Source organism: Enterococcus raffinosus, from assembly GCF_018917525.1.
GTDB classification, from domain to species: domain Bacteria; phylum Bacillota; class Bacilli; order Lactobacillales; family Enterococcaceae; genus Enterococcus_A; species Enterococcus_A raffinosus_A.
Genome location: NZ_JAHLOS010000004.1, coordinates 1 through 57,671 on the forward strand (window position 1 = coordinate 1; position 57,671 = coordinate 57,671).

Genomic DNA, 57,671 nt, shown 5'->3' on the forward strand with positions numbered 1-57,671 from the left:
GTGATGTTTTGGTCGACTAAATTTTACCAAAAGTGAGTCTCTTTTTGAGTTGAAACGAAGAAAAAGTGTTGGTAGAAAATCGAAGTCGATTTTTCACCAACACAAAATATTATAGAACCGAAATTTCCAGTGAACGACTCTTTTCTTATTTATACGGTACGTGCAACCTCAAAGCCATCCCAAATCGCCGCACGAATATTTCGGACTTTGGCACTGTCGCCAAGGCGATAAACGTATGGTGATTCATAACGTAACTCCTCGAATAATTCACCTTTTGAGCGATAGCCAACAGCGACAATAATATTGTCTGAAGCGATTATCTGTTCTTTTTCGTTTGCTAAAATTGTTAACCCGTCCGTAGTAATTTCTTTCGCTTTAGCATTCGTAATAATCTTAACATTGTGGAATGCTAGTAAATCTCTAAGCATCCATTCATTCATTGGTGGAAGTGGACTGCCAGACCTAAGAATTTCTGGCAATGCCTCAATAATAGTGACTTTTTTACCTTGCAGTGCTAAGTGAAGGGCTAGTTCACTGCCAACAAGACCGCCGCCGATGATTGTGCATTCTTTTCCAAGTGAGACTTGATTTTTTAGTACTTCATCAGCTAAGTTGACAGGGATGTTCTCACTACCTGGGAGATCCAAATGAATTGGCGTGGAACCCTCGGCTACAAAGATGGCATCGGGAGCTAACTCTTGAATTTTTTCTTTTGTCGCAAGCTCATTTAATCGAACGTCGACATTCAATTTCTTCATTTGATGTTGGTACCATTCAACTAAATCTAAGTCATCGTGTTTAAATGCAGGAATGCCGCCAATCATCAATGAACCGCCTACTGTGTCTCGAGCTTCAAAAAGAGTTACTTTGTGTCCGCGAAGTGCACTTACACGGGCAGCCTCCAAACCGGCTGGTCCGCCGCCAACAATTAAAATGTTCTTTTTAATCATTGCTGGTTCAATCCGGACAAAATTCTCTCGCCCACATTGTGGATTTACCGCGCAGGAACCACGGCCGCCTTCTAATAATCGCCCAAAGCAGCCATCATGACAGCCCAAGCATGGCCGAATATCTGCTAAATCGTCAAGCATGACTTTATTGACGTATTCAGGATCAGTTAATAATTGTCGTCCGATTCCGACTGCATCGATTTTGCCATTTTGAAGTGCTTCAACGGCCATCTCTGGATTTTCCATTCGACCTGCGACGATGACAGGTACGTTGGTTACTTTTTTCAATTGTTGTGAAAGTGGCAAATACATTCCTTTTTCAAAATACATAGGTGGGTGTGCCCAATACCACGCATCATAGGTTCCCGCATCTGCATCAAAACCATCATAACCGGCTTCTTGCAAAATTTTGGCAGCTTCCAAAGATTCTGCGACATCGCGTCCTAACTCGGTAAATTCTTCGCCTGGCACGGCACCTTGACGAAGTTGTTTGATATAGCTTTTGATACTAAATCGTAAAATAACTGGGAAATCTTCGCCGCAGCGCTTTTTGATTGCCTGTAGAATTTCAATTGGGAAAGTTAGCCGTCCTCTTAAATCACCACCATATTTATCTTCTCGTTGATTGAATAGGGTCATAGTAAAGCAATCCAACAGATAGCCTTCGTGCATGGCATGAATTTCGACTCCATCGAAACCAACCTTTTGGGCAATGTGAGCTGCTTCGGCAAAACCATCGACGATTGATTCCACTTCTTCGGTTGTCAACGCTCGACATTTGACATCTATCCAACGATTCATGACTTTTGAAGGTGCGACATAGTCTGTATCTTTTAGCGCTGTTGGCAAAGCGCTTCTACCAAGTCCGGCAGTGAGCTGCATAAAAATCTTTGTTCCGTAAGGGTGGACCTTATCTGTGATTTCTTTTCCTATTTTTTCGTAGACACTTTCATTAGTTACAGGGCTGGGGAAGAAGGCATCGTTGTGTTTTTCGATGGCGCTTTCCACCCAGTTTGCACCAGTAATGATCAATCCTACGCCGCCACTAGCGCGTTCTTCAAAATAATCAACAGCGTCCGGCGTATAACTATTCGTTTCGTCAGTTTGAGCGAGAGTTCCCATAGGTGCCATACAGAATTTGTTCTTAATTTCGACATTACCAATGTTAAATGGTTCAAATAACGGTTTGTACTTTCGCTTCATCTTTTCACCCTCCATTAATTGATATGCCTAACCTTATTTGTTACACTAATCACAAAAGATCGTGTTTAATGCTCCTATCTCTATTTTAAGTATTTTCTTTGTCGTTGAATTGAATAATTACGCAGACTATTTGTTGTTTTTACGAATGATTTGGAGGACTCCTTATGGGGAAGTATTTATCTTTAGAATTTACTGATCCGCAGGAATATATTGAAAACTTGGACCATGTGAATTTCAGTTATTCGCTTTCTTCGGATGAGCAGGTCGCCATGCACTATTCTAGAATTCATGTAATTAATGAGATGGTCATCACGTACAGCGATCATGAAGCATCTACGGGTTTCTTTGTTAATGAACACCGCAATCAAAAATATATTGGATTGCGATTTATTCGTTCTGGTCGAGAGTGTCACTCTTATAATGGACAGAGTGTTTTATTGAACAAAGAGGAATGCTTGTTTTTTGATTTATCTGGAAACGGTGGTTATCAGCGATTATCACGTGTTGAGGGAATCAATCTCTTACTTCCCTACAAAATGTTTTCGTTGAAAATTCCAAACATGGCTGATTTTTGTTTTAGGTTAAACTGTCGTCACGGGTTGGGAAAAATAATTTTCGACCACACTTTTTTACTTGAAGAGCAATTGAGCGGGCTTTCTGAGGCTGAGCTTTTAGTGGTGCTAGATAATTATTTTGATCTGCTTTGCCATTGGCTGATCCAATATGAAAATCAGCAGCTTAGTCAGCAAAATATCGTCCAATTTGCTCAAATTCAAGAGTACATTACGCGTCATTTATCTAACGAAACATTGAATTTATCATTGATAGCAACTCATTTTAAGCTTTCGCAGCGAACGATTCAAAAACTGTTTGAGGAGCAAGGCTTGAGCTTCAGTAAATATCTTACGAATGAACGATTGCGTCATGCTGCACATGATCTGCTTCATAGTCAGCTGTCCATTACAGAGGTGGCCTTGAAATGGGCCTTTTGCGACACGTCGTATTTTTGTCGGAAATTCAAATCAAAATTCGGACGTACTCCGTCAATTTATATGAAGGAGTATCAAAATAGTTTATGCGGTGAGAGTGATAAGCGGCTCTCGTGTCCATTAAAACAATAAAAAACTGAGCTAGATTCAAATACATGAATCTAGCTCAGTTGCTTTTTTAACGAATAACTTCAATTTTATAGCCATCTGGATCGGTAATGAAGTAATACGAAGGATCCGTTCCTGGAAGACCTTTCAAATCCGTCACGTTGAAACCTTTATTTTTATGTTCCTCATGAAGCTTTTCTAAATCATCGGAACTAATGGCAATGTGACCATAGCCATCCCCTAAGTCATATGCGGCATGGTCGTAGTTGTAGGTTAATTCCAATTCATACTCATCACCTGGTAAAGTCAAATAGACAAGTGTGAATTTTGAATCTGGAAAATCACGACGACGAGATTCTTCAAATCCGAATGCTTCTTGATAAAATTTGACAGATGCCTCTAAGTCTTTTACTCGAACACAAGTGTGTGCCATTTTCATAAGTAAGTAACCTCCTAATTATTATTAAGTTCATGATACCATAAAACATCCATTTCTCAGCATTTATGCTCAGTGGTTGTTTATGAGTTTTTTTTAATGTAAACTAGCTAGTAAATACGTTACTTAGGAGGACAACAATGATCCCAGTGTTTGGCGAAAAGGAAGCCGAAAAAAAATATCAAGCACGTTATGCAGCTTATGCAATTTTAATGAATGAGGATAAAAAAATTGCGCTCGTTCAAGCTCCTAATGGTGCATACTTTTTACCTGGAGGAGAAATCGAAGGAAATGAAACGAAGGAAGAGACGATTGAGCGTGAGATGCTCGAAGAATTAGGATTTGAGGTCGTTTTGTCGGAATATTTAGGACAAGCGGACGAATATTTCTACTCGCGTCATCGTGGAACCTTCTTTTATAATCCAGGCTATTTTTATTCCACAAAAAGCTGGGAAAAAGTTTCCGAACCGTTAGAAGAGGGGAACAATAGCAGCTGGGAGAAGCCAGCAAAAGCAATCGCATTATTGAAACGCGGCAGTCACAAATGGGCTGTTGAAGAGTGGCTAAAGAAAAAAACTTTCTGATCAATCAAGATCAGAAAGTTTTTTTAGTTAACTAACGCGCCGTTATGAATATGTTTTGTGAAAGCTCGATAATAGTCATCAAAAAGATCCGAGTTTTTACTATCTAGTTGGGTCATTTCTTTTGGATAATAGAAACGAACATCACCTTGACCCTGTCCGGTCAAGGCAGAGACTAATTGACTAGCTTTTGACAACTCGATCATCGAGCCGTCTTTTTGCATCAATTCTATTTGTGTGCGGTGACTGCCTTTTTCTGGATGATACAAATCATAAGGCAAATCATAGCTGGAGTTGATCGCCGTATAATAGCGGGGATTAAACCCAGCCTTTTCAACCAAATCTTTCATTTCGACTAGTAAGGGGTTATCACTGGAATCCACTGTAATTGATTTTAAAGGCTTGCGATTTAAAAAGCGATAGGCTAGATCACTTAGAATTAAATCCTGTTCCTCCATCCATTGTGCGAAATAAGTATTCAGAACTCCATCGTCTAACTTTAGATAGTCCTCCAATGAAAAATCTTCCTTCAAAAATGGAATCAAGAATTGTGAATGAAGTGAAAAAATTTCCGCATCTTCTTGGTACAATTCATGGGCGCGATCCAATAAATGTTCCAACAGAACTTCCATTCCACGAGAAACAGAATGGAAATAAACTTGAACATACATTTGATAACGGCTGACGATATAGTCTTCTACGGCATGCATGCCATTCATTGAAAAGGCAATTCCGCCTTCATAGGGACGAATGACGCGCAAGATTCGGGTTAAATCAAATGTTCCATATTCTGTCCCAGTATAATAGGCATCCCGCAATAAATAATCCATTCGATCGGCATCAATCTGACTAGAGATCATTTGTACAACCTGCGGATTGTCATAAGTCTTGGTGATTACACTGGCAACTTTTTCTGGAAAGCCTTCTTCGACATTATTTAAAATCTGGAAGACTTCAGTTTCTGGCGATGTGATGATCGCTACAGTCAAAGCTTCATGATCGGTGTGGAAAATATGTTCAAACGTGTGGGAATAGGGTCCGTGACCAACATCGTGCAGTAGCGCCGCACATAAAGCAACCAACCGATGGGAATCATCCCATCCATCTTTACCGTATTTTTCTTGAGAGTAATTGCGCTGAAAAATATCGCAGATTCGGCGAGTGATATCGTAAACGCCCAACGAATGTGAAAAACGGCTATGCTCTGCACCATGAAAAGTATAGGAGGTAGTTCCAAGCTGTTTGATCCGTCGCAAACGTTGAACTTCCTTTGAATTGATTAAATCTAAAATTACTTGGTGCTGAACATGAATATAATTATGAACTGGATCGCGAAAAACTTTTTCCAGCGGCAGCATTTGATATTTATAAGTCATTAAGTACCTCCTGAATGAGCGTATTACGTTGTTGCATATTTTGAATGCGGCGTTTATATTCTTCTAACTGATAAAAATTTGATAGAGCGTTTGTTTGATCATGATGAGGCATCACTTTTAGCAACTCTTTTTTTACAGAGTTCACGGATACTTCAAATGACGCGGCGTTATCTAGTGTCGTCATACTATCAGGATTAACGGGTGGGTAGTTTACACCAAATTGTTCTTTGAGTCCGCTTTGATAATAGGAGCGAACGATCTGTCCTCGAAGATTTTGATCGCCATTCACACTAAGATACATCATAATTGCAACACCTTCTTTGACTCGGCGCTGGGCGATTCCAGCAATCTTTTTTCCGTTGACAGAAAGATCATATTTACCTGGACAATAAGAATCAGCGACTTCGCCAATTTCTATTCCTAATTTGCCAAAGCGAGTTTTCTCTAACCAGTCTACCATTGCCTGATAGCCGTCATCAATCGACAAGGCAGTAATTGTGTCCTTAGGAAGAATTAATGAGACATTCAAAATGCCTGTGTCACTAATTACACCCAAACCGCCAGCATTGCGTAAAAGCAAATGGTAGCCTTCTTTATGAACAGCCTTAAGTGCTTCACTAAAATAAGGAACACGGCTATCCTTCATTCCCAAGATCAACGTTTTTGGCAACTGCCAAAAGTGAATGATTGGTTGCTTTTGCTCACCGCTGAATTCCGTTAATACATCGGTCAAAGCAAAGGGATTGAATAAGTCTGTGTATGGGAGCATTCCTTGATCAAATAGCAACGCTTCTTTCATCTAATCTTCCTCTCGTTCCTTGTATTCCTTCCTATTATAAACAAAAATACAGAAAGTAAGTAATTATGTCGCTCAAAAAGCAGAAGTAGTTGACAAAAAAAGTAAAACCGACAAAAATAAGTAGTGGAAGAATATCAACTTTATTTGTGCTTCGTCGGCTTTTTTATGCCACAGCAGTATATGAAAGTGATAGATGTTTAAAAAAAGTGTATGAGACTAAAAAAGGAGTGGAAGCTCTGTGAATATCAATGAAGGTATTCCCGCAAAAATTAAAGTACAAACCAAAGTCACTCAGAATAACGAGACAGAAGACTTTGTATTCGATCTACCTGGTCAAGTTGTTAAGATGGGTGACACGCTTTACATTCGCTACAAGGAGATCCAGCCAGATGGACAAGAAATTCCAGTTACGGTCAAAGTTATGCCGGATTCTCAGGTACAATTAATTCGTTCTGGTGAAACTCGAATGCGCATGCGTTTTGCTTATCGCGAAAAAATGGAGACCAGTTATAAAACACCATTTGGTATGTTCATGATCACAACTTACGCAAAAAAAATGCATGTGAGTTTAAAAGACCGGCCATTTTCAGGAATCATTACGATCGATTATTCTCTTTTAATGAAAGAAGAAAAAGTCGGTGATTATCAGATGGTTTTAGAATTTACCACCTGAGCATAAGAAAGGTTTGCTTTTTACCTTTGGTTTTTGTATGATAAGGAGTAGACTTTGAAAGGACGTGTCATACTTGGAACTTAGTGTTTTTGATGGTTTGAACAAAGATGAATTATCAATGATTGAAGTGGCACACGCAATTCTGGAAGAACGCGCAGATGTAATGGATTTTTCGGATCTAGTAAATCAAATCCAAAACTATCTTGGCAAGTCAGACAGTGAGATTCGTGATGCATTAGCACAATTTTATACCGATTTGAATATTGATGGGAGTTTTATTTCTCTAGGAGATAATCGTTGGGGATTACGTTCATGGTACGCGATTGATTCAATTGATGAAGAAGTGAATCATGGCTTAGAAGATGAAGAAGAGGACGCTCCTCGTCGTAAGAAACGTAAAAAAGTCAATGCCTTTATCAATGATGATGAAGATGCGATTGACTACAATGATGACGATCCAGAAGATACGGATCTGTTAGTAGACGATGAAGAAGATGAAATCGACGACGATGATGACGATGATGATGACGAAATCGCAGCATACAACTCCGATTTACAAGAAATTGGAGCGGATGCAAGCGAAGACGACGAAGAAGTCGTTCCAGGCGGAATCGAAGATGATCTAAGCGTGATCGATGATGACGACGATGAATTTGATGATGATGAAGAAGATGAAGAATAGATCATAGCGATCTATTCTTTTTTTTATTCATTTTTTTAGCGTTCACAAGCGCTTCCTTTGATTCTTGTCTATGAAACGCGATAGTATAAAATTAGAAAAAGAAGAACAGGAAGTGGTTTGCTATGGAAAAAGTACCGGAAATTAAAATCAAGCTAACAGATGTGACCGATCGTTTAGACGAAGGCTATTTACTGCTTTCGGAATTACGCAAGGAGGCAAATGCTCCAGTTGTCAAAGCACGTCTTCTAAACAAAGAAGTGATTGCGATTTATGGAAAAGAAGCGGCTAAGAAGTTCTATGATCCGCAAAATTTCAAACGAGAAGGTGCAATGCCGAAAATTGTTTTGAAGACATTGTTTGGAGAAAACGGCGTGCAAACATTAGATGGTCAAGCGCATGAGCACAGAAAAACCATTTTTATGGATTTGATGACTCCAAAACGGATGGAGGAATATCATCGTATTCTTGACAAAAATTTGACACAGAAATTAGATCAACAGCAAGGGGAGTTTGAATTATTCGACTTGGCTAAAGATGTTCTGTTCCGTTCGATTTGTGAGTGGGCAGGCATTGATTTATCTCAATTTTCTAAGAAAGAAGTAGATCAATTAGCTGAATATCAGATCTCGATGATTAGCTCTGCTGTAACAAACCCTGCGACCCACATCAAAGGAATCGACAATCGTAAAAAATCTGAAAAATGGGCACAATCATTAATCGAAAATGCGCGAACCAATCCGGTGGCAGGAAAAGACGATGTGGCTCTTTATGCTTTCGCAAAAGCGACAGATGATCATGGTGAATTATTGCCAATCGACGTCGCGGCTGTTGAATTATTAAATGTGATTCGGCCGACTGTGGCCTTGACTGTTTGGATTGCTTTGATGGGACATGCTTTATTTAGTCGTCCAGATATTTACCAACGTCTCCATACAGAATTTGACCAATTACAGGATTCGTTTATTCAGGAATTGCGCCGATATTATCCCTTCTTTCCAATGCTACCAGCCTTCGCAAAACAAGATGTAGAAGTTGATGGATACTTAATTCCAAAAGATAGTTGGGTTGTTCTTGATCTTTATGGAACAAACCATGATGATCGAATGATTGAAACGCCTGAGGTCTTTCGAATTTCTCGTTACCTAGGAAAAGAAAAGCATATTTCTTATGATGAAGAATACGAGATGATTGCTCAAGGCGGAGGGAAATTTGAAGCAATGCATCGTTGTGCTGGAGAATGGATTACTTTGCATACGTTAAGGGTCTTTTCTGATCAGCTTGTTAATAAATATCAGTTCTCGATACCAGAGCAGGACTGGAGCATTCCGATGAATCAATTTCCAACTTATCCGAAAAGTAAAGCATTGCTGATCAAGAAATAAACAAATGAAACCTCTCTAGGTAGGCTGAGCAGCCTATCCAGAGAGGTTATTTTTATCTTTATAGAAGATTAATTTCAGCAATTGAAGATTTCGTACTTGTTTTAACCGTGTAAACAATCATTGATAATTATTGCTATTACAGGGTTTGTGCGTTAAAAGGGAGTTGAAATAGATAAAATTGATAAGTAACCCTTAAAAAAGTATAATGGAACCTATGGAGATAGACTAAATGTATCGGTAAAAGAAAAGACACTCCTCAAAAATGAGAAGTGTCGTAAAAGTATGCGCCCTGAGGGAATCGAACCCCCGTCTCAAGAACCGGAATCTTACGTGATATCCACTACACTAAGGGCGCAAGCACGATTATTAGTTTAGCATATTATTTTAAAAAAACAAGGGGAAAGTATATGAAGTTTCAACAAGGTTATTCGCAAAAGCAGCAGCAAACCCAAAAATTGGCGATGACACAGGAGCTGCAGCAGGCGATTCAAATATTACAATTTAACACTGAGGAGTTGCAAGACTACGTTGAAACAGTTTCTTTAGAGAATCCATTGTTTGATGTAGTTGCTCCAAAAATTCAAAGTGATTTGATGCAAATGCACAGCGGTGCGGTTAAGGAGGAATCCTTTATTCAAATTGCCGATCACCCTGTTTCGTTATTTGAACATCTAATCAATCAGATACATTTAAATTATCGAGATACTTTTATTCGTGAAATCATGCTGGTCTTGGTAGAGTATATCGATGTTAATGGATATTTGAGGGTTGATGAAGAAGAAATAAAGGAGGAGTTAAATGCGACAGATATTCAGTATCTGGACGCTTTAACACTTTTACAGCAATTAGATCCGCCGGGTGTTGGTGCAAGAAATTTACAGGAATGCTTGATGCTTCAGACTGAGCAGGATGATTATGCGCCAGAACTAGCTTATCTATTATTAGAAGAATCATTTGATGCGATTGCAAAGAGGAAATTCGAGCAGATTGCTAAAGAATACCAAATCAGCTTACCGCAGGTTCAACAAATTTTAGATTATATCCGAACGTTAAATCCATTCCCAGGAGCAAGCTTTGGCGGGCAGGATTCGAACTTTATTATTCCGGATCTTACATTAGTAAGAAGGGACGGACAATTAGTTGTGCTATCAAATAAGCGGGGGCAACTAAGACTGAATTTTCAGGAAAATTATTTTAATCGTTTGAAACAGCAAGCCGACGAAGAAACCAAAGTCTACTTGAAAGAAAAACTACAACAATTTGAATGGTTGAACAAAACGCTTGGTCAACGAAAAGATACGATTTTAGAAGTTGGGAAAATCATTGTTCAGCATCAGGCGGCTTTCTTTGAAGAAAAGCAGGGAGCCTTAAAGCCATTGATGCTTAAAGATGTAGCGAAGCAATTGGAAGTTCATGAATCAACGATTAGTCGTGCCGTCAACGGAAAATATATTGAGACTGATTTTGGTGTTTTCGAATTGCGCAGCTTTTTTGTTAATAAAGTTAATGATGAGGATACCTCTGCAGATGAGGTCAAACAATTAATTGCATCATTCGTTGAAAAAGAAGATAAGCGCAAACCGTTATCCGATCAAAAAATTGTAGAATTACTCGCAGAAAAAGAGCAAAAAATTTCTCGAAGGACGGTCGCAAAGTATCGTGATGCGCTAAATATTCCCAGCTCCTCGAAAAGAAAACGTTTTGATTGAGCCAAGTAAAAAAACTTGGCTTTTTCCTTGCGTATAAGGCACAAAACTGTTACACTTTGTCATGTAAGAAATCAGCAAATTTCAAACGAGTAATTTGACTTTCTTGCATTTTTTTTAAAATTCATGGGTCGCTAAAAGTCTATGAGGGACTACTTAAGTCCAACGGAGGAATTCCTTTGTTAAGTGAATTAAGAGTACTTGAAGCAATCGCCCCTGATGTGCTAGAGGTTGTAAAGAAAAGATATCGCATTATGCAGAATATTTTTTGGATGCAGCCGATCGGTCGAAGAAACTTAGCTGATTCATTAGGTCTTACCGAGCGGGTATTGCGTGGTGAGACGGATTATCTTAGAGATCAGCGTTTGATTGATGCAACGAAGAGCGGCATGTTATTAACTGAGAAGGGCGAAGGACTGTTACAGCATTTAGAACTATTGATGGAACAGTTTACTGGCATGGATCAGTTAGAAAAACAACTTGCTTCACTTTTTAAGATCGAACGATGCTTGATCGTTTCTGGTAACAGTGATGAGCAGGGAAAGGTAATCGGTGAATTTGGTGAGTTAGTTGATGAGGCTTTGCAGCGTCAATTGCCAGAAGGCCGAAATATTATTGCAGTGATGGGCGGTACAACGATGGCCGAAGTTGCCAGACATGTCAGTCCATTAGAAACAGCAAAACGACATAATCTTTTCGTTCCAGCTAGAGGCGGTATCGGCGAAGCCGTATCGATTCAAGCTAACTCAGTCAGTGCCTTGATGGCAGCCAATGCTCATGGTGAGCATCGTGCCTTATATGTCCCAGAGCAATTAAGCGAAGAGGCGTATCACACTCTGCTGAAGGAACCTTCCATCAGAAATGTCTTGGCGATGATTAAAGAAGCCAATTGTGTAGTTCACAGTATTGGTCGAGCATTGCACATGGCAGCCAGACGAAAAATGACAGAAGATGAGATTGTTCGTCTAAAACAAAAAAATGCCGTTGCAGAATCTTTTGGGTACTTTTTTGACGAGAACGGAGAGATCGTTCATAAGGTGCCGCGTATCGGATTATCCTTAGAGGATATTCAAAAGATGCCGACGATTCTTGCAGTCGCTGGTGGTAAAAGCAAAGTTAAAGCCATTACAGCGTATATGAAAAATGCTCCACAACAAACGTGGCTCATCACCGATGAAGCTGCGGCAAACGAGATTTTAAAAGGGACATCCCCTTTAAAATAAATATATTTTTTGATTCCATAAGGAGGAAATCTTAAATGACAGTAAAAGTTGGAATTAACGGATTTGGACGTATCGGACGCTTAGCATTCCGCCGTATCCAAGATGTAGAAGGATTGGAAGTTGTAGCTATCAACGACTTAACAGACGCTAAAATGTTGGCTCACTTGTTAAAATATGATACAACTCAAGGTCGCTTTAACGGAACTGTTGAAGTTCACGAAGGTTCATTCAACGTGAACGGCAAAGAAGTTAAAGTTCTTGCTAACCGCAACCCTGAAGAATTACCTTGGGGAGAACTAGGAGTAGATATCGTATTAGAATGTACTGGATTCTTCACTTCAAAATCTGCTGCTGAAAAACATTTAACAGCTGGTGCTAAACGTGTTGTTATCTCAGCTCCTGGTGGTAACGATGTTCCAACAATCGTTTACAACACTAACCACGAAACTTTAACTGGTGACGAAACAGTTATCTCTGGTGCTTCATGTACTACTAACTGTTTAGCTCCTATGGCTAAAACTTTAAATGACGAATTTGGCGTTGTTGAAGGTTTAATGACAACTATCCATGCTTACACAGGTGACCAAATGACTCTTGATGGACCTCACCCTAAAGGCGACTTCCGTCGTGCGCGTGCTGCTGCAGCAAACATCGTGCCTAACTCAACTGGTGCTGCTAAAGCTATCGGTTTAGTTATTCCTGACTTGAACGGTAAATTAGACGGAGCTGCTCAACGTGTTCCTGTTGCAACTGGTTCATTAACTGAATTAGTTACTGTTCTTAACAAAAAAGTGACTGTTGATGAAGTAAATGCAGCAATGAAAGCAGCATCTAACGAATCATTCGGTTACAACACTGACGAAATCGTTTCTTCAGATATCGTAGGTATGACTTTCGGTTCATTATTTGATGAAACTCAAACTAAAGTTATGACAGTTGGCGACCAACAATTAGTTAAAACTGTTGCTTGGTATGACAACGAAATGTCATACACTGCTCAATTAGTTCGTACTTTAGAATACTTCGCTAAACTTTAAGATTTAGTTTAAACGAAAATGACATTGTCTGAACAAGGCGGGGAAGCAACGCGCTTCTCCGTTTTTTTCGTAAGTTTATCATTGGCTCTTTTGTCAAAAAGAGTTGTATAATAATAAAGATTTAAAAAAATTATTTGGAGGTTTTCTTTCATGGCAAAAATGACAGTTAAAGATCTTGACTTGAAAGACAAGAAAGTTTTAGTTCGTGTGGACTTTAACGTTCCTGTTAAGGATGGCGTGATTACTGATGACACTCGTATCAAAGCGGCGTTACCAACAATCAACTACATTTTAGAACAAGGCGGCAAAGCAATATTGTTCTCTCACCTAGGTCGTGTGAAAACAGAAGAAGATAAAGCTGGCAAATCATTAAAACCAGTTGCTGAACGTTTAAGCGAATTATTGGGTAAAAATGTAACGTTTGTACCTGAAACTCGTGGCTCTGAATTGGAATCAGCAATCGCAGACATGAAAGACGGCGACGTGGTTGTCTTTGAAAACACTCGTTTTGAAGATATCGACGGTAAAAAAGAAAGCGGAAATGACGCTGAATTGGGTAAATACTGGGCTTCATTAGGCGATGTATTCGTTAATGACGCATTTGGTACGGCTCATCGTGCGCACGCTTCAAACGTAGGTATCGCTTCTACTGGAATTCCAACTGTTGCTGGATTCTTAATGGAAAAAGAAATTAAATTCATCGGCGAAGCTGTGGAAGAACCTAAACGTCCGATGGTTGCGATCCTAGGTGGCGCGAAAGTTTCTGACAAAATCGGCGTAATCAAAAACTTGATTCCTAAAGCTGACAAAATCTTAATCGGCGGCGGAATGACTTATACCTTCTACAAAGCTAAAGGCATGGAAATCGGTAACTCATTAGTTGAAGCTGATAAAGTGGATTTGGCGAAAGAATTGATCGAAGCAGCTGGCGACAAATTAGTTTTACCAGTTGATTCAATCACAGCGGCTGAATTTTCAAACGACGTTCCAACGGAAGAACATACTGGTGATGTTCCTGCTGGACAAATGGGTCTTGACATTGGACCAGAATCAATCGCTTTATTCGCCCAAACATTAGAAGGCGCGAAAACAGTTGTTTGGAACGGACCTATGGGTGTGTTCGAAATGAGCAACTTCGCTCGCGGAACAATCGGTGTTTGTGAAGCAATCGCTAACTTGAAAGATGCTACAACAATCATCGGTGGTGGGGACTCTGCAGCTGCAGCTGAACAACTTGGCTTTGCTGACAAATTCACTCACATCTCAACTGGTGGCGGTGCAAGTCTTGAATTACTAGAAGGTAAAGAATTACCAGGTCTTGCAGCAATCAACGACAAATAATCAGAAAAGTATTTCGAGCTCGTTCAGCTCTCAAGCAGTAAGTCTAAAATTTTGATAAATTGCTTCTCAAATTTCTCAAAATTTTCGCTCATTGTTGAAGAGAGCTAGAGCTAGCTCGTAATATTAGACAATAAAAATTCAAAAAGGAGTTTTTTTAAATGCGTAAACCAATTATCGCTGGTAACTGGAAAATGAATTTAACTGCATCAGAAGCAAAAGATTTTGCTGAAGCAGTAAAAAACAACATTCCTGCTAATGATAAAGTAGATTCAGTGATTGGATCACCAGCTTTATTCTTACAAGAATTAGTTGAAGCAGCTAAAGGCACTGACTTAAAAATCTCTGCTCAAAACTGCTACTGGGAAAATGCTGGAGCATTCACTGGTGAAACTTCACCTGCCGCTTTAGCTGATCTTGGTGTGGATTATGTCATCATCGGCCATTCAGAACGTCGTGAATACTTCCATGAAACAGACGAAGAAATCAACAAAAAAGCCAAAGCAATCTTTGCTAACGGCATGTTGCCAATCCTTTGCTGCGGTGAGTCTTTAGAAACATATGAAGCTGGCAAAACAGCTGAATGGATCGAAGGACAAATCAAAGCTGGTTTAGCTGACCTTTCTGCTGAACAAGTTTCAAGCATGGTTATTGCATACGAACCAATCTGGGCAATCGGTACTGGTAAATCTGCTGATGCACAAATCGCTGATGAAATTTGCGGCGTTGTTCGTTCAACAGTTGAAGGTATTTATGGTAAAGAAGTTTCTGAAGCTGTTCGTATCCAATACGGCGGTTCTGTAAAACCAGAAAACATCGCTGAATACATGGCAAAAGAAAACGTTGACGGTGCTTTAGTCGGCGGAGCTAGCTTGAAAGCTGACTCATTCTTAGCTTTATTAGAAGGCGCAAAATAATTTTTTATAGAAAATTGCGGCTTTTGTTTGCAACTGCCGGCGATTTTCACTAATATTGGTTATAAGGGTTTTTAACCCTTTAATAAAAACAAATTTTAAAGGAGAGACAAAACATGTCAATTATCTCAGACGTTTACGCACGCGAAGTCCTAGACTCACGTGGTAACCCAACAATCGAAGTAGAAGTTTATACAGAAGACGGCGCATTCGGCCGCGGTATGGTTCCTTCAGGTGCTTCAACTGGTGAATACGAAGCCGTTGAATTACGTGATGGCGACAAAGCTCGTTACGGCGGTAAAGGTGTTACTAAAGCAGTTGATAATGTAAACAACATTATCGCTGAAGCAATCATCGGCTACGACGTACGTGACCAAGCTGCTATTGATGCTGCTATGATCGAATTAGATGGCACTCCTAACAAAGGTAAATTAGGTGCCAACGCTATTCTTGGTGTTTCTATCGCCGTTGCTCGTGCAGCTGCTGACTTCTTAGAAATCCCATTGTACAACTACCTTGGCGGATTCAATACAAAAGTTTTGCCTACTCCTATGATGAATATCATCAACGGTGGATCACATGCTGATAACTCTATCGACTTCCAAGAATTTATGATCATGCCTGTTGGCGCTCCTACATTCAAAGAAGCTTTACGTTATGGTGCAGAAGTATTCCACGCTTTGGCTTCAATCTTAAAAGCTAAAGGTCTTGCTACTTCAGTTGGTGACGAAGGCGGATTCGCTCCTAACCTTGGTTCTAACGAAGAAGGTTTCGAAGTAATTATCGAAGCTATTGAAAAAGCTGGCTATGTACCTGGTAAAGACATCGTTCTTGCTATGGATGCTGCTTCTTCAGAATTCTACGATAAAGAAAAAGGTGTTTACGTTTTAGCTGATTCAGGCGAAGGCGAAAAAACAACTGAAGAAATGATCGCATTCTACGAAGAATTAGTTGCTAAATACCCAATCATCTCAATCGAAGACGGCTTAGACGAAAACGACTGGGAAGGTACTAAGAAATTAACTGAAGCTTTAGGCGATAAAGTTCAATTAGTTGGTGACGACTTGTTCGTTACAAACACTGAAAAATTAGCGAAAGCTATTGATTTAGGTGTTGCTAACTCTATCCTTATCAAAGTTAACCAAATCGGTACGTTAACAGAAACATTCAATGCTATCGAAATGGCTAAAGAAGCTGGCTACACTGCAGTTGTATCTCACCGTTCTGGTGAAACAGAAGATTCTACAATCTCTGATATCGCTGTTGCAACAAACGCTGGCCAAATCAAAACTGGTTCTCTTTCACGTACTGACCGTATTGCTAAATACAATCAATTATTACGTATCGAAGACCAATTGGGTGATGTTGCAGAATACAAAGGAATCAAATCTTTCTACAACTTAAAAAACAACCCATTCATCGGTAAATAATTAAGATAGTTTTTCTGTCTATTATGTTTTATTTGATGATACTAAAAAATCCTCTTGTCTAATTTTAGACAGGAGGATTTTTCGTTTATTCTAACTAGAACTTTCTAGAACTTTTTCTCAACTAATAAATCTTCTAAGAGATAAGTTTTTTCATCTAGACAATGGTTCTATTGATATGTTTATAATGAAAAGAGCAGCGCTATTTTAAAAATCGGAGGAAATTATGAAAAAGATTGTTAGTTTTGCAGTTCTAACTGCAAGTGTTTTTCTGTTAGTTGGTTGTAGTACTGAAAAAGAACAAAAGCGAGAGGCGAGTATTTCACAATCTTCCTCTGAAAAAGAGAAGAAGCTTGAGATTATTTGCTTTAAGACTTTTGAAACGGATGAACTAGGTAAAGCGATCATTACCGGAACAACAGAGCCAGATGCGGTGGTTTCCATCGAAAATCAAAAGGAATCTGCTGATGAGCACGGACTATTTCGTTTGGAATATCAATTAGATGAGCCAAAGGTTAAAGAGCTGACTTTGACTTCTAAGAAAAACAGTGAACAGGTTGAAAAGAAAATCAACATTGAGCCATCTGTTAGTTTTCAGCGATCTAAAGAAGAGACTTCAAAAACAGAACCTGTCGCAGAGCCGCAGGCAACAACAGAAGCTACGCAATCCTCGACCCAAACAACACCATCTAGTTCTGAGGAAGCTCAGAAAAATGATCAGGTTGGGCAAGTGCTGGTTAGCCCGAATGGGGAAGCGGTGACGGTTCTTCGCGTTTTGCCAAATGGCGAACGAGTGATTAGCGAACAAACCTCTCAGGCTGATCTGAATAATGATGGCATTCTTACCTATGAAGAATTAGTTCAGGCCGAAAACGATTTAAACAAACAGACGGAAGAAATAAGACGCAGACAATTGGAAGAACAAAATCAGTAGTGCATTTAAAGCAAATAGAGAGTTCAGTGTTTTTGAATACACTGAACTCTCTATTACTTTTTAATACTCTTGATGCAATGCATGAAGTGCATGTGCGACAGTAGGGTGCTGAATGGGACAATTGGTTTGTTTCGCCCATAGCTGCTGAAACTGTTTTTCTACTTCAGGCTGCATAGAAGTAAAGACCAGTTGTTGCTTTTTCAATCTTGCCACGGAAAAATAATCAGCAAATGTGTCAAGCGCTGTTACATCAATATTTGGTACCCCGCGAAGGGAAAAGATGATTCCTTCTTTATCCACTACTTGATCCAATTCTCTTTTTAACTGATTGGCAGACATGAAGAACAAAGGGCCAGTGATGTAGATGACTGCCCAATCAGAGCTTACATCAGAATGAGGTAACGCCATTCTTTGCCAATCAATTTCTTCGGTGACGATAGAAATTCGGGCACTTTTTGCAATAAAGAAAATGCATCCGCAAATAACACCGATGACAATCGCGATGCTCAAATCAAAGATAATCGTGCAAAGCATTGTTACAAAAAACAAAAGGATGGCTGTTCGATTTTTTTGCTGAATCATCGTTTTTATCGTCGTCCATTCATGCATTCGCCAGCTGGTTATCAGTAGAACACTGGCAAGAGCTGCCATAGGAATTTGGGACATGATCGGAGCAAAAATGATCATAGAAAGAAATAGAAAAAGTGCATGGAAAATTCCTGCCAAACGTGTCTGAGCACCTGATTTTATAGCGACACTTGTTCTAGCAATTGCCGCTGTTGCCGGTATACCACCGAAAAAAGGTAAAATCATATTGCCGATTCCTTGAGCAATTAGTTCTTGGTTACTATCAAGGTCTTTGCCTGTCATGCGTCCAGCAGAAGCGCCGCAAAGCAAGCTTTCGATCATCCCCAGCATCGCGATACTGACGGCAGGGAAGAATAATTGTTTGATCAGAGAGAAGTTAAGCGTTGCTATATGGAGCCGTTCTCCTGTTAATAAGGATGTCGGGATTTTCCCAACCTTTGCAACAGGAAGATGGAAAAGAATAGAAGCAAATGTGGCTAGAATAATTGCAACGAGTGATGCGGGTAAAAATTGGCTCCACTTCTTTGGATAAAAAACTAAGAACAACAAAACAATAATACCCAATAAAAGAGTCGGTAAATCCGGCGTAAAATTAAAGCGATAACTCATTAATTTTGCTAAAGCACTCTCTCCAATGGAGGTTGTACCGAAAAAGTTATCAATTTGTCCTAGAGCGATAATGATAGCAATTCCTGAAGTAAAACCTGTGATAACAGGTGAAGGAATGAAGGAAGTGAGACTTCCGAGTTTGAATAAACCTGCAAGCAATAAGATAGCGCCCGCAATAAAGGTAGCAGCTAAAACCCCAGCCAAACCTTGTGTGGCAATAATTCCCATTAGAATGGCGGCCATTGCACCTGTTGGTCCAGAAATTTGGTAAAAGCCGCCGGAAAGACTGCTGATCACAATTCCTGCGATAATGGCTGTGATCATCCCGGCTGCCGCGTCGGCTCCGCTAGAAACCCCAAAGGCCAACGCAAGAGGCAAGGCCACAGCCGCAACGGTCAATCCCGCTAATAGATCTTTTTGAAGCTTCGCCTTAGAATAATGTCGAAACTCCTGTTGTAATAAATTTTTATAACGCTTAATCTTAAAACACTCCTTTTTAAAAATACGATAAAAGCCCGTTAATCAACGGGCTTTAGTAAAGATTTAAACACCTCTTTTACTATAAAATAGTAGAAATAAAAGCACAATGGTTTTTTTATCATTTTTAAAGCAGATAGTGCTTTTTTGCAGAGATTCAGCATTTTTCATGGTACTTTGATATACTAGATTCAAAAAGAGATATCTATGAGGAAGTGAGAAAGATGGCAAAAGATGAATTACAACAATATTTAGACAAAGGTCGTTTTGGAGCGGCACGCGTCAATCCTGATGAACAAAGAAAATATTTAGGGACTTTTCGTGAACGATGTTTTGCAAGTATGACGATAAAAGAGATGAGAAATCAACAGGATCGCGAACACCTGATTTCGGAAATCCAAAAGTATCCTGAAGGGAAACTGTTGATAAATGGGGCGGTTGATGGGAATTTGCAGAATGCGTTTATCGCGCTAGCTTCTAAAAATTCTGTTGACTTCACGATCGTTAATGATGCCACTGTTGACTCAGAAGATAGTATTGGCGTATTATTAGTGACCGATCATGCGGTGAATCAAGAAATTATCGACATCGAAGAAAAATATTCGTCTCAAAATGACGATGAAACGGTTGAATCAAAGCCAAAGAAGAGCTTTTTCGGAAGATTGTTTGATTAAAGAACTGTAAGCAACGAATAATTACAGTTGACATTTTCTCAAAGTGTCGCTATTATATTGCTTGGGCACCCTTTTAGAAGGGTCAAGTGTTTAGTAAATTCAAAGCTCCCTATTCGATTGGATAGGGAGCTTTCTTTGTTTTTTCTAGACGTTTCCTGCAAATTAGTATGAAGGAGTTTTTTCATTTATGACAAAGTATATTTTTGTAACTGGCGGCGTAGTTTCATCAATAGGCAAAGGGATCGTAGCAGCATCTTTAGGTCGTTTGCTTAAAAATCGAGGATTGAAAGTGACCATTCAAAAATTCGATCCATATATCAATGTCGATCCGGGTACGATGAGTCCTTACCAACACGGAGAAGTTTTTGTAACAGATGATGGTGCTGAAACGGACTTAGACTTAGGTCACTATGAACGTTTTATCGACATCAACTTAAATCAATACTCCAACGTAACGACAGGAAAAATCTATTCAGAGGTTATTCGCAAAGAACGTAAAGGTGAATATTTAGGCGCAACCGTCCAAGTAATTCCGCATATCACCAATGAAATCAAGTCAAAAATTATGCGTGCGGCGAAGATGACAGACTCAGACGTGATCATCACAGAAGTCGGCGGAACGGTTGGAGATATCGAGTCCTTGCCATTCTTAGAAGCGTTGCGCCAAATGAAAGCAGAAGTTGGCGCGGATAATGTAATGTATATCCATACTACATTGATCCCTTACTTAAAAGCAGCGGGTGAAATGAAAACCAAACCGACACAACACAGCGTAAAAGAGTTGCGTGGTTTGGGAATCCAACCAAATATTTTAGTTGTCCGTACAGAATCACCGGTTTCTCAAAGTACCAAGAATAAATTGGCTCAATTCTGTGATGTAGCGCCAGAAGCAGTGATTGAATCTCGCGATGTTGAAACTCTTTATTCTATTCCTTTAGCGTTACAAGCACAAGGAATGGATCAAATCGTTTGTGATCATTTAAAAATCGATGCACCTGTAGCTGATATGACGGAATGGCGTGCATTGGAAGAAAAAGTTCTGAACCTTAAGAAGAAGGTCAAAATTGCTTTAGTTGGGAAATATGTGGAACTGCCAGATGCTTACATTTCTGTAGTTGAAGCATTAAAACATTCTGGTTTTGCTTATGAGTCAGATATCGAAGTGGAATGGATTCAATCTCAAGATGTTACACGAGAAAATGTTGCAGAAGTGCTAGGCGATGCGGATGGTATCTTGGTTCCTGGCGGATTTGGCGATCGTGGGATCGAAGGGAAAATCGAAGCGATTCGTTATGCTCGTGAAAATGATGTGCCATTCTTAGGAATTTGTCTAGGGATGCAAATGGCATGTGTAGAATTTGCCCGCAATGTGGCTGGCTTGGAGCAAGCAGATTCAGCAGAAACAGTGCCAGACACACCAAACAATATTATCGATTTGATGGCGGATCAAGAAAACGTTGAAAACTTAGGTGGAACGTTACGTCTTGGTTTGTATCCATGTAAATTGAAAAAAGGCAGCAAAACTGCTGCTGCGTATGGAAACGAAGAGGTGATTCAAGAACGTCACCGTCATCGTTATGAATTCAACAACCAATACCGCCAATTATTTGAAGATAAGGGACTCGTTTTCTCAGGTGTTTCTCCTGACAATCGTCTGGTTGAAATTGTTGAAATTCCAGAAAACAAATTCTTCGTGGGTTGTCAATTCCATCCAGAATTGATCTCACGCCCTAATCGTCCTCAACCATTGATCAAAGCCTTTGTAGGTGCGTCACTGGAAAGTAAAGAAGCAAAATAGTAATTTTGACTGAAAGGCATAGACGCCTTTCAGTTTTTTGTATTAAAAAAGCAAAAAAGTTGAAATGTAAAGGTTTTATCGGATGGTTAGCAGTAGCAAAGATGGGAAAACTTTGATAGAATTAACACGTTAGTTAAGCATGGCTTAACCAAATAGTAAAAAACCTTAGGAGGAATTTTTTATGCCAGTAGTATCAGGAGCAGAATTCTTAAAAGCTGCACGTAAAGGCGGATATGCAGTTGGTGGATTCAACACAAACAATTTAGAATGGACTCAAGCTATTCTAAAAGCTGCAGAAGCTAAAAAAGCACCCGTTCTTATCCAAACTTCAATGGGCGCAGCAAAATACATGGGCGGATACAAAGTTGCTAAAGACATCATCACTGATTTAGTAGACTCAATGGGTATCACTGTACCAGTTGCAATCCACTTAGACCATGGTGACTATGAAGCTGCTTTAGAATGTATCGAAGTTGGCTACACTTCAATCATGTTTGATGGTTCTCATCTTCCATTTGAAGAAAACTTAAAATTGGCTAAAGACGTTGTTGAAAAAGCTCACGCTAAAGGTATCTCTGTTGAGTGTGAAGTTGGTTCAATCGGTGGTGAAGAAGACGGAATCATCGGTGCTGGTGAATTAGCTGACATCGACGAATGTGTACAAATGGTTGCTACAGGTATCGACTACTTAGCATGCGGTATCGGTAACATTCACGGCGTATACCCTGAAAACTGGAAAGGTCTTGCATTTGACCACTTACAAGCGATCGCTGATGCTGTAGGTTCTGATGTTCCTTTAGTATTACACGGTGGATCAGGTATTCCTCAAGAACAAATCCAAAAAGCAATCTCAATGGGTGTTTCTAAAGTCAACGTTAACACTGAATTCCAATTATCATTTGCTAAAGCAACTCGTGAATACATCGAAGCTGGCAAAGATAAAGAAGGAAAAGGCTTTGACCCTCGTAAATTGTTAGCACCAGGTGTTGCTGCAATCGTTAAAGATGCTGAAGAACATATTGACTGGTTCGGTTCAGCAAACAAAGCTTAATTAGATTCTTTTAGTCTCGGAGCAATTGCTTCGAGGCTTTTTTTTGTAGATTTTTACGAAATTATCTTTTTTATGATTGATATGAAAAAAATGATTTTTAACTCATTTTGAATACATAAATTAAAACTGAAAATTTTAAAAAAACAAATAATTTTATTTAAGTAAGAATGGTTGAAGACAAAAATTAGCTCTCTGATAATCGAATCCTAATGGCGCATGAAAAAGCTGCTTATTTTCTTGTGAGATTTGAGAAAGCTTCCTTTTTATACAGGCGATAATATGCTAGAATGGATAATGGTCTATAAACTTCAAAATAATTAATTAGGTGAAAATAAATGAGAAAAATCGAAATTCATGGTGGAAAGCCATTATCAGGAAATATTACAATCAGCGGCGCGAAAAACAGCGCGGTCGCATTAATTCCAGCAGCAATTATGGCGGATTCGCCAGTAACTTTAGAAGGTGTTCCAGACATCCAAGACGTGCATTCATTAATCGAGATTCTAGAGATTATGGGAGCAAAAGTGTCTTTTGAAGATAATCGTATGGTGATTGATCCGAGTAACGTCGTATCGATCCCGATGCCAAGTGGTAAAATCAATTCTTTACGTGCTTCTTACTATTTCATGGGTGCTTTGTTGGGTAAATTCGGTGAAGCAGTTGTAGGATTACCCGGTGGATGCTTCTTAGGGCCTCGTCCGATTGACCTGCATATCAAAGGCTTTGAGAGTTTAGGCGCAGAAGTTTCAAATGAACATGGCGTGATTTATTTACGAACAGATGAAGATGGCTTAAGTGGGGATCGCATTTTTATGGATGTGGTTTCTATTGGTGCGACGATCAACGTGATGCTTGCTGCAGTAAAAGCCAAAGGCAAGACGATCATCGAAAATGCTGCCCGTGAGCCAGAGATTATTGATGTTGCAACATTATTGAATAATATGGGTGCGAAGATTCGTGGTGCGGGTACGGATGAGATTCGGATTGAAGGAGTCGAGGAATTACATGGCTGTGTTCATTCAATTATTCCTGACCGGATCGAAGCAGGGACTTATTTGGCCTTGGCTGCTGCGATGGGCGAAGGCGTAACTGTTCACAATGTGATCTATGAGCACATTGAAAGCTTTATCGCAAAGCTAGAAGAGATTGGCGTGGAAATGAATATCTCAGAAGACAGTATTGAAGTGCTGCCATCTAAGAATTTAAAAACAGTCGACGTTACGACATCGCCATATCCAGGCTTTGCTACGGACTTACAACAGCCAATCACACCGCTGCTATTAAAAGCTCAAGGAACGGCTGAAATCATTGATACGATTTATTCCAAACGGGTCAATCATATACCCGAATTAGTCCGTATGGGCGCTGATGCCCGCGTAGAGGGCAATTTAATTGTGTTAAACGGCTCGAACAAATTACACGGCGCAGAAGTAGTGGCTTCTGATTTACGTGCCGGGGCTTGTTTAGTTATCGCTGGATTAATGGCAGAAGGCAAAACGACGATTTTTAATGTAGAATACATTTTACGAGGCTATGATCATATTATTGACAAACTGACAGCTCTTGGTGCTACTATCGAAATGATCGACGAGGAAGAGGCGGAATAATGAGCGATTATTTAACAATGGCGGAACTTGAAAACAAGACGCTAAAAGAAATTTATGCTTATGCAAAAGACTTTAAAATTCCTTATTATAGTCAAATGAATAAGAAGGAATTATCGCTGGCTGTGATTCGTGCGCAGGCAGAAAAGCAAGGCTTCTTTTATATGGAAGGAGTCTTGGATATTGTTGGGCAAGATGGCTACGGCTTTTTACGTCCAATCAATTATGGATCGAGTGCGGAAGATATCTACATTTCTTCCTCACAGATTCGTCGTTTTGGGTTGCGAAACGGAGACAAGGTGGCAGGAAAAGCCCGTCCGCCCAAAGAATCAGAACGTTATTATGGATTAATGCATGTGGAAAGCGTTAATGGCAAAGATCCAGAAGAAGCCAAAGAGCGCCCACATTTTCCTGCGCTAACGGCACTTTATCCTGAAAAGCAGTTAGTTATAGAAACAACTCCCGGTCGTTTGTCTACACGAATGATCGACATCTTCTCACCGGTAGGATTTGGACAACGCGGCTTGATCGTTGCACCGCCTAAAGCCGGCAAAACAACCATCCTGAAAGAAATCGCCAATGGTATAACTGATAACTATCCCGAGGTTGAATTGATCGTCCTCTTAATTGATGAACGTCCAGAAGAAGTGACTGACCTAGAACGCAGCGTCAAAGGCGATGTGGTTTATTCAACTTTTGATCAACAGCCGCAAAATCATACGCGTGTTTCGGAATTAGTGCTAGAACGGGCGATGCGTTTAGTCGAAGACAAGCGTGATGTGGTCATCTTGATGGATAGTATTACTCGTTTGGCACGTGCTTATAACTTAGTTGTTCCCCCAAGCGGTCGGACATTAAGCGGCGGGATCGATCCAGCTGCATTGTATAAGCCGAAAAAATTCTTTGGTGCTGCCCGTAATATTGAAGAAGGCGGAAGCTTGACGATTTTGGCGACCGCGTTAGTTGATACTGGTAGTCGGATGGATGACGTGATTTATGAAGAATTCAAGGGAACAGGGAACTTAGAATTACAATTATCTCGCGAATTATCTGAACGTCGAATCTTCCCTGCTATTGATATCAAGAAATCAGGTACACGTAAGGAAGAATTATTAATGGCGCCGTCTCGTCTTGAAGAGGTCTTCAAGCTGCGTAATAACATGACAGGCGACTCATTAGAATATACCTCACAATTTGTCAATTTCCTGAAAAAGACAAAGAATAACGACCAAGTTTTCAAAGCTTTCAAAGACGTTTCATTCGGTGGAAAAACCGTTCGAAGAAATCAAAAAAGATAATTGCATTGTCGAATCATTCATGATAGTATATTCATGTTGCAAATTGCAAAAATAACTCTGAACCAGCAAATGATTCAGGGCAAAGGAGCGAAAAAAACTATGAAACAAGGAATTCATCCAGAATATCATCCAGTTGTGTTCATGGACTCAACTACAGGTTTCAAATTCTTGTCAGGTTCTACTAAATCTTCACAAGAAACAGTTGAATGGGAAGACGGAAACACTTACCCTGTAATCCGTGTCGAAGTAACTTCAGACTCTCATCCATTCTACACTGGACGTCAAAAATTCACTCAAGCAGATGGACGTGTCGATCGTTTCAACAAGAAATACGGTCTCAAAGACGCCAACGCAGAGGAAAAATAAAAATTCTGTTCAAACAGACTTTAGCGAGCTTTCTATTATGGGAAAGCTCGTTTTTTGTATTTACCAAAAATGGTGTAACTCAGGATTCATTTTTTGTTATACTAACACTGTGTTTAATGAATGATTAGGCGAGGTGCGAAAATGATTATCAATCCAGCGAAGAAGGCATTACCTTTATTTAATCAGCTACCTGAAGTGGCGGATAAAAAAATGGCGAGAAGTTTTTCGGATAAGAATCCGCTTTTTTCTTGGCATGCGAATTACTTCAATGTTAAACGAAAGAAAGTTTTATTATTGGTTAATGATTTGACATATTTTCCGATTGTATTGATCGGAATTGACGCTCAAACTAAGAAGCAGTTAGGGGAAATTATTCTTGCAGCAATCGAAGAAGTATTCCAGGCTGCTGGAATCTCTCAAGCAAAAATTGCTGAATATCTTGATTTGGCTGGTGATATAGAGGTAAGTGCAGGATATAATCATGTGATTACTGGGATCATTAATAACATGATTACATCCATGGAGTATCATGGAACGTTTAATTTGAATATGCTGGTGGATGTTAAGCTTAGTCTTTACTTAGCAGATTCCTTTTATAAAAGCGAGCGTCCGCTAGATAAGTTACGAGAAGTTTTTAAGAAGCCTTTTGTTCTTCGTGAGTTTTCGCAAGAAGATGTAGAGAAAAAATATTTGGTAGAAAAAAGTTGGAAAAGCCTAGCTGATTTCAAAGTAGTTGATTTTTCTGATGAAGAGTATGAAGCTGCATTGGCGAACAATCGCTTAGTTTTAGCTGCATTTAAACAATACCTTGAACAACATGAAAAATTAACAAAGAAGACGGTAAATAAACATGTAGCTAATATTGAAGATTATCTGAGCGGGTATTTAATTTTTTATGGCTATGATCTAGCAGTATCTACTTTTGAGGTGATTAGCGACTTTTTTAGTTGGGGAGCTAGAAAAAATGTCTGGATCAGTGAAAGTGCGGTTAAGAAGGCCGGCTCATCCATGAAGAAGTTCTATCAATTTTTGATTGCAGCTGGGGAAGTGAATGAATCAGCTATGCCGGAGATTCGAGAGCAACTCGAAATGGGTGTGGATGATGGGATTATGACACTAGAAATGATGGATGATTGGTATTAGTTGGTGATGATAAAATAAGCACAAGAAGAACTTGGTTTTCTTCTTGTGCTTATTTATTGTGCTCTGCCCGGAATGCTTTTGGCGAAATGCCAATTTTTCTTTTAAAGAGATAGCTGAAATAATTTGGATCGTTATAGCCAATTTCAAAAGCGATTGCAGTAATTAAAAGATCGGTATCTATTAAGAGTTCTTTCGCATGATTCAGTCGAATCTCCGTTAGAGCATCAATAAAATTCTTGCCTTTTGTTTGCGAAAAAAGCGTACTTAGATAGGTCAAGCTGACGCCAGCATTATCTGCGGACATCTGTAAGGAAAGATTTGGATCAGAGTAGTTTTCCAGCATTTCTTTATATACAGCTGTGACGACAGGATGTTCTTGATTCTTACTATGATAGCTTTTTTCTTTTATGCCATTTTTGATGGCTGTTAATAGAACTTCCATCAGAAGACGATAAACAGAAGGCGTCTTGCTGATTAAAACAAGATCGGATTCTTGGTATTCTGCTAAGACTTTTTTTCCTTGGGTGGTATCAAGTTTTTCTAAGAACTTCATCAAGTATTGGGCGGTCTGATAAGCATAGGAGGAAGAGAAGCCATTATCTGTTTCTAAGCCGTCCAAAATCAGATCAATGGATTCAGTCACGTGAAAATCCAGATTAAGATTCAGTAATGTTTTATCTGGTAAAACAAAACCTGTATCTTCGACATTTAGGGTATCAGCAAGACGGATGATTTTACCATTGAATGGAGTAAGACTATCTATTGCGAATTGCTGCGTGATTAATAGGTTATTTCGAAGCTCAGTCAAACGATTAGAGGTATAGCCGATCGCGATAACGAAGGCAGATTCGTTAATACTTTGAAGCTCGTATTTCAAAATATCAGCGGCATAATAGGCTTTATCCATTGAGTCGGACTCGGTTGCAGCACTCACTAAACACTTGATGATCAGCGTGTCATAGACCACCGATAACACATTTTTATCCGAACCAAAGATTTCATTTAAACGTAATACTAAATACTGATAGTTCTGCTCATTCAAATGCTGTTGAGGCAATTTGACGTAAAGGGCGGTTAGGTATTGACCTAATAAGTTGAAGTTGAGCTTTTCTTGACGCTCGATTAGTTCACTAGGTTCATAGCCGCTCTTTTCTAAATGGTGAAAAAAATGCTCTTTATAGTATTCAAAGTGCAATATTTTATTTTTTTGATCCGGCTGTTTTTGTCGTTCGCGTTCTTGCTGAATCTGTTTTTGAGATGTCTTGATGGCGTTAGTCAGTTCGGTCGTAGTAACTGGTTTGGTGATATAGGAATCGACACCGATGGCGATGGCTTCCTGCGAATAGGCAAAATCATCATAGCCGCTAATGATAATTACATGGAGCCAAGGCAGCATTTCTTTGGCATAGCGAGCGAGATCTAAGCCGTTCATGAAGGGCATCCGTATGTCTGTTAATAGTAGATCCGGCTTCAGCTCTTGCATCATAGAAAGTGCCATATCACCATCGCTGGCTTCACCGACAAATTGAACATCGCTTTCCTTTTCTAATTTGGCAATTTGCTTGCGTAAGGATAAACGAATGATTTCTTCATCTTCTGCGATAAATACCTTAAGCATTTTCGTCCCTCTTCTCTACAAAGACATCTGTTTTAAGCGGTAAAATAATTGTGACGGTCGTTCCTTGATTTTCTTGACTGTCGATTTTCAGCTCAGCGGTCTCTCCAAAATACAAACGCAATCTGCGATAAATGTTATAAAGTCCATAGCCGCCTGTTACCCCAGTAGGGTCTAGTTCTCGGATATTTTTCTGCAGGGTCTCAATTTGCTGGGTGGTCATCCCGACTCCGTTATCGGTGACTTCAAAGATTAGACTTTCCCCCTGTTGGCGGCCATTGATATGAATTACTCCACGTTGGCGGCTGTGTTTGATCCCATGATACATTGCATTTTCCACGATTGGCTGGAGAATCATTTTAAGCATTTTGACATGTTCAATTTTTGGATCGATCGTGATTTGATACTCCAAGATCGAGCCATATCGAGTTTTTAAAATTTGCAGATAGCTTGTAACATGTTCGATCTCCTGTTTGACTGTGACCCAATCATTTCCATTATTGAGTGTCAGCTTAAAGAAGTTTGAAAGGGCTAGTGTCGTTTCAATGACGCGCTCTGGCTCGTCTAATTCAGATAAAGTAATGATTGCGTCTAAGCTGTTGTAAATAAAATGCGGAGTGATCTGAGCCTGCAAAGCCCTTAACTCGGCTTTTGCAATCGCCTGTTGTTTGCGGTCATTTTGCTCCAATAGTGCTTTGATCTGAGTCGTCATCTGATTGACCTCCGAGGATAAAATATCGAATTCAACGATCTCAGAGCTTTCCACTTGAGTATCTAAGTTGCCTTTAGAAACCTCAGAGAGTGAGGTCAAAAGCTTATCCATAGGAACCTTGATGCGCGCATTCAAATTTTTTTTATTTCGAGTGATGATAATAACAAGGATGACCACTAAGCAAATCTCTAAGAATATCAAGATGATAATTGTTTGGAAAATCTGATTGCTCTTCTTATTTGATAAGTTGATCTCACCGGTCACAAACTCCTGCAGCGTATCCTTCAGTAGAACATTGACGTTTCGAATCTCAACTAAGATCGCTTCACTGTCGCTGATCGGTTTTTCTGCTGCGATATTTTCCTTGATCGTATTTACGTAGTGTCGATCAGTATCTAAAATGCGTTTGGCGATATCTAATGTCTGCTGTTGATCGAAAGAGGGAGAGCTATCCTTCAATTTGTCCAGCTCTTTTTGATAATGAACGATCAATTCGGTCGGGTCCTGCATTCTTGTCGGCTTACCGGTGATCAAATAAAAGACGGAATTGTCTATTTTGGTAGACATTTCAGAATTCATCTTGTTTACATCGTTGACATTTTCAATCGATTGTCGATATTGAAAGATGTTCACCATAAAGAAAATACTGATCAAAACCATCGGCAAAATGGCTAAGAGGATCACCAGTTTATAGTGATAGTCTAGGGTGTTTCCAATACTTATTCGCTTCATGATCAATACCCTCGTTCATCGATTTTAGTCAAATCTGAATACTCGGAGAACACGCGTCCTGTCGTGTAGTTTTCTTTAGGGACGTCTTTTCCATCTAAGACAGCCACGACGACTTCAAATAGTTTTTCGCCCATATTCGGATCACATTCGATCACACAATTGATCTTCCCGGCCTTCAGCAGATCTATCGCGCTTTGCTGTCCATCAACACTGCAAATCGTGATATCCTTGCCCGGTTTGATATCTGTTTCTTCTAAATAGGAGACGACACCATCAGCCATGTCATCATTGTGACAATAAATCACATCAACTTGTTTGAGGTCATGGAACTTCGCTACATTTTTAATTGCCTCCCGACCTTTTGAAAGCATAAAGTCGCCGTGAACCGAAGCAACTAGATGAAACCGTCGATCGTCCTTCAATCCTTCCACAAGACCATCATGTCGGCTGATCGCTGGCGAGGCATCTTTGCTTCCTTGGATTTCCACGATATTAATTGGTTCCTGCACATCTTTGTATTTCGTTTTTAGGAAATCTGCGGTCTGGATTCCTTGGATCGGAACATCTGGACCGACAAATGTTTTGTAAAGATGAGAGTCTTCTTTCGAGATCAGTCGATCATTGATAACGACAGGGATATTTGCATCGGCTGCTTCCTCCAAAACATGTTTCCAGCCAGTTTCTACGATAGGGGTCAAAATAATCAAGTCCACGCGAGAAGCAATGAAGGAACGGAGATCTTTGATTTGTTCGGTCTGACTTTGATTCGCGTTTTCGTAAAGGATTTTATAGTCAGCTTTTTTTCCTGCTTCTAAGACAGACTCAGTGTTGCGTTCTCGCCAGGAGCTTTCTGCGCCGATCTGAGAAAATCCGATCACATATTGTTTTTTTTCTTCATTTGATGAGGGGGAGTTTCTTGCAGTACAGCTGGTTAGTAGTAAAAGCACCAGCACTAAGAACGAAAACCTTTTCATATTATGGTTCCTCCTTCTATCGCATCATTTCCTATTTATATTGTATGAAAAATAATAAAGCAAAGATAGCGTATCAGAAATATTTATAGGAACTCCCTAAAAATAATCAAGGTTCTTTTTTATCTATTTTATAGATCAAGTTAAAAAGCTGAATTATTTTAAGTAAATCACCATAAATGATTCGTGGTAGCGTTTGCAATTTTGACTTATGATTAACTCATCAAAAGAAAAGCGAGGGAAAGTAATGAAGAAGAAAAAATTGGTCAGCGCGTTTTTGTCACTAACGATCCTTGGTACATTGTTAGCTGGATGTGGGGGCGGAAGTGCTTCTACAGATGATTCTGGTGCAAAAAAGAACAAAGACGAAAAAATCACGATTGGTTTTTCTCAGTTGGGGGCAGAGAGTCAATGGCGAACGGCCAATACGAAATCGGTTCAAGATGCAGCGAAAAGCGATCCGGATGTCACCTTAAAATTTTCTGATGCACAACAAAAACAAGAAAATCAAATCTCAGCAATTCGTAACTTTATTCAACAAGGTGTCGATGTGATCGCAGTTGCTCCGGTTGTGGAAACAGGTTGGGAAACCGTCTTAACCGAAGCAAAGGATGCAAATATTCCTGTATTGATCGTAGACCGCAAGATGAAAGGTAAGAAGATCGATGATTTGTACAATGCTTGGATCGGAACAGATTCGAAAGATGAAGGCGAACGTGGAATCAAATGGCTAGAAGACAAGATGAAGGCGGACGGTAAAGAAAGCGAAGCCTTAAACATCGCTCATCTGCAAGGAACAACAGGATCTTCCGCGCAAGTAGGTCGAACAGCCGGAATCACTGAAGGTGTCAAGAAGCATAAAAATTGGAAGATCATTGAACAGCAATCAGGTAATTTTACTCGTGCTGAAGGCAAAGAAGTCGCAGAAGCTTTCATGAAATCTAATGGCGATAACATCGATGTGCTTTTCTCAGAAAACGATGACATGGCTATGGGTGCGATCCAAGCAATCGAGGAAGTAGGAAAAGTTCCAGGTAAAGATATTACCGTTATCTCATTTGATGGAACGAACGATGCCTTAGAGCAAGTAGTCGATGGAAAAATCAATTGTGTCGTAGAATGTAGCCCACTTTATGGTGAGGATATCATCGCGACCGCCAAGAAATTAGCCAAAGGCGAAAAAGTTGAGAAGGAAGTATTTGTTGAAAACGGCATCTTTGATAGTGAGAATGCAAAAGAAAACTTACCACGACCTTACTAATACTTTTAAAGGAATAGAGGTCTCTCTATTCCTTTTTAATCTATCGGAACAGTGTTTATAGGAGGAATCCCCATGGAAAATGAAATCGTCCTTTCCCTAGAGCATATCTCAAAAGAATTCCCTGGAGTAAAGGCATTAGATGATGTAAAGATTAATCTCCGCAAGGGCGAAGTACATGCCTTGATGGGAGAGAACGGCGCTGGAAAATCGACTATGATCAAAGTAATGACCGGCGTCTATCCAAAAACTAGCGGCACGATCCTTCTAAATGACGAAGAGATCGAACCGCAAACACCGCAGGAAGCACAAGAAGCAGGTATCAGTACAGTTTATCAAGAAATCAACCTTTGTCCGAATCTGACCGTTGCGGAAAATATCTACATCGGCCGCCAGCCAAAAAAACTGGGAACGATCGATTGGAAGAAAATGAATCTTGATGCGAAGAATTTACTTGAAACTCTGAAGATCGATGTGGATGTCACGCAGACGTTAGACAGCTATTCGGTGTCGGTGCAGCAGATGATCGCGATCGCACGAGCAGTTGATATGTCGTCTGGCGTGTTGATCTTAGATGAACCAACATCTAGCTTGGATGGCAATGAAGTAGAGCAATTATTTGGAATCATTCGCGAGTTGAAGAAGAATGGCATGGCGATTTTGTTTGTGACACACTTTTTGGATCAGGTCTACGCGATCTCTGACCGTATCACTGTTTTGCGAAATGGCCGTTGGATCGGAGAATATTTGGCAGATGAGTTGAGTCAGATCGACCTTGTAACAAAAATGATTGGGCAGGAATTCAAGGATGAAAATTCACGGGCATTCAGAAAAGCTGATGAATATTCGCAAACAACGTTTGTCCAAATGAAGGATGTGACAAAAAAAGGAGTGATCAGTGATTTCTCAATGAAGATTCGTGAGGGAGAGGTTTTAGGCTTGGCCGGTCTGCTTGGTTCAGGACGTAGTGAAGTAGCAGAGCTTTTGTTTGGTGCTGAAGAATTCGACGATGGCGTGCTTTATATCGAGAATGCTCATATCAAAAAAATGTATCCGCAAAAGGCCATCAAAGAAAACATCGGCTTCTGTTCAGAGGATCGAAAGGTTTCAGGGATTCTGGCAGATCTGAGTATTCGCGAGAATATTATCGTTTCCTTACAAGCGAAACGCGGCTGGAAGCGTATCGGCTTCAAAGAACAGCAGGAGATCGCCGAACAATATATTGAGTTGTTGAACATAAAGACACCAGATGCAGATAAAAAAGTTGGAGAACTCTCAGGAGGGAATCAGCAAAAGGTGCTGTTGGCTCGTTGGCTGGTAACAGAACCCAAACTTTTGATTTTAGATGAGCCGACACGAGGAATCGATATCGGATCTAAAAGAGAAATTGAGAGTTTGATTTTGTCTCTTTCACGAAAAGGCATGTCGATCCTGTTTATTTCCTCCGAGTACGAGGAGATGGTGCGCTGCTGTGACCGAATCATTGTCTTGAGAGATCGGTTCTCAGTGGCCGAATTGGCTGAAGAAGCCATTTCTGAAAAAAATATTATGAGCGCTATCGCCGGGGAGGTATCGTAATGGAAAAACTCAAAGGATTATTGAAGCGCAAAGAACTATGGGCGGTCGTCGGTTTGCTGCTGATTTTATTGTTCAACTTAATTTTTTCACCGAACTTTTTCAAATTGTCGATCAATAACGGTCATTTATATGGCAGTATGATCGATGTATTGAATCGCGGGGCTTCCTTGGTGATTGTCTCCATCGGAATGTGCCTAGTGATCGCGACACGCGGGATCGACATCTCGGTTGGTTCAGTCAATGCATTAGGAGCGATGGTGGCAGCCTACTTATTGACGATCGGAACACCAGTTGTGGCGGCGATTGCTGCTGGCTTACTGGTCGGCTGTCTCTGCGGGGTATGGAATGGGTTCTTAGTGGCAAAGTTGAATATCCAGCCAATGATCGCGACGTTGATTTTGATGACAGTCGGTCGTGGCTTCGCCCAGATTATCTCTGGCGGCGAGATTTTAACATTAGGTAAGACCTCCTATTCCTTTATCGGTCGCGGCTATTTCTTAGGTCTACCTTTTCCAGCAATATTGATGGGCTTGATCGTTGCTGCTGTCTATCTTTTAACAAGAAAAACCTCGCTAGGATTGTCGATCGAATCGGTTGGTATAAATGAGCAATCGGCTCGTTATGCAGGGATCAATACACGGCAGGTTCTTTGGATCTGCTACATAATCTGCGGCGTACTGGCAGCATTGAGCGGTATGATGGATAGCGCGAATGTTTCCAGCGCAGATGGAAATAATAATGGCTTGATGTTGGAGCTGGATGCGATCTTAGCCGTAGTGTTAGGCGGAACCTCAATGGATGGCGGGAAATTTTATCTTGGCGGGACTGTTGTGGGTGCACTGTTTATTCAAACATTGAGTACGACCATCTTTACCTTCGGGATTCCGTCAGAGACGATCATGGTCGTCAAAGCCATCGTAGTGATCTTTGTCGTGCTGCTTTCTTCTGAACGAATGAAGGAATGGTCGGCAGCGATGAAACAGAAACGGAAAGCAGGTGTCTCTGTTGAAAATTAAAATTGGTAATTTGAATGTTCCATTGCTGGCATCTATTGGTATTTTCTTACTCTTGTTTTTAGCTGGCTCGATCATGTATCCTAGCTTTTTGTCACTACGAGTGATCTTGAATCTGTTTATCAACAATGCCCATTTGATCGTATTGGCCTGCGGGATTTGTTTCCCAATCTTAACAGGTGGAATCGACTTATCTGTCGGCGCGGTAATCGCGATGACTTCGATGATCGCCGCTGCATTATTAAAGGGTAGCATGAATGCTTTTCTAGTCATTCCGATCTGTTTAGTGATTGGGCTCATTTTTGGAACGGTTCAAGGCTTTCTGATTCAATATTTCAAAATGCATCCATGGATCGTCACTCTGGCTGGTATGTTCTTTGCCCGCGGAGTTTGCTACTTGATTTCCATCGAGTCGATTCCTATCACGGACAATACTTTTTATGAGCTTTCGCAATTTAAGGTCTATTTGCTACCGGGCTACTTTATTTCTCTAAATGTGCTGATCGCGATCGTCTTCGTTGTCGCATGTATCTATTTGTCGAGATTCACTCAATTCGGGCGGACTGTCTATGCCATGGGCGGCAACATGCAGTCGGCATTGTTGATGGGGCTTCCAGTAGATCGAACGAAAGTAATGATCTATTCATTAAGCGGTTTTAGTTCTTCGTTAGCTGGCATCATGTTTAGCTTCTACACATTATCTGGTTATGGGCTGCATGCGCAGGGACTAGAAATGGATGCGATTGCGGCCTGTGTCATCGGTGGTGTTTTGCTGACAGGCGGGGTTGGTTCACTGATCGGACCGGTCATTGGTGTCTTGATTACTGGAGTGATCCGGACGATGGTCGATTTTCAGGGCACGCTCAGCTCATGGTGGACAAAGATCTTTGTCGGCTTACTGATGCTCTTATGTATCGTGATGCAAGTAGCGATCGTCAATCGGGGAAAACGAACGAAGGGAGAGAAGAAATCAAGCGAAGAGAGCATCAAAGAGTCAATCGATGTAGCTGTATAACGAAATTAAATAAGGTTAGAACGAGTCTTCTGTTAGAAATGGGAGACTCGTTTTTGTTTTCGGGAACGTTGCATCGCTTTAATTGTCGTTTAATAGATTATTTGCTAAAGTTTTGTTAACAAGAGTATCGTATCTCTAAAATAGGGAGCTCATCTACAATGCAAAATAAAAACTATGAAATCATTTTTTTGTTCCTTCTCTTTTTATTTTTACCTGTAAAAGCAGAAGCAGCGCATCAGGGACTGACTATCGAACAGCAGAAGGAATCGCTCGAGCGCTATCCTCATTTTTATCAGGCGGCATTTTCTGACAAGAAGGAGAATACTGATTTTGGTATGTATAAGATTCCTGGATTGTATGAGGCGAAATCACTTAATCTGGTAACGAATGGGATTGCTAATAGTCGTACGATGACACCGCAGGGAGTTGCCGTAACAGAAAATTATCTTTTGATCTCAGCCTACAGTCACGATCATCAGGATCATTCCGTAATTTACCTATTAGATCGTCAAACCCATCGTTATATTAAGACAGTCGTCTTACCGGGACGGCCGCATCTTGGCGGGATAGCCTATGATCCAAAGCATCAGCGGGTGTGGGTCACAACGGGTGGACCGCTTGCCGGTCTGGCCTCTATTGATTTGAAGGAATTAGAAGCCTATCAGCTTAAAAAGAACAGTGTCATTTCATACCATCAGCAACTATCATTAAGAGAAGTTTCTCATGCTTCTGCGCTGACCTATACTTCTGGTGTTTTAGTTGTAGGCTATTTTACGTTGAATGAATATGGACGCATGGCGACTTATCGTCTAAATGATCAGGGTGAGTTAACGATTGCTTCACATGAAAAGATCTCTAGTTTTGATCAAGGAGAAAGGGTACATTCAGGTTTGACACCTGTTCCTTCTTCTTAATTTGCTCGTTCCTTGGGTTCATGGAAAACGTTGGATATGATTCAAGGATTGACCTTTTATCAAGATTATTTATTAATGTCTCAGTCTTGGGGACCTGGCCGTCCAGGAAAAATCTATTTCTTTAACCTGAATAAGGTGGATAAATTTTTCTCGATTAAGGACGCGGAATTTTCAATTGACACACCGCCGTATGTCGAACAAATTACAGCGGTAGATGATCAGCTGTATACACTTTTTGAAGGTGGGGCATGGCCTTACCGAACGAGAAACCCAGTATTAATTGACCACGTTATCCAATTAACGATCAAGGAGTTACTTTCTAAATAGAATTTTTTAGTTATTAACGAATCCGCTAGTCAAAGTTATCAGGAGTTTCCGATCTTGGAAACTCCTTTTTCTATGGCATAAGCATCATGAAACGTGTTTCAAATCGTGAAACGAGTTGAGTTGTAAGCGGTATCTGTTTATTTTTAGAAAAGTGCCCCGTATACTGAACACATCATAAAACGAAGGAGAGAGAATGATGAAAGCGAAAATCATGGATAGTATGCAAAAGTTTTCAAAGGCCATGTTTGTTCCTGTGTTGATCTTACCGATCGCTGGTATTTTAATTGCGATTGGAAACGTTTTTACGAATCCGCGCTTGATCGAAACATTTGGCTTTTTAGATAATCCGATCACAATGGGATTCGGTAGTATCTTGTCCGCAGCCTTGTTGCCGGTATTAACAAATCTTGGAGTGATTTTTTGTGTAGGAATTGCTCTAGGGTTAGCCAATAAGAAAAAAGCGGAAGCGGCATTTACCGCCTTGCTTGGGTATCTAGTTTTCTTGTATGCAATGAATAAGTTTATGGAATTAAGAGAGATGCTGGTGGCTCCTGATCAATTACAAGGATCAGGTCAGGCGTTGGTTTTAGGAGTACAAGTGTTGGATATGGGCGTTTTTCTAGGAATTATTCTTGGGATCGTCGTGGCGCTAATTCACAACCGTTTTATTGATACGACCTTTAATAATGCTTTTCAGGTGTATGGCGGTGCGCGTTTTGTCTTTATCGTATTGATTCCAGTCTTAGTATTGGCAGCGATTTTACTTTCGTTTATCTGGCCAGTCATCCAACAAGGAATTGACGGCTTAGGCGGAGTGATTCAAAAGACAGGCAACTTTGGGATTTTCCTCTATGGTTCATTGGAACGATTATTGATTCCAACCGGGTTGCATCATTTGATTTATACACCATTTCTGTACACTTCACTTGGCGGTGTGGCAGAAGTCGGTGGTCAGGTCTTTGAAGGTGCACGAAATATTTATTTCGCTGAAATTGCTGATCCAGCAGTGAGAGTGTTATCACAAAGTGTCATCTGGGATGCGCGGGGAATTTCGAAAATGTTTGGTTTGATTGGGGCGTGTTTAGCAATGTATCAAACGGCTAAACCGGAAAATAAGTTCAAGGTGAAAGCTATTCTGATTCCAGCGGTGGTTACTTCGTTTGTTGCTGGAGTAACCGAACCTATTGAGTTTTCGTTCATGTTTGTGGCACCGGTGTTGTTCGTCATTCATTCGGCATTGAGCGGATTGAGTATGGTGGCATTAAATGTCCTTGGTTCGCGGGCGATTGGTCCGAATGGGTTTATCGACTTTTTACTTTATAACATTCCATTAGGGACCGAAAAGACGCGCTGGCCGATCTATCTTTTAGTGGGAGTTGCTTTCTTCTTCATTTATTACTTTATTTTCCGCTTCCTGATCGTTAAGTTCAATTTTAAAACCGTTGGACGTGAAGATGAGGATCAGGAGACCAAGCTGTATTCGAAAAAGGATTATAACGAGAAAAAATCTTCGGTACCTGCTGCTGGTGGATTAGTCGCTCCCACATCGGATGACGAATTATCCGGGAAAATCGTGGAGGGCTTAGGCGGCGCAGAAAATATTAAGACGATTGATAATTGCTACACTCGCCTGAGATTGAAGCTGGCGAAACCAGAGTTAGTGAATGAGGGCTTATTAAAAAATCAGACCCAAGCAAAAGGGGTCATCAGCAATGGCGAAAATGTCCACGTGGTTTACGGGTTAACAGTCCCGCAGGTCCGAGAAAAACTTGAAAAATATTTAGGTAGAGACAATGGAGGAGACGAATAGCGATGAAAAAATTTTCAGTAGTGATTGCTGGCGGCGGGAGTACCTTTACTCCAGGAATCGTCATGATGATGTTAGATAATTTGGAGCGTTTTCCATTACGAACACTGAAGCTTTATGATAATGACGGTGATCGACAAGCTGTTCTTGGTGAAGCTTTAGAGATTTTATTGAAGGAACAGGCGCCTGAGATCGACTTCTTATATACGACTGATCCAGAGGTTGCTTTCACGGATGTCGATTTTTGTATGGCTCACATTCGTGTAGGAAAGTATGCGATGCGTGAGAAGGATGAAAAAGTACCATTGCGGCATGGTGTTTTCGGTCAAGAGACTTGCGGACCCGGTGGAATCGCCTATGGTATGCGCAGTATTACCGGCATGTTGGAGATTATTGATTACATGGAAAAATATTCACCGGAATGCTGGATGTTGAATTATTCGAATCCAGCAGCCATTGTGGCAGAGGCGTGTCGTGTGTTAAGACCTGATTCAAAAGTTTTGAATATCTGTGATATGCCGGTAGGAACACTACGTCGGATGTCACAAATTAATGGTAAGAAACCAGAAGAACTAGAAGTTCGCTATTTCGGATTGAATCATTTTGGTTGGTGGACTAGCGTCAAGGATAAAGAGGGTCATGAGTATCTAGATCAAATTCGAGAATATGTTTCTGAACATGGTTATTTAACTCAAATTGAAGTAGACACACAGCATACAGACCCTAGCTGGCAGGAGACTCATAAAAAGGCCAAAGACATTTTAGCGGTTACGCCAGAATACCTGCCGAATACCTATTTGAAATATTATTTGTATCCGGATTACGTCTTTGAGCATATGAAGGATCATCCTGAGTTTACTCGTGCCAATGAAGTGATGGAAGGACGAGAAAAAAATGTCTTCGATCATGCTCGTCAAATTATCGCGAATCAATCCGCGGAAGGAATCGCGTTTGACATTGATGCCCATGCAACGTTCATTGTTGATCTAGCTCGTGCGATTGCTTTCAATACCCATGAACGGATGGTGATGATCGTTGAGAATAATGGCGCGATCGCCAATTTCCCAGATGATGCGATGGTAGAGGTGCCTTGTATCGTTGGAACGGATGGACCAGAAGCATTGGCTCAAGGACAAATCCCAGCCTTTCAGCAAGCCTTGATGTTCCAACAGGTTACTGTTGAAAAATTAGTTGTTGAAGCCTATGTAGAAAACAGCTATCAAAAAATGTGGCAGGCGCTGACCCTATCCAAGACTGTTCCTAGCGCACAGGTGGCCAAAGAATTACTAGACGATTTGATTGCCGAAAATGGTGATACTTGGCCAGAATTAAATTAATGAGTAAGGATGTAGCAGCAACGACTATTGAGTAGGTTGCTGTTACAATCCTTTTTTTCTAAAAATTTGCAGGAGGATTCGAAATGGAAATCACGATGATCGGTTTGGGGAAAATGGGAATGGGGATTGCTGAAAATTTATTGCGGCATCACTATCAAGTAAAAGGCTATGACGTCGATCAGACTGTGGCAACAACTTTCACAACTTTAGGTGGTGTCTTTTATTCGAAAATGGCTAACCTATTGGAGAATAAAATGCAGCGCCAGATCGTTTGGATGATGCTGCCGGCAGGAGATTTAACCAACAACATGGTTCTTGAAATTGCGGATCAACTAAACGCAGGGGACGTTGTGATTGATGCAGGAAATTCTCATTATCTCGATAGTTTAAAGAATGCAGAATACTGCATGGCAAGAGACATTCATTTTATTGATGTCGGAACCTCAGGCGGTGTAGCAGGGGCAAGGCTGGGTGCCTGCATGATGATCGGCGGCGAACAAGCTGTATTTAACGAATTAAAGCCTTTGTTTACAGATTTATGTGTTGAGAAAGGCTGCCTTTATAGCGGATCAGCAGGAAGTGGGCACTATCTCAAAATGGTTCATAATGGGATTGAGTATGGGATGATGCAGGCGATTGGCGAAGGCTTCAATTTACTTCATCATAGTCCATATGATTACGAATTGGCAGAGGTTGCTCAAGTTTTCAACCATGGATCAGTCATTCGTTCTTGGTTAATGGAATTAACTGAAAAAATCTATCGCGAACCTGTCGACATGACTGAGATTGCAGGAATTATCCCATCATCTGGCGAAGGAAAGTGGACGGTGGAGGAAGCATTGCGGTTAAAAGTAAACGTACCAGTAATTACGCAATCACTTATGACGCGCTTTGCTTCGGAGGATTGTGATAAGATAAGTGAGAAGCTTGTCGCATTATTGCGCAATCAGTTTGGCGGACACGCCTTTGTAAAGGATGAATGATTTTGTCAGTATTTTTAGGAATAGATATTGGAACCACTGCTATTAAGCTAGGTGTGATTCAAGAGAATAACTTGCTGTATTCAAGTGATTTGCCTCTTCAAACCTATGGAGACGAACGAATAAAGTATCAGGATGGAAATGAGCTTTTAGCGATTTTGCAGGCGGGAATTTTAGCGTTGCCGCAGACTTTACGGCAAGAAATCACCAGGCTTAGTTTCAGCACGGCGATGCATAGCCTCATGCCTGATGATGGCAGGAGACAGATTTTTTTGTGGTCGGATCTACAGGCGGCAGAGACGATTGATCGCTTTAAGCAAACGAAATTAGCTGCGCATTTTTATGAAATTTCCGGTACACCAATCCATGCAATGTCCCCCTTTGCCAAGTTGCTTTATTTTCAAGAAAAGAAATTATACCCGGCAGAGACTTGTTGGTATGGCATAAAGGAATTAGTGATGGACTATTTTACTGGCACGCCAGTGATTGATTATGCAACGGCTTCTGCTACTGGATTGTTTGACTTGAGAAAACTGGAATGGAGCGGGGAAATCCTCAATCATCTTGGTTTGAAAGAAGAGCAGTTGGCAACACTAGCAGATACGACTCAAGAGTTTACAATGCAGGCAGAGGTACGCGAGCTGTTTGGCTTTTCTGAAAATATTAAAGTCATTGTTGGTGCCAGTGACGGTACATTAGCAGCATATGCCAGCTATTACGCTACTGGTCGCTCCGCCAGTTTGACGATTGGAACAAGTGCTGCGGTTCGTCAGATTACGAACACGATTTACTTAAATCGAGAGAAACAGAATTTTTGCTACTATTTAAAAAAAGAGTTGTTGGTAAGCGGAGCACCATCAAATAATGGGGGAATCGTTTTGGCTTGGGCAGCGAACCATTTAGCAGAGAATCCCGCAACCTTCTATGAAGCACTCCCAGATTTGTTGAAGGAAACTGCAATAGGCGCAAATGGGTTACGCTTTTATCCATTTTTAAATGGGGAGCGGGCACCTTATTGGAGTAATGAAATCAAAGGGGGATTTCAAGATTTGACCTTGCAGCATACACGAATGGATATGATGAGAAGTGTGATAGAAGGCATTTTATTGAATATTCGTCAGTTAGTTGAACTTGTGGCAAAAAAAGAAGCGTTATCTGTTAGCGGCGGCTTTTTCCAAACTCCTGTATTGGGACAATTAGCAGCAGATGTCTTTGGAACTACTTGTCATTATGCACAACAAAACGAACCAATTTTTGGCTTGTATTATTTATTGGAGCAACCCAATCGGATGATTGATGAGGATCAAGCAACGTTCTTTCCTGATCCGCTAAAAAGTGCTGCTTATAAACAGCTTGCCCAAGATTATTTCATCTAATTATTTTTGCGTAAATTCTTGAACGATGTACTCCATCAGCAATAGCAGCTTGCCAAAAAAACTATTGTATTTAATATTTTGACTATCTAAAGGACGCTCATCGGCCACTTCAAAAATAATCGTAGCAGCTTCTGTTGCACGGGATTGACTGTTGCCAGTAAATAAAATTGTTGGAATCATTCGTTCTTGCGAAAAATGCATTTTTTCAATCACTTTTTGTGTCTCGCCTGATTTAGAGATGACGATCAGCATGCTGATATTATCGGCATTATTGTTGATGATCCCAGAAGAATCCGCGGCATTGACAAAAAGAGTTTTGATTCCGTTGACGAGCAGTTTTTTGTAAAGGTACTCAGCGATGATACTAGAGAATCCCGTAGCATAAATCGTAATAAATTTCTCTTGATTCTCTTGATAGATTTTCTTCATGTCTTTAATTGAAGGCGCGATTTTCTCTGTTGGAATCGAAATATCGACAGTCGCCTCCACGAGTTGATTCTGCGGCTGGTACTGATTTTTGAGGAAATAAAATAATTCCAAGTAACCAGAGAATTCTAATTTTTGTGCTAGACGAACGATCGTTGCTGGTGAAGTGTAGAGCGTCGCAGCTATTTTTCGCAAGGAAACGCCCTCAAGTTCATTGACATGAGCCGCCAAATAAGTCAAAATCGTTCGATCGTTATCCGATAGTTGTTTTCCTTTAGTCACTATTTCTAGATCCATTTCTTCACCTCTTAAAGAAAGTAATAAAGCCCTTACTTTGACATTATACACTAAGAAAAGTGAAAATAATTATTGGGCAATTTAGCATATTTAATTAAATAATGGAAGGGAGTTCGACAAATGTTTGGTTTATTCAAAAAGAAAAGTAGTGAGATTCACACACCTGTAAATGGGGTGGTGGTTGCGCTAAAAGAAGTGAACGATCCGGTGTTTAGTGAAAAGATGATGGGGGAAGGATTTGCTGTCAAACCAATCGATGGCAAGATTCACTCACCAATCAAAGGAACCATCAAATCGGTTTTTCCGTCTCTACATGCATTGACAATTGAAGCTGAGGATGGACTGGATCTCTTGATTCATATCGGACTAGACACGGTGGAGTTGAATGGCAATGGTTTTAGTTCCACTATTCAAGAAGGACAAAAAGTAAAAGCAGGGGATCTATTGGTGCAAGTTGATCGAAATTATTTGGCGGAAAATGAAAAGGATGACATCGTAATAGTTGTCTTCCCCGAGATGAAAGACAAAGAACTGGAAATATATTTTGGTAAAAAACAAGTTGGAGAAATCGCTGCGGTGATAAAATAATGTTGTTATCCAAACTGCCGATTGCGAATCAATAATCGCAAAAGCTGGATTGGCACTAAGCAATTTCAATAGGTAAAAAGGATTCGCGAGCAATGTGCCTGATAGTTGATTTTCAATTTCGGATAATCATATGCACTGTCAAAGAGCTGCTTCTTATTTGGGAAGGAGCTTTTTTTGTTGTTAATGCAGAGCAATGAATGTCCTAATCCAATTTTTGAACATACCAAATAAGCTTACTTCAAAATTGAAGCGTCCCTACTTGAGAAATCTCCGACACATGCACCTATAATCATTTCTTTTTCCTTTTTTTTCGGTTTTTATTTCTTTTTGATCCAACTTTACCACTATTTCCCTTAGATCTTTTAGCGTCCCTATCTATTTTGTTCTTTTCTCGGCCTTCTTGGATTTTATCTTTGGTTTTATCGTATCGTTGGTAGGCGGTATCCTCTTTCTGGGGATATTCGGCAGCCTTTTTTGCAGAGGCGTTCTCAGGGGCTGTCGTTTTTTCTCCTTTAGAAGATCGATTTGGCGAAACTTCTCCGGTTAAATGAGATTTCGCTGCTACTTTTGCGGTACCTTCATCATAATACGGCGATGTAGAGGCAGCAACAGTTTGTTTTTCTAACTTTTTATTTTCAGGTGAAGCTTTTGAGTTTGTTATCTCTTCAATAGTTTCAGTAGAAACAAGTTCCTCTTCTTGAACCTCTTTATGCTGGGCATCAATTCGGCCTTCATGACTGTAAAAGTTCAAATATACAGCAAAACGACGAGCAGAATCGGTCTGAAAAACCGTTAAGCTCGTTAAAAGTTTCAAGACGTTAGCAGTTTCATTTTCTAAGTGTTTAGGGACTCGTTTTGTATTACGCAGCGTCCAAGTATGTTTTTTCCCATTTGAGTCGTTGAAGCTCGATATCAACGTGTACTGGTATTCGGAAGGTTCCGGCTGTTCATGGTTCTTTTTCTCCAAGTAAGTTTTATAGAACCTCGTTTCCTTAGTAAATTCTTGGTATTCGCTTTCATTTTTAAATAGACGATTCACGACTTTTTGCCATTCTTCGGACGAAAAGAACGAATCAAAGAAGACACAGTGCTTTCGCAAGGTATCATTCGGTGTTGTAGTAAGAAAAAGTTGATGGATAAGCTCTGTCACTGTCTCCAGTGAATAATCGCCCACGCATAAAGCAAAGCATCACGCACAAGAATCGCAACCAAATACTCAACGACCTGCGATGAATTCTTGGTTTGTTCAAAATATTTTGCCACACGTTTCATAAGATTCGTATTCTTCATTCTAAAAATCTGCCTTTGTCCAAGCTTCACTATATCCATCCTTGTTTTCCTCCAGTTACGGTTGATTTGTTATTTGCTTATTCCAAAATGTATCTTCTTTTCGAGATTATAATAACATTGGTTGGCAGCGATGAAAAGGCTTTCTTTGAGTATTTTTTTCTTTTAAAAATTTTAAACGTTATGAATAATAATGTTTTTGAGGAGTTTTTTGATATGCCGAATTTAATTGTATTAGTTTAAAATAACTATTGCGGAAATGTGATTAGGAGCTGACAAAAGTGACCGTTATTTGTTTGCTTTTTTGAAATTTTTCATTCACTACTAATTTTCTGTTTATAATAATTATGAATAATAAATCCTTCAATTTTTTTCTGTTTTAGTCAAACTTTCTAAATATTAAGAAATCGCAGTTTAGGACCATGATTATTTAGCAGGAAACTACATTCATTCTGTGTTATCTCGGTAAATAATCGATAAGTACGAACTTCTTTGGATGGATTCTTTTATGATAAATAGAATATAAGAACAAAAAATTTTCTCTTCATTGCAATTATCTTCTCAATTCTGCTCATTCACTCATCTGCGTGATTTAACAAACGTCCATTTTGGACTTGTTAAACCTGCCAAAATTGAACGGTATCAACTTTTCTGTTTGTTATACTTTTGTCAATAAAAAAACTCCTTTTTCCGATTAGATTACCTAACGAGAAAAAAAGAGTTTTACATTAATTTTCGGATATATTATTTATATTTAAATTAATTATAGGGATCATAATTGATTAAGTCAAACGCAAAAAAATTTTTTTATATTAAAAAAATGAATATATAAAGCATCTTTTTGCTGTTTTTATAAGAATGAATTTTGCTGCAGAAATAAAAACGTTGATTTAAAGCTCTTTCTATCTAAATAGAATACGCCGTCAAAATCACCGTCAGAAAGGAAGAATAATTTGCCACGCAAAGGAGAAAATATATATAAACGAAAAGACGGTCGCTGGGAAGGCCGTTTTATCAAAGCTCGTGATGAACATAATCAAATCGTTTACGGATACATCTACGGAAAAAGCTATCGAGAAGTCAAGGATCGATTATTAGTGGTGAAGGCAAAACATCTAGAAACGACCATGGTCATGAGTCCAAAAAGCAATGAATCTTTAGAGTATTGGATACGGGAATGTATGACAACGAAAATAAAAAAGGAAGTGAAACCCTCAACCTATACAAATTATTTTCGATTGTTAAGGAATCATGTTTTTCCGATACTTGGATATATAAAAATAGGAAAACTTACGAAGGATAATATTCAAATGCTGATCGAAATCTTAACAATGAAAGGTCTGTCAGTCGGAACGATTCACCTTATCTATACTGTACTAAATAGTAATTTAAAAATTGCAGTCGAAGAAGGCTGTGTGATGAGAAATCCTTGTGAGCATGTTGCGCTACCAAAAAAAACAAAGAATCGCATACGGGCTTTATCTATACCAGAACAAAAAAAGATGGAGAAACTTTTTATCGATACACCCGCTGGCGTACCGGTTATTATCGCTCTTTATACGGGAATGCGAATCGGAGAAATCTGCGGATTAAAGTGGAGTGATATTGATTTTGATGAGCAAATACTATTTGTTCGACGAACGATTATTCGTGTATCAGATGAGAACTCACTTAACCATCGAACGCAAATTATCGAAGAAAAACCTAAAACATTGGAATCCATTCGTGTTATTCCATTAGCAAAAAAATTAACTGTTTTTCTCTCTAGATTACATGACAAGAGTAACTCTGAGTATGTAGTTAATTTTAATGGGAAACGCATAGAACCTCGAACTGTAAGCTACCGATACAAACGAATATTATCCGGTAGCGGCTTAGATAATTTTCCTTTTCATTCACTTCGTCACACCTTTGCAACACGATGTTTGGAAAATGGTGTGGACGTTGCCAGTATTAGTCGATTGTTAGGACATTCATCAGTTAAGATGACGCTAGATACATATACAGATTCAATGATGGAAAAAAGAAGAGAAGCGGTTCAAAAGCTTGATTCTCTTTTCGAAAATACGTCGATTGCCAGCTAAAAAAAGCTCTGAATGAGCTTTTTTTTTAAGGATATAAGCCGTCACGAAAAACGTCACGACTGTGTGTCGACATTAATCTGCCAAGGCAGAATGTGTCTATTTCTTATTAGGTAATCTAATAAGAAATAAACTCACTACAGATAGCTATTATAGTAAAGATTTGTAGAATGACAAATATTTAGATTTATTGGCTAAAAATTAATTGAAAGGATAAGACTGATATTTATATTTTCTGTCTGATTTACGCAGTGCTATCAACAAAAATACCCCTGAATCAAAAGAAAGGTGTGGTTTAAATGAAACCTCTTTTAATTTTAACGAAAAATATATTATTTGAACAAAAGCTCCAAAATAATTTACAAACCTTAAATTATGAAGTCTTTTGCTCGAAAATTCTATTTGAGAAACTGTTACATCGAATTGATACAACACAGATTGACGAAACTTTCGCTGGAATCATTATTAGTGATACGATTAATGATGAGGAAGCCCGACAATTAATTTCCGAATTTAGAAAAAATAATCTTTTCTTTCGTAAAGTTTCAACGATACCCAATGAAACGGAACGTGACAGGATAGAGAAACTAGGAGTTGACGGATGGATTAGTGATAATTCTCCTCTTGATCAGTTAAGAGAGTATTTAGTGACAATATTAGCTGATGTACGTAAAGGAGAACGCCAAAAGACACTGGTATTTAGTCAACATGGAGAGTTGATACATAAAGAAATACAAACGATTCTTCATGTATTATCAAATAAAGAAAAAATCTTTTTCCAGAAATTGATTGATTCTAATGGTGAAATTGTCTCAAGAGTGGAGATGTCACAGGCAATTTGGGGAGAAATTCCTAATAACTCTCATCTAGCGCAAATGTCTATTTTAGTTAAACGAATTAGATGGAAGTTAAAAGAACTGGGGATTGAAGAGGATATCATAGAGACGACCTGGGGCAAAGGCTATCGTCTGAATCAAAGTAGATTTGAGAACGAAACAACCGAAAATGAATATTATTTATTAAATAAATAGCAGATTTCCGTTCTGAAGGAAAACGAACAAAGAAACCAGTATGCTATAATTTACTAAAAATAGCTAAAGTGTGGGTGACAGAATGGAAAATGTGAAGGGAACTTGTTTGTGCGGAAAGAACCAGGTAGTTATCAAACGCTATGGAAACTTTGTTTATAGCTGCCATTGTGATATGTGCCGAAAAATGTCGGCTGGTCCAGTAATGGGAATCGATCCTGAAAAAAGTGAGAATGTTGATCTTCACTTAGCGAAGGATTCTGTAACGTACTATCGATCTAGTGAACAGGTAGAAAGGTGTTTTTGTTCTACCTGTGGTACCTATCTATTTTGGCATCATATAGGCAGAGATCATTACTGCTTTAATGCAGAACTATTCCCGGAAATTATTGAAAATGCTGAATTTGGTTTACAACTATTTTTTGATCGTAAACCGGATTATTATGATTTCGCGAATAAAACAAAATGTTTAGATCATAGCTTTCAAGAAGTGAATAGTTAAGTCGATAAGCCTTTCTATGAATCATTATAGAGGGGCTTTTTTTAATATAAGGGTATAATTACAATCAAAGTACTATTAAATGATCGGTTGCGTAAGGAGAAGAGAATGAAATCTATTTTATTAATTGGACAATCAAACATGGCAGGGCGTGGTTATCTAAAGGAAGTTCCTGCAATTTATAATGAAAATATTGAAATGTTGCGTAATGGACGATGGCAAATGATGGCTGAACCGATTCATTTTGATCGAGAGGTTTCAGGGATTGGACCTGCTGCATCTTTTGCGGCAGCATGGTCACAAGATCATCCAGATGAAAAGCTAGGGTTAATTCCTTGTGCGGAGGGAGGAAGCGCCATCGATGAGTGGGCAGAAAACCAGCCGTTAACTCGTCATACCCTCGCTGAAGCAAAATTTGCGATGGAAACAAGTGAACTGATTGCTATTTTATGGCATCAAGGTGAAAATGACAGTTTAAATGGACGTTATAAGGATTATGCTGAAAAATTGAAAGCCGTATTTAATCATTTCCGAAAGGAACTTGGGTTACCAGACTTGCCGATTATTGTGGGTGAACTTCCTGATTTTTTGAGAAAGACGGGATTTGGTTTAAGTGCGATTGAGTTTAAGGAAATCAATCATGAAATGTCCAAAGTCGTAGCGGAAGAGCAGAATTGCTATTTGGTCAGTGCTGAGATGTTGCAGGCAAACCCTGATGGTATTCATATTAATGCAGAATCACAAAGACAATTTGGTATTCGTTATTATGAAGCTTTTTCGAAAAAAGCGAATGTCTCTCAGGTTATGGGAGATGAAGACGAAAGATTAAGTAAAATCTATGGCCGTGAAACGACTAAAAACGAAAAGATATATTTACTGAGTCATGATTTTGCACTGGGAAAGATTGATTATCAAAAATTTATGAAGAAGTATGCTGAAATCTCTATGTAATTGTTTTAAGATAGGTAAGAACTCTTCTCTTTCAATCTTAACTCTGAGAGTAACACTCTAAATAGGCAGACTGATCTCACAATCATTTTGTGAGATTTTTTTGGATAGCCGAGCGATAGGAAAATATTACACCGCACTTTTTTAAATAGCCTACTAGTTTGTTTAAGATTCAAAAGACTTCAAAATAAGAAGAGCAAGTTTGAAAAGTATGCTCAATTTTTATAGTGTGAGAGATCATTCTTTTAATTGAAAGGTGGTCATACCCAACTTTTTCTTGTATGGTTAAATTATTGAGGGTTCGATTCAAAAAAAAGTCTAATGTATGACTAATCAATAGAGGAGGGTTCTTTTTGGCAGAGAAAGTTTTACTCGCTAGTGATCCACTTTTCCAAAAAAGGCTGACCGTTCGACTCTTGGAGCAGAACGATTTAGAAGCTGCAGCACGAGTGATTCGCGATAGTTTTGCGACTGTAGCAAAGGAATTCAATTTGACGATCGATAATTGTCCTACGAATGGCGCTTTTACTCAAACAAAGCATTTGAGAATGGATCTGGAGAAAAACAATCGGCTTTATGGAGTTTATCTAGAAAAGGAAATGATTGGTTTTTTTGAGTTGGTTTATCAGAAAGAGGCTCAAGTGACATTAGAAAAGGTAGCGATTATTTCTTCTGAACGTGGGAATCAATACGGCAAGTATATTTTAGATAAAGCTCGCGAGATTGCCGGGAATGAACACATCAAGCAGATTGATATTGGTATCATAAAAGCGAACACGCGGTTAAGAGAATGGTATCAAAAACATGGTTATCAAATCGTTCGTTCTCAAAATTCTACACATTTACCTTTTGAAGTATTGTATATGAAACTAGACTTAACTAATGAGGTGGCTAATGGATAAGGAACAAGCAAAGACGAGAATTAGACAGGCGTATCCGGAATTAACGATTGAAACAGTGGAAATCTTAGGTGAAGGGTTTGATAGTGAGACATTCCTGATTAATCAATCCTATGTGTTCAAGTTTCCGAGACATGCCAGAGCTGCTAGAAATCTATATAAGGAAGCTATTATTTTAAAAGAAATAAGCGACAAATTACCTCTCAAGGTTCCTAAAATTTGTTTTATTGGAAAAGCTGATGAGCCGAATCAACTAGATTTTGTCGGGCAAGAAAAAATCGAAGGTGTGCCTCTGGATGCTGAAATTTTGATGACATTGACTGAAGAACAGAAGGACGAAATCGCGAAGGAAATAGCTGTCTTTTTCAAAGCCCTTCATGAACTTGAGCTCTCATCATCCATCGAAGGACTCGAAGTAGATAAAAAAACGAAGGCAGCATATGAATATGAAGTGATTCAGCAGGCGGCTTATCCTCTTTTGAAAAAGTCGGTACAGCAAGAAATCGATGAGGTTTATAAAAGAATTTTGCAGCATGATTTCGACGAAAAGAAATGTCTCATTCACAATGATTTTGGTGCTAGTAATGTTTATTATGATCAAAAGACGAATACTATTTGCGGTTTGATCGATTTTGGCGATATAGCGATTTATGATCGTGATATGGAATTTATTTGTCTCTTATTTGACTATGAAGAAGGGTTTTCCCAAGCTTTTGTCCATAAAATTCTAAGATATTATGGCATTGAAATAAATAATTTACAAAATAAATTGGCGTTTATCGAATTTTATAATCAGCTTGAAAATGTTTATTTAGGTAAGGAGTTTGGGATGGAGGAATTATTTACGGAAAGCATTGCTGAGATACAAAATGGTTTGGAGGGCTATGAAGAGAACATTTTACTTGATGATAAAACAATTTTTTATATGTAATGAAAAGAAGCCACGTTGTCATAGCGTAGCTTCTTTTTAGCATCGTTTGCTGATTTTTTTAAAATTATTCTTAAAAAGAGCTCAGCAATGAAGTTTATAATGGTTAAAAATTGAAAATAGTTGGCTTATTTCTGTAAAAATCGAGTTTTTAAATAGTCTTTGTCTGTAGCAAGAGAATCATTTTTATCACATTTGCAAAAAATCTAGGGTTGATTTTGCCGGATGAACTTGTTACTATTCAATTGTAGAAAGCGTTTGCAAAAAAGGAAATTGCGGGAGAGTGCAGATGAACTGCCACCGAAGGTATAAGCTGTGAAACAAGCTGAGTTCACAGTGAACATCTCAGGTAAACGGACCGTAATTGGTTAAAACTCTGGAGAGCAGAAATGCGCCGAAGAAGCAACCTCAAAGTTGAGGGAATCTTTCAGGCTAGTGACAGAGGACAACGGCACAGTGTGTTGTTGTCCTCTTTTTTACGTCGATAGATAGTTTTCAATGTTTATTTAGCAATGCTCATGTGAAATAAAACACAATCAGAAACTGGGTGAGTAAATGATTATCATAACAAACAATCCAATGGTGAAGGAAAAAATGAGTGAACTTGCTGACTTTTGCTATGTAGAGGGCGCTTATGGAGACGTATTGGCTGAGGTAAAGCAACAGATCATCGAAAAGCATGTCCGCTTGCTGTCGCACCCGTTAAGTGGAAGCATCAAACCAAACGAAACCTATTATAAAACGATTTTTGCTTCAGAGACCACTTCTCAATACATCGATATTGAGAGTTTAGAATATATTGAATCAGCGATAGCCGTCTACGAAAAATTTATAAAAAACAAACAGCGCCCTAATTGGTCCTTAGCGGTGCTCAACGATTTTGCTTTTGTAGATTTTTATATCGCGCAGAGTACGTTGGATAGAATGGGGGTGGCTAGATAGGATTCAACGGTCTGCAACCAATAAGAACTGAGGTGAATAAATGAAACTCGAAATTGGTAACATTGAAATCAAGGAAGTTGTTTTAGGCGAAGAAGAGAAAATTGAAAATGGCAGATTAACCCTCGATCCTGCGAGAATCAAAGAGTTGGTTTTGGAAGACGATCGATTAACCAGCTGTGAAATCGAAATCGCCAACCCAGGTGACAGTGTTCGTATTACACCTGTAAAAGATGTGATCGAACCAAGATGCAAAGTTGATTCAACAACCGGAATCTTTCCTGGCGTAATCAATAAAGTTGATGTGGTCGGCAGTGGTCGTACCCATGTATTGAAGGGCTGCGGTGTTATGACAGTCGGAAAAATTGTCGGCTTTCAAGAAGGAATCGTTGATATGCAAGGCCCTGGGGCTGAATTAACGCCATTTTCTCAATTGATCGAAATTTGTTTAGTGTTAAAACCGCAAGAAGAGTTAGATCCTCATTTATACGAAGAAGCGGCACGTTTTGCGGGACTCAAAACGGCTGATTATATCGGCAAGTTAGGTGAAAACGTTGAGCCCGACAGCATTGAAACCTTTGAAACATTGCCTTTATTAGAACAGATCCAGCAATATCCTGACCTGCCTAAAATTGGTTATGTGTACATGCTGCAAACACAAGGGCTTTTGCATGATACGTATGTTTATGGAACAGATGCGAAGCACATCGTACCAACGATTCTCTATCCAACAGAAGTTATGGATGGTGCGATTATCAGTGGTAACTGCGTGTCTGCGTGTGATAAGAATACGACATACCATCACTTGAACAATCCAGTAATCGCTGATTTATACAAGCAGCATGGGAAAGAAATCAATTTTGTCGGTGTGATTGTCACCAACGAAACCGTTTATTTAAAAGATAAACACCGTTCCAGTGATTTTGTCGCAAAATTAAGTGAATATCTAGGATTAGATGGAGTAATCATTTCTCAAGAAGGATTTGGAAATCCAGATACAGATTTGATCATGAATTGTAAAAAGGTCGAAGAAAAAGGGATCAAAACAGTAATTGTTACAGATGAATATGCTGGAAGAGACGGAGCTAGCCAGTCGTTAGCAGATGCGGATAAATTAGCCACTGCAGTCGTTACTGGCGGAAACGCGAATGAAACGATCCGATTACCAAAAATGGATCGCTTAATTGGTCAATTAGATTATGTCGATGTCATTGCAGGCGGCTTTGATGGCAGTCTGAAAGAGGATGGCACGATTGAAGTTGAAATTCAGGCAATCACCGGTGCAACAAATGAACTTGGTTTTAACAAAATGTCTGCAAAAGGCGTTTAAATCATAATAGGGAGGAAATACTAATGACTTTAGATTTAAAAAATAAAAAAGTCTTAGTGATCGGCGACCGTGATGGTATCCCAGGACAAGCGATCGAAGCTTGTATTGAAGGTACCGGCGCTGACGTAATATTCTCATCCACAGAATGTTTCGTCTGAACGGCCGCTGGGGCGATGGACTTAGAAAACCAACGTAGAGTAAAAGAAGCAGCAGAAAACTTCGGAGCAGAGAACGTTGTCGTTCTGATCGGTGCTGCCGAAGGCGAGGCAGCTGGTTTAGCTGCTGAAACTGTTACGAACGGCGACCCTACGTATGCAGGTCCATTAACCAATGAACAGCTAGGTTTAGCTGTATATCACGCTGTAGAGCCAGAATTTAAAGAAGTTGTCGACGCAGATGTTTTTGAAGAGCAGATTGGCATGATGGAAATGGTTCTAGATGTTGATGACATCATTGAAGAAGTTTCTGAAATGAGGAATCAATACGGGAAATACTAATGATAAAGGAGCGTCTTATGACTAAGTTTAAAGTTGTTCACTACATCAACCAGTTTTATGCTGGAATCGGTGGTGAAGAAAAGGCGGATATCCAACCATTCTCAAAAGCTGAAGTAGTAGGACCAGGTCTTGCTTTTATGAATTCATTTGGCGATGAGGCAGAAATCGTCGGCACCGTAGTGTGTGGTGACAGTTTCTTTAATGAGAACTTGGATAGTGCCAAAAAGGATGTATTAGATCGTATCAAACAATTTGAACCAGATATCGTTATTGCAGGACCAGCTTTTAACGCCGGCAGGTATGGTATTGCTTGTGGAGAAGTTGCTCAAGCAGTCATGACTGAACTAGGTATTCCAGCTGTAACTGGGATGTATGAAGAAAATCCGGGAGTTGAGATGTACAAAAAGGCTGCCTATATCGTGCCGACCAGAAACAGTGCGGCTGGTATGAGAAAGGCGGTACCTGTGATTGCGAGTCTTGCGTTGAAATTGTTGAAAAAAGAACAAGTTTCGCCAGAAGCGGATAATTACTTTGTTCGTTATCGTAAAAATTTTCAGGATGAAAAACGTGGTTCAGCGCGTGCTGTTGACATGCTCGTGCGTAAATTGAAGGACGAGGAGTTTACGACTGAATACCCAATGCCTGAATTTGATAACGTCGCGCCAGCCACCGCGATAAGTGATCTGTCAAAAGCGAGAATTGCGCTTGTGACTTCTGGCGGAATTGTTCCTAAAGGCAATCCAGATCGAATTGAATCGAGCAGTGCATCAAAGTATGGAACCTATTCCATCGAGAATGTTGATACACTAACGGCAGATTCTTACGAAACGGCTCACGGCGGGTATGACCCTGTTTATGCAAATCAAGATCCAAACCGTGTTTTGCCATTAGATATAGTGAGAGAAATGGAAAAAGAAGGCGTGATCGGTAGTCTGCATAATTACTTCTATACAACGGTTGGTAACGGAACGGCTGTTGCCAATGCGAAGAAGTATGCGGCTGAGATCGCTCAAAAATTAGTAGCAGATGGAGTCGATGCAGTTATTTTAACCTCCACCTGAGGAACCTGTACGCGTTGCGGTGCAACGATGGTAAAAGAAATTGAAAAAACAGGTCTGCCTGTGGTCCACATTTGTACAGTTGTTCCAATTTCGCAAACTGTTGGTGCGAATCGGATCGTACCAGCAGTTGCAATTCCTCATCCTTTAGGAAATCCAAACCTAAGCTTGAAGGAAGAACAAAAACTACGTCGCGGCATTGTCGAGAAAGCCTTAAAGGCAATGACTACACCAGTAGATGAACAAACCGTTTTTGAATAAGTGAATACTGCCTGAGTGAATCATCACTCAGGCGGTTAATTGAGCAGAAAGGAGTTCACTTAATGTATGACGTAATAATCATCGGCGGCGGTCCTGCTGGATTAACCGCGGCTATCTATAATGCAAGAGCTCGTTTGAATGTTTTACTTTTAGAAAAAACAAAATTAGGGGGGCAAATCGTTTCAACCCATGAAATCGCCAATTTTCCCGGGTCAATCAAACAAACTGAGGAAGAAACCTCTGGACCAGAATTGATCAAACGCATGACTGAACAGGCTGAACAATTCGGGGCTGAAATCCAGCTTCGGAAAGAAGTAACGGATTTAGAACTTGATGGGAAAATCAAAAAAATCACTTGTAAAGATGGTACTGTCTACGAATCCCATGCAGTTATCTGTGCAAATGGTGCGTTTCCAAGAGAAATTGGCTGTAGAGGTGAGCGGGAATTAGCTGGAAAAGGTGTCTCCTATTGTGCAACCTGTGATGGGGCCTTTTTTGAAGATATGGAAGTTTATGTAATCGGAGGAGGGAACTCGGCGGTTGAAGAGGCAATGTTCATTACAACTTTTGCTCGCAAAGTTCACATCATCCAAAACTTGAGTGGGTTGACAGCAGACGCAATTGCTGTCGAACAAGCCAAGGCCAATGACAAGATCGACTATATTTTCGATTCCGTAGTAGAAAGTATTGAAGGTGACGGAATGGTAGAGGCGATGACAATTCGTAATACGAAGACCGGTGAGCTCACTCGTTTTGAAGCAGACGAAGAGGATGGCTTATTTGGAATTTTTGTCTTTATCGGCAATGTGCCCAGCACCAAATTATATGAAGGCAAAGTACCATTAAATGAATACGGATACATGGTTACTGATGAAGCGATGTGCACACCAATTGAAGGCGTCTTTGCTGCTGGAGATATGCGACCAAAAGTATTGCGTCAAGTGGTAACCGCGACGGGTGATGGTGCAATTGCGGCCTTCTCAGCTCAAAAATATGTAGAAAAAATCAAAAGGGAGGTACCAACAGCATGATTGAGTTAACTGTTGATAATTTTGGTGCAGAAGTATTGGAACAGGAGGCACCTGTATTAGTGGATTGGTGGGGAGAGACCTGTGAAAACTGTCTAGCTTTGATGCCTGATGTGGAAGAACTGTATGGCCAGTACGGAGATAAGATTCGTTTTACAAAATTTAATACCTCACAGAAAAAAGTTCGTCGCTTTTGCATTCAACATAAGATTTTAGGGCTGCCGGTTATTTCTATTTATAAAAACGGTGAAAAAGTGGACGAAGTGGCGAAGGATGACTGCACGAAAGAAGCCATTGAAGAAATGATTCAGAAATACATTTAGGACGGGATGCTTATGAATTATGCGACTTTACGTGGGGCGAGTTATGTTTTAGTTCATACACCAGATATGATCGAGCACAACGGCACCACTCAAACAACAGAAAAAATTACAACCCCAGATAGTCCATATTTGGCAAATCTATATGATCATATCCGTAGTTATGATGAGGTAGTCAATTATGCACCAAACCAAACGTTTATCGGAAATCTAAGTTACAAAGAATTGAAAAATCTGTCACAGCCATGGGTAAATC

The 57,671-nt window shown here is 39.7% G+C and carries 54 protein-coding genes, 1 tRNA gene and 2 riboswitches (1 of these 57 running past the window's edge); of the genes, 43 read left to right on the top strand and 12 right to left on the bottom strand.

The window, feature by feature from the left end; all coding sequences use genetic code 11:
• Positions 1–149: 149 nt before the first annotated feature.
• Complete coding sequence (locus KQI58_RS04095) at positions 150–2,153, bottom strand: FAD-dependent oxidoreductase (RefSeq protein WP_216406709.1); 2,004 nt, start codon at positions 2,151–2,153, stop codon at positions 150–152.
• Between the two features lie 164 nt (positions 2,154–2,317).
• On the opposite strand from KQI58_RS04095, the gene KQI58_RS04100 reads away from it, so the two are divergent.
• Positions 2,318–3,274: a helix-turn-helix transcriptional regulator gene (locus KQI58_RS04100; protein WP_216406711.1), complete on the top strand. Its 957-nt coding sequence runs from the start codon at positions 2,318–2,320 to the stop codon at positions 3,272–3,274.
• Between the two features lie 46 nt (positions 3,275–3,320).
• Here the strand turns inward: KQI58_RS04100 and gloA are convergent, their stop codons facing one another.
• Positions 3,321–3,689 carry a lactoylglutathione lyase gene (gene gloA, locus KQI58_RS04105; protein ID WP_016182022.1) on the bottom strand — a complete coding sequence of 123 codons (369 nt, stop codon included), beginning with the start codon at positions 3,687–3,689 and terminating at the stop codon, positions 3,321–3,323.
• Positions 3,690–3,826: 137 nt separating this feature from the next.
• Between gloA and KQI58_RS04110 the strand changes: the two genes are divergently transcribed.
• On the top strand, positions 3,827–4,270 hold the full coding sequence (locus KQI58_RS04110; protein ID WP_216406713.1) for an NUDIX hydrolase: 444 nt from the start codon (positions 3,827–3,829) through the stop codon (positions 4,268–4,270).
• Between the two features lie 23 nt (positions 4,271–4,293).
• On the opposite strand, the gene KQI58_RS04115 is transcribed toward KQI58_RS04110, so the two are convergent.
• Positions 4,294–5,643 (bottom strand): HD domain-containing protein, encoded by a 1,350-nt coding sequence (locus KQI58_RS04115; RefSeq protein ID WP_216406715.1) that lies wholly within the window; start codon positions 5,641–5,643, stop codon positions 4,294–4,296.
• The gene (locus tag KQI58_RS04120; protein ID WP_216406717.1) at positions 5,633–6,442 is read right to left on the bottom strand and encodes a lipoate--protein ligase family protein; all 810 of its coding nucleotides are present in this window, start codon (positions 6,440–6,442) and stop codon (positions 5,633–5,635) included. The genes KQI58_RS04115 and KQI58_RS04120 overlap by 11 nt, the downstream gene beginning before the upstream one ends.
• Positions 6,443–6,680: 238 nt before the next feature.
• Here KQI58_RS04120 and KQI58_RS04125 point away from each other — a divergent pair, with 238 nt between their 5' ends.
• The 3 genes from KQI58_RS04125 (at position 6,681) to KQI58_RS04135 (ending at position 9,179) form a co-directional block, all read left to right on the top strand.
• The gene (locus KQI58_RS04125) at positions 6,681–7,115 is read left to right on the top strand and encodes a DUF1934 domain-containing protein (RefSeq protein WP_216406719.1); all 435 of its coding nucleotides are present in this window, start codon (positions 6,681–6,683) and stop codon (positions 7,113–7,115) included.
• 73 nt (positions 7,116–7,188) lie between these two features.
• Complete coding sequence (gene rpoE / locus KQI58_RS04130) at positions 7,189–7,797, top strand: DNA-directed RNA polymerase subunit delta (protein ID WP_216406721.1); 609 nt, start codon at positions 7,189–7,191, stop codon at positions 7,795–7,797.
• A 122-nt stretch (positions 7,798–7,919) separates the two neighbouring features.
• On the top strand, positions 7,920–9,179 hold the full coding sequence (locus KQI58_RS04135) for a cytochrome P450 (RefSeq protein ID WP_216406723.1): 1,260 nt from the start codon (positions 7,920–7,922) through the stop codon (positions 9,177–9,179).
• A gap of 283 nt (positions 9,180–9,462) precedes the next feature.
• Here the strand turns inward: KQI58_RS04135 and KQI58_RS04140 are convergent.
• A tRNA-Arg gene (locus KQI58_RS04140) sits at positions 9,463–9,534 on the bottom strand.
• Between the two features lie 52 nt (positions 9,535–9,586).
• Here KQI58_RS04140 and rpoN point away from each other — a divergent pair.
• The 7 genes from rpoN (at position 9,587) to KQI58_RS04175 (ending at position 17,758) form a co-directional block, all read left to right on the top strand.
• Positions 9,587–10,888, top strand: a complete 1,302-nt coding sequence (gene rpoN, locus KQI58_RS04145) for an RNA polymerase factor sigma-54 (protein WP_216406725.1) — start codon at positions 9,587–9,589, stop codon at positions 10,886–10,888.
• A 176-nt stretch (positions 10,889–11,064) separates the two neighbouring features.
• Entirely contained in the window at positions 11,065–12,108 is a 1,044-nt protein-coding gene (locus tag KQI58_RS04150) for a sugar-binding transcriptional regulator (protein ID WP_216406726.1), read from the top strand.
• Positions 12,109–12,143: 35 nt separating this feature from the next.
• Positions 12,144–13,145, top strand: a complete 1,002-nt coding sequence (gap, locus tag KQI58_RS04155; protein ID WP_216406728.1) for a type I glyceraldehyde-3-phosphate dehydrogenase — start codon at positions 12,144–12,146, stop codon at positions 13,143–13,145.
• Between the two features lie 150 nt (positions 13,146–13,295).
• Positions 13,296–14,486, top strand: a complete 1,191-nt coding sequence (locus KQI58_RS04160; protein ID WP_016179848.1) for a phosphoglycerate kinase — start codon at positions 13,296–13,298, stop codon at positions 14,484–14,486.
• Positions 14,487–14,644: 158 nt separating this feature from the next.
• On the top strand, positions 14,645–15,400 hold the full coding sequence (tpiA, locus tag KQI58_RS04165) for a triose-phosphate isomerase (protein WP_010744522.1): 756 nt from the start codon (positions 14,645–14,647) through the stop codon (positions 15,398–15,400).
• A gap of 113 nt (positions 15,401–15,513) precedes the next feature.
• A complete protein-coding gene (gene eno, locus KQI58_RS04170) occupies positions 15,514–16,827 on the top strand; it encodes a phosphopyruvate hydratase (RefSeq protein ID WP_010744523.1) in 1,314 nt (437 codons plus the stop codon).
• Positions 16,828–17,050: 223 nt separating this feature from the next.
• On the top strand, positions 17,051–17,758 hold the full coding sequence (locus tag KQI58_RS04175) for a hypothetical protein (RefSeq protein ID WP_216406730.1): 708 nt from the start codon (positions 17,051–17,053) through the stop codon (positions 17,756–17,758).
• 60 nt (positions 17,759–17,818) lie between these two features.
• Here KQI58_RS04175 and KQI58_RS04180 read toward each other — a convergent pair whose 3' ends face one another.
• The gene (locus KQI58_RS04180) at positions 17,819–19,435 is read right to left on the bottom strand and encodes a SulP family inorganic anion transporter (RefSeq protein WP_216407057.1); all 1,617 of its coding nucleotides are present in this window, start codon (positions 19,433–19,435) and stop codon (positions 17,819–17,821) included.
• 221 nt (positions 19,436–19,656) lie between these two features.
• Between KQI58_RS04180 and KQI58_RS04185 the strand changes: the two genes are divergently transcribed.
• From KQI58_RS04185 to KQI58_RS04215, 7 genes are all read left to right on the top strand, one after another.
• On the top strand, positions 19,657–20,106 hold the full coding sequence (locus KQI58_RS04185) for a YueI family protein (protein ID WP_216406732.1): 450 nt from the start codon (positions 19,657–19,659) through the stop codon (positions 20,104–20,106).
• Positions 20,107–20,293: 187 nt separating this feature from the next.
• The gene (locus KQI58_RS04190) at positions 20,294–21,904 is read left to right on the top strand and encodes a CTP synthase (RefSeq protein WP_216406734.1); all 1,611 of its coding nucleotides are present in this window, start codon (positions 20,294–20,296) and stop codon (positions 21,902–21,904) included.
• A gap of 181 nt (positions 21,905–22,085) precedes the next feature.
• On the top strand, positions 22,086–22,955 hold the full coding sequence (locus KQI58_RS04195; protein ID WP_048718717.1) for a class II fructose-bisphosphate aldolase: 870 nt from the start codon (positions 22,086–22,088) through the stop codon (positions 22,953–22,955).
• Between the two features lie 335 nt (positions 22,956–23,290).
• Entirely contained in the window at positions 23,291–24,562 is a 1,272-nt protein-coding gene (locus KQI58_RS04200) for a UDP-N-acetylglucosamine 1-carboxyvinyltransferase (RefSeq protein ID WP_216406736.1), read from the top strand.
• Positions 24,562–25,857: a transcription termination factor Rho gene (rho, locus tag KQI58_RS04205; RefSeq protein WP_216406738.1), complete on the top strand. Its 1,296-nt coding sequence runs from the start codon at positions 24,562–24,564 to the stop codon at positions 25,855–25,857. The genes KQI58_RS04200 and rho overlap by 1 nt, the downstream gene beginning before the upstream one ends.
• Before the next feature lie 99 nt (positions 25,858–25,956).
• The gene (locus KQI58_RS04210) at positions 25,957–26,223 is read left to right on the top strand and encodes a type B 50S ribosomal protein L31 (RefSeq protein ID WP_071861118.1); all 267 of its coding nucleotides are present in this window, start codon (positions 25,957–25,959) and stop codon (positions 26,221–26,223) included.
• 141 nt (positions 26,224–26,364) lie between these two features.
• A complete protein-coding gene (locus tag KQI58_RS04215) occupies positions 26,365–27,366 on the top strand; it encodes a DUF6933 domain-containing protein (RefSeq protein WP_216406740.1) in 1,002 nt (333 codons plus the stop codon).
• A 49-nt stretch (positions 27,367–27,415) separates the two neighbouring features.
• Here the strand turns inward: KQI58_RS04215 and KQI58_RS04220 are convergent, their stop codons facing one another.
• Genes KQI58_RS04220 through KQI58_RS04230 form a run of 3 tightly spaced genes read right to left on the bottom strand, consistent with a single transcriptional unit; the run spans position 27,416 to position 31,399 of the window.
• A complete protein-coding gene (locus KQI58_RS04220) occupies positions 27,416–28,984 on the bottom strand; it encodes a response regulator transcription factor (RefSeq protein ID WP_216406742.1) in 1,569 nt (522 codons plus the stop codon).
• Entirely contained in the window at positions 28,977–30,425 is a 1,449-nt protein-coding gene (locus KQI58_RS04225) for a sensor histidine kinase (protein ID WP_216406744.1), read from the bottom strand. The genes KQI58_RS04220 and KQI58_RS04225 overlap by 8 nt, the downstream gene beginning before the upstream one ends.
• A gap of 2 nt (positions 30,426–30,427) precedes the next feature.
• On the bottom strand, positions 30,428–31,399 hold the full coding sequence (locus KQI58_RS04230; RefSeq protein ID WP_216406747.1) for an ABC transporter substrate-binding protein: 972 nt from the start codon (positions 31,397–31,399) through the stop codon (positions 30,428–30,430).
• A 244-nt stretch (positions 31,400–31,643) separates the two neighbouring features.
• Between KQI58_RS04230 and KQI58_RS04235 the strand changes: the two genes are divergently transcribed.
• From KQI58_RS04235 to KQI58_RS04275, 10 genes are all read left to right on the top strand, one after another.
• A complete protein-coding gene (locus KQI58_RS04235; protein WP_216406749.1) occupies positions 31,644–32,657 on the top strand; it encodes an ABC transporter substrate-binding protein in 1,014 nt (337 codons plus the stop codon).
• 72 nt (positions 32,658–32,729) lie between these two features.
• Positions 32,730–34,232, top strand: coding sequence for a sugar ABC transporter ATP-binding protein (locus KQI58_RS04240; RefSeq protein WP_216406751.1), 1,503 nt, complete (start codon positions 32,730–32,732; stop codon positions 34,230–34,232).
• Positions 34,232–35,248, top strand: coding sequence for an ABC transporter permease (locus tag KQI58_RS04245; protein WP_216406753.1), 1,017 nt, complete (start codon positions 34,232–34,234; stop codon positions 35,246–35,248). Before KQI58_RS04240 ends, KQI58_RS04245 begins: the two co-directional genes overlap by 1 nt.
• Positions 35,238–36,260 (top strand): galactofuranose ABC transporter, permease protein YjfF, encoded by a 1,023-nt coding sequence (gene yjfF / locus KQI58_RS04250; RefSeq protein WP_253295777.1) that lies wholly within the window; start codon positions 35,238–35,240, stop codon positions 36,258–36,260. The genes KQI58_RS04245 and yjfF overlap by 11 nt, the downstream gene beginning before the upstream one ends.
• 158 nt (positions 36,261–36,418) lie before the next feature.
• Positions 36,419–37,174, top strand: a complete 756-nt coding sequence (locus KQI58_RS04255; protein ID WP_253295778.1) for a YncE family protein — start codon at positions 36,419–36,421, stop codon at positions 37,172–37,174.
• A gap of 36 nt (positions 37,175–37,210) precedes the next feature.
• The gene (locus KQI58_RS22560; protein WP_253295779.1) at positions 37,211–37,501 is read left to right on the top strand and encodes a hypothetical protein; all 291 of its coding nucleotides are present in this window, start codon (positions 37,211–37,213) and stop codon (positions 37,499–37,501) included.
• 196 nt (positions 37,502–37,697) lie between these two features.
• Positions 37,698–39,311 carry a PTS transporter subunit EIIC gene (locus KQI58_RS04260; RefSeq protein ID WP_216406755.1) on the top strand — a complete coding sequence of 538 codons (1,614 nt, stop codon included), beginning with the start codon at positions 37,698–37,700 and terminating at the stop codon, positions 39,309–39,311.
• Between the two features lie 2 nt (positions 39,312–39,313).
• The gene (locus tag KQI58_RS04265) at positions 39,314–40,645 is read left to right on the top strand and encodes a 6-phospho-alpha-glucosidase (RefSeq protein ID WP_216406757.1); all 1,332 of its coding nucleotides are present in this window, start codon (positions 39,314–39,316) and stop codon (positions 40,643–40,645) included.
• A gap of 83 nt (positions 40,646–40,728) precedes the next feature.
• Positions 40,729–41,628 (top strand): phosphogluconate dehydrogenase (NAD(+)-dependent, decarboxylating), encoded by a 900-nt coding sequence (gene gnd, locus KQI58_RS04270; RefSeq protein ID WP_216406760.1) that lies wholly within the window; start codon positions 40,729–40,731, stop codon positions 41,626–41,628.
• Positions 41,625–43,001 (top strand): gluconokinase, encoded by a 1,377-nt coding sequence (locus KQI58_RS04275; protein WP_216406762.1) that lies wholly within the window; start codon positions 41,625–41,627, stop codon positions 42,999–43,001. Before gnd ends, KQI58_RS04275 begins: the two co-directional genes overlap by 4 nt.
• On the opposite strand, the gene KQI58_RS04280 is transcribed toward KQI58_RS04275, so the two are convergent.
• Positions 43,002–43,724: a MurR/RpiR family transcriptional regulator gene (locus KQI58_RS04280; RefSeq protein ID WP_216406764.1), complete on the bottom strand. Its 723-nt coding sequence runs from the start codon at positions 43,722–43,724 to the stop codon at positions 43,002–43,004. It abuts the gene before it with no gap.
• 120 nt (positions 43,725–43,844) lie between these two features.
• Between KQI58_RS04280 and KQI58_RS04285 the strand changes: the two genes are divergently transcribed.
• Positions 43,845–44,312: a PTS sugar transporter subunit IIA gene (locus KQI58_RS04285; RefSeq protein ID WP_216406766.1), complete on the top strand. Its 468-nt coding sequence runs from the start codon at positions 43,845–43,847 to the stop codon at positions 44,310–44,312.
• A gap of 289 nt (positions 44,313–44,601) precedes the next feature.
• Here the strand turns inward: KQI58_RS04285 and KQI58_RS04290 are convergent, their stop codons facing one another.
• Both KQI58_RS04290 and KQI58_RS22565 read right to left on the bottom strand, forming a co-directional pair.
• Complete coding sequence (locus KQI58_RS04290) at positions 44,602–45,462, bottom strand: hypothetical protein (protein ID WP_253295780.1); 861 nt, start codon at positions 45,460–45,462, stop codon at positions 44,602–44,604.
• A complete protein-coding gene (locus KQI58_RS22565) occupies positions 45,459–45,641 on the bottom strand; it encodes a hypothetical protein (RefSeq protein ID WP_253295781.1) in 183 nt (60 codons plus the stop codon). The genes KQI58_RS04290 and KQI58_RS22565 overlap by 4 nt, the downstream gene beginning before the upstream one ends.
• A 911-nt stretch (positions 45,642–46,552) precedes the next feature.
• On the opposite strand from KQI58_RS22565, the gene KQI58_RS04295 reads away from it, so the two are divergent.
• The 13 genes from KQI58_RS04295 to grdC all read left to right on the top strand — a co-directional run.
• Positions 46,553–47,683, top strand: coding sequence for a tyrosine-type recombinase/integrase (locus KQI58_RS04295; RefSeq protein ID WP_216406768.1), 1,131 nt, complete (start codon positions 46,553–46,555; stop codon positions 47,681–47,683).
• A gap of 296 nt (positions 47,684–47,979) precedes the next feature.
• Positions 47,980–48,711 (top strand): winged helix-turn-helix domain-containing protein, encoded by a 732-nt coding sequence (locus KQI58_RS04300; protein WP_216406770.1) that lies wholly within the window; start codon positions 47,980–47,982, stop codon positions 48,709–48,711.
• A gap of 82 nt (positions 48,712–48,793) precedes the next feature.
• A complete protein-coding gene (locus KQI58_RS04305) occupies positions 48,794–49,210 on the top strand; it encodes a GFA family protein (RefSeq protein WP_216406772.1) in 417 nt (138 codons plus the stop codon).
• A gap of 105 nt (positions 49,211–49,315) precedes the next feature.
• Positions 49,316–50,158 (top strand): sialate O-acetylesterase, encoded by an 843-nt coding sequence (locus tag KQI58_RS04310; protein WP_216406774.1) that lies wholly within the window; start codon positions 49,316–49,318, stop codon positions 50,156–50,158.
• 350 nt (positions 50,159–50,508) lie between these two features.
• Positions 50,509–51,057: a GNAT family N-acetyltransferase gene (locus KQI58_RS04315; protein ID WP_216406776.1), complete on the top strand. Its 549-nt coding sequence runs from the start codon at positions 50,509–50,511 to the stop codon at positions 51,055–51,057.
• Positions 51,050–51,985: a phosphotransferase family protein gene (locus KQI58_RS04320; RefSeq protein ID WP_253295782.1), complete on the top strand. Its 936-nt coding sequence runs from the start codon at positions 51,050–51,052 to the stop codon at positions 51,983–51,985. Before KQI58_RS04315 ends, KQI58_RS04320 begins: the two co-directional genes overlap by 8 nt.
• 263 nt (positions 51,986–52,248) lie before the next feature.
• A riboswitch (glycine riboswitch) is annotated at positions 52,249–52,353 on the top strand.
• Between the two features lie 3 nt (positions 52,354–52,356).
• A riboswitch (glycine riboswitch) is annotated at positions 52,357–52,426 on the top strand.
• Between the two features lie 111 nt (positions 52,427–52,537).
• Positions 52,538–52,924, top strand: coding sequence for a GrdX family protein (locus KQI58_RS04325; protein WP_216406777.1), 387 nt, complete (start codon positions 52,538–52,540; stop codon positions 52,922–52,924).
• 40 nt (positions 52,925–52,964) lie between these two features.
• Entirely contained in the window at positions 52,965–54,251 is a 1,287-nt protein-coding gene (locus KQI58_RS04330) for a glycine/sarcosine/betaine reductase component B subunit (protein WP_216406779.1), read from the top strand.
• A 23-nt stretch (positions 54,252–54,274) separates the two neighbouring features.
• On the top strand, positions 54,275–54,748 hold the full coding sequence (grdA, locus tag KQI58_RS04340) for a glycine/sarcosine/betaine reductase complex selenoprotein A (protein ID WP_253295783.1): 474 nt from the start codon (positions 54,275–54,277) through the stop codon (positions 54,746–54,748).
• A gap of 17 nt (positions 54,749–54,765) precedes the next feature.
• A complete protein-coding gene (gene grdB / locus KQI58_RS04345) occupies positions 54,766–56,067 on the top strand; it encodes a glycine reductase complex selenoprotein B (protein WP_253295784.1) in 1,302 nt (433 codons plus the stop codon).
• 62 nt (positions 56,068–56,129) lie between these two features.
• Positions 56,130–57,098 (top strand): NAD(P)/FAD-dependent oxidoreductase, encoded by a 969-nt coding sequence (locus tag KQI58_RS04355; RefSeq protein WP_216406786.1) that lies wholly within the window; start codon positions 56,130–56,132, stop codon positions 57,096–57,098.
• Positions 57,095–57,418 (top strand): thioredoxin TrxA, encoded by a 324-nt coding sequence (gene trxA / locus KQI58_RS04360; protein WP_216406788.1) that lies wholly within the window; start codon positions 57,095–57,097, stop codon positions 57,416–57,418. The genes KQI58_RS04355 and trxA overlap by 4 nt, the downstream gene beginning before the upstream one ends.
• A gap of 12 nt (positions 57,419–57,430) precedes the next feature.
• Positions 57,431–57,671: the start of a glycine/sarcosine/betaine reductase complex component C subunit beta gene (grdC, locus tag KQI58_RS04365; protein WP_216406790.1), read on the top strand. It continues 1,295 nt past the right edge of the window; the window shows 241 of its 1,536 coding nt (coding positions 1–241); it begins with the start codon at positions 57,431–57,433; the stop codon falls past the right edge of the window.

Bases quoted from the DNA above. Each gene is read 5' to 3' on its own strand.
- KQI58_RS04095 (WP_216406709.1), bottom strand. From the start codon at position 2,153: ATGAAGCGAAAGTACAAACCGTTATTTGAACCATTTAACATTGGTAAT.
- KQI58_RS04100 (WP_216406711.1), top strand. From the start codon at position 2,318: ATGGGGAAGTATTTATCTTTAGAATTTACTGATCCGCAGGAATATATT.
- gloA (WP_016182022.1), bottom strand. From the start codon at position 3,689: ATGAAAATGGCACACACTTGTGTTCGAGTAAAAGACTTAGAGGCATCT.
- KQI58_RS04110 (WP_216406713.1), top strand. From the start codon at position 3,827: ATGATCCCAGTGTTTGGCGAAAAGGAAGCCGAAAAAAAATATCAAGCA.
- KQI58_RS04115 (WP_216406715.1), bottom strand. From the start codon at position 5,643: ATGACTTATAAATATCAAATGCTGCCGCTGGAAAAAGTTTTTCGCGAT.
- KQI58_RS04120 (WP_216406717.1), bottom strand. From the start codon at position 6,442: ATGAAAGAAGCGTTGCTATTTGATCAAGGAATGCTCCCATACACAGAC.
- KQI58_RS04135 (WP_216406723.1), top strand. From the start codon at position 7,920: ATGGAAAAAGTACCGGAAATTAAAATCAAGCTAACAGATGTGACCGAT.
- rpoN (WP_216406725.1), top strand. From the start codon at position 9,587: ATGAAGTTTCAACAAGGTTATTCGCAAAAGCAGCAGCAAACCCAAAAA.
- gap (WP_216406728.1), top strand. From the start codon at position 12,144: ATGACAGTAAAAGTTGGAATTAACGGATTTGGACGTATCGGACGCTTA.
- KQI58_RS04160 (WP_016179848.1), top strand. From the start codon at position 13,296: ATGGCAAAAATGACAGTTAAAGATCTTGACTTGAAAGACAAGAAAGTT.
- tpiA (WP_010744522.1), top strand. From the start codon at position 14,645: ATGCGTAAACCAATTATCGCTGGTAACTGGAAAATGAATTTAACTGCA.
- eno (WP_010744523.1), top strand. From the start codon at position 15,514: ATGTCAATTATCTCAGACGTTTACGCACGCGAAGTCCTAGACTCACGT.
- KQI58_RS04175 (WP_216406730.1), top strand. From the start codon at position 17,051: ATGAAAAAGATTGTTAGTTTTGCAGTTCTAACTGCAAGTGTTTTTCTG.
- KQI58_RS04185 (WP_216406732.1), top strand. From the start codon at position 19,657: ATGGCAAAAGATGAATTACAACAATATTTAGACAAAGGTCGTTTTGGA.
- KQI58_RS04190 (WP_216406734.1), top strand. From the start codon at position 20,294: ATGACAAAGTATATTTTTGTAACTGGCGGCGTAGTTTCATCAATAGGC.
- KQI58_RS04195 (WP_048718717.1), top strand. From the start codon at position 22,086: ATGCCAGTAGTATCAGGAGCAGAATTCTTAAAAGCTGCACGTAAAGGC.
- KQI58_RS04200 (WP_216406736.1), top strand. From the start codon at position 23,291: ATGAGAAAAATCGAAATTCATGGTGGAAAGCCATTATCAGGAAATATT.
- rho (WP_216406738.1), top strand. From the start codon at position 24,562: ATGAGCGATTATTTAACAATGGCGGAACTTGAAAACAAGACGCTAAAA.
- KQI58_RS04210 (WP_071861118.1), top strand. From the start codon at position 25,957: ATGAAACAAGGAATTCATCCAGAATATCATCCAGTTGTGTTCATGGAC.
- KQI58_RS04215 (WP_216406740.1), top strand. From the start codon at position 26,365: ATGATTATCAATCCAGCGAAGAAGGCATTACCTTTATTTAATCAGCTA.
- KQI58_RS04220 (WP_216406742.1), bottom strand. From the start codon at position 28,984: ATGCTTAAGGTATTTATCGCAGAAGATGAAGAAATCATTCGTTTATCC.
- KQI58_RS04225 (WP_216406744.1), bottom strand. From the start codon at position 30,425: ATGAAGCGAATAAGTATTGGAAACACCCTAGACTATCACTATAAACTG.
- KQI58_RS04230 (WP_216406747.1), bottom strand. From the start codon at position 31,399: ATGAAAAGGTTTTCGTTCTTAGTGCTGGTGCTTTTACTACTAACCAGC.
- KQI58_RS04235 (WP_216406749.1), top strand. From the start codon at position 31,644: ATGAAGAAGAAAAAATTGGTCAGCGCGTTTTTGTCACTAACGATCCTT.
- KQI58_RS04240 (WP_216406751.1), top strand. From the start codon at position 32,730: ATGGAAAATGAAATCGTCCTTTCCCTAGAGCATATCTCAAAAGAATTC.
- KQI58_RS04245 (WP_216406753.1), top strand. From the start codon at position 34,232: ATGGAAAAACTCAAAGGATTATTGAAGCGCAAAGAACTATGGGCGGTC.
- KQI58_RS04255 (WP_253295778.1), top strand. From the start codon at position 36,419: ATGCAAAATAAAAACTATGAAATCATTTTTTTGTTCCTTCTCTTTTTA.
- KQI58_RS22560 (WP_253295779.1), top strand. From the start codon at position 37,211: ATGATTCAAGGATTGACCTTTTATCAAGATTATTTATTAATGTCTCAG.
- KQI58_RS04260 (WP_216406755.1), top strand. From the start codon at position 37,698: ATGAAAGCGAAAATCATGGATAGTATGCAAAAGTTTTCAAAGGCCATG.
- KQI58_RS04265 (WP_216406757.1), top strand. From the start codon at position 39,314: ATGAAAAAATTTTCAGTAGTGATTGCTGGCGGCGGGAGTACCTTTACT.
- gnd (WP_216406760.1), top strand. From the start codon at position 40,729: ATGGAAATCACGATGATCGGTTTGGGGAAAATGGGAATGGGGATTGCT.
- KQI58_RS04275 (WP_216406762.1), top strand. From the start codon at position 41,625: ATGATTTTGTCAGTATTTTTAGGAATAGATATTGGAACCACTGCTATT.
- KQI58_RS04280 (WP_216406764.1), bottom strand. From the start codon at position 43,724: ATGGATCTAGAAATAGTGACTAAAGGAAAACAACTATCGGATAACGAT.
- KQI58_RS04285 (WP_216406766.1), top strand. From the start codon at position 43,845: ATGTTTGGTTTATTCAAAAAGAAAAGTAGTGAGATTCACACACCTGTA.
- KQI58_RS22565 (WP_253295781.1), bottom strand. From the start codon at position 45,641: ATGGATATAGTGAAGCTTGGACAAAGGCAGATTTTTAGAATGAAGAAT.
- KQI58_RS04300 (WP_216406770.1), top strand. From the start codon at position 47,980: ATGAAACCTCTTTTAATTTTAACGAAAAATATATTATTTGAACAAAAG.
- KQI58_RS04305 (WP_216406772.1), top strand. From the start codon at position 48,794: ATGGAAAATGTGAAGGGAACTTGTTTGTGCGGAAAGAACCAGGTAGTT.
- KQI58_RS04310 (WP_216406774.1), top strand. From the start codon at position 49,316: ATGAAATCTATTTTATTAATTGGACAATCAAACATGGCAGGGCGTGGT.
- KQI58_RS04320 (WP_253295782.1), top strand. From the start codon at position 51,050: ATGGATAAGGAACAAGCAAAGACGAGAATTAGACAGGCGTATCCGGAA.
- KQI58_RS04325 (WP_216406777.1), top strand. From the start codon at position 52,538: ATGATTATCATAACAAACAATCCAATGGTGAAGGAAAAAATGAGTGAA.
- KQI58_RS04330 (WP_216406779.1), top strand. From the start codon at position 52,965: ATGAAACTCGAAATTGGTAACATTGAAATCAAGGAAGTTGTTTTAGGC.
- KQI58_RS04355 (WP_216406786.1), top strand. From the start codon at position 56,130: ATGTATGACGTAATAATCATCGGCGGCGGTCCTGCTGGATTAACCGCG.
- trxA (WP_216406788.1), top strand. From the start codon at position 57,095: ATGATTGAGTTAACTGTTGATAATTTTGGTGCAGAAGTATTGGAACAG.